The organism is Paucilactobacillus oligofermentans DSM 15707 = LMG 22743 (genome assembly GCF_001434315.1).
Classification (GTDB): Bacteria; Bacillota; Bacilli; order Lactobacillales; family Lactobacillaceae; genus Paucilactobacillus; species Paucilactobacillus oligofermentans.
Map to the genome: position 1 here is coordinate 57,672 of NZ_AZFE01000003.1, position 57,671 is coordinate 115,342.

64 protein-coding genes, 1 other RNA gene and 1 other annotated feature (2 of these 66 cut by a window edge) are annotated in these 57,671 nt (G+C 36.1%); of the genes, 55 read left to right on the forward strand and 10 right to left on the reverse strand.

Translation table 11 applies throughout. The features are described 5' to 3' along the window. The 6 genes from FC70_RS01100 to FC70_RS01125 all read left to right on the forward strand — a co-directional run. Positions 1-271: the 3' end of an acetyl-CoA carboxylase carboxyltransferase subunit beta gene (locus FC70_RS01100; protein ID WP_057889199.1), read on the forward strand. The gene continues 527 nt to the left of window position 1, outside the view; the window shows 271 of its 798 coding nt (coding positions 528-798); its start codon lies beyond the left edge, outside the window; the stop codon is at positions 269-271. Continuing rightward, a complete protein-coding gene (accA, locus tag FC70_RS01105) occupies positions 265-1,029 on the forward strand; it encodes a carboxyltransferase subunit alpha (RefSeq protein WP_057889200.1) in 765 nt (254 codons plus the stop codon). Before FC70_RS01100 ends, accA begins: the two co-directional genes overlap by 7 nt. Positions 1,030-1,121: 92 nt before the next feature. Beyond that, on the forward strand, positions 1,122-2,069 hold the full coding sequence (locus tag FC70_RS01110) for an AEC family transporter (protein WP_083478591.1): 948 nt from the start codon (positions 1,122-1,124) through the stop codon (positions 2,067-2,069). Positions 2,070-2,194: 125 nt separating this feature from the next. Further along, a complete protein-coding gene (locus FC70_RS01115; RefSeq protein WP_057889201.1) occupies positions 2,195-3,133 on the forward strand; it encodes a DMT family transporter in 939 nt (312 codons plus the stop codon). A 230-nt stretch (positions 3,134-3,363) separates the two neighbouring features. Next, complete coding sequence (locus tag FC70_RS01120) at positions 3,364-4,110, forward strand: C40 family peptidase (protein ID WP_057889202.1); 747 nt, start codon at positions 3,364-3,366, stop codon at positions 4,108-4,110. Positions 4,111-4,274: 164 nt separating this feature from the next. Next, the gene (locus tag FC70_RS01125) at positions 4,275-4,946 is read left to right on the forward strand and encodes a 2,3-bisphosphoglycerate-dependent phosphoglycerate mutase (protein WP_057889203.1); all 672 of its coding nucleotides are present in this window, start codon (positions 4,275-4,277) and stop codon (positions 4,944-4,946) included. Positions 4,947-5,005: 59 nt separating this feature from the next. Here FC70_RS01125 and FC70_RS01130 read toward each other — a convergent pair whose 3' ends face one another. Continuing rightward, complete coding sequence (locus FC70_RS01130; protein WP_057889204.1) at positions 5,006-6,337, reverse strand: C1 family peptidase; 1,332 nt, start codon at positions 6,335-6,337, stop codon at positions 5,006-5,008. Between the two features lie 65 nt (positions 6,338-6,402). Continuing rightward, positions 6,403-6,681, reverse strand: coding sequence for a GNAT family N-acetyltransferase (locus FC70_RS01135; RefSeq protein WP_057889205.1), 279 nt, complete (start codon positions 6,679-6,681; stop codon positions 6,403-6,405). Between the two features lie 138 nt (positions 6,682-6,819). On the opposite strand from FC70_RS01135, the gene FC70_RS01140 reads away from it, so the two are divergent. The 4 genes from FC70_RS01140 (at position 6,820) to gltX (ending at position 11,501) form a co-directional block, all read left to right on the forward strand. After that, the gene (locus FC70_RS01140) at positions 6,820-7,356 is read left to right on the forward strand and encodes a dCTP deaminase/dUTPase family protein (RefSeq protein ID WP_057889206.1); all 537 of its coding nucleotides are present in this window, start codon (positions 6,820-6,822) and stop codon (positions 7,354-7,356) included. A 25-nt stretch (positions 7,357-7,381) separates the two neighbouring features. Then, complete coding sequence (gene radA / locus FC70_RS01145; RefSeq protein WP_057889207.1) at positions 7,382-8,752, forward strand: DNA repair protein RadA; 1,371 nt, start codon at positions 7,382-7,384, stop codon at positions 8,750-8,752. Positions 8,753-8,775: 23 nt separating this feature from the next. Beyond that, a complete protein-coding gene (locus tag FC70_RS01150; protein WP_057889208.1) occupies positions 8,776-9,909 on the forward strand; it encodes a PIN/TRAM domain-containing protein in 1,134 nt (377 codons plus the stop codon). Positions 9,910-10,013: 104 nt separating this feature from the next. Next, positions 10,014-11,501: a glutamate--tRNA ligase gene (gene gltX, locus FC70_RS01155; RefSeq protein WP_057889209.1), complete on the forward strand. Its 1,488-nt coding sequence runs from the start codon at positions 10,014-10,016 to the stop codon at positions 11,499-11,501. A gap of 64 nt (positions 11,502-11,565) precedes the next feature. On the opposite strand, the gene FC70_RS01160 is transcribed toward gltX, so the two are convergent. Continuing rightward, entirely contained in the window at positions 11,566-12,114 is a 549-nt protein-coding gene (locus FC70_RS01160) for a M15 family metallopeptidase (protein WP_057889210.1), read from the reverse strand. A 324-nt stretch (positions 12,115-12,438) separates the two neighbouring features. Between FC70_RS01160 and cysS the strand changes: the two genes are divergently transcribed. From cysS to rplL, 11 genes are all read left to right on the forward strand, one after another. Further along, a complete protein-coding gene (gene cysS, locus FC70_RS01165) occupies positions 12,439-13,842 on the forward strand; it encodes a cysteine--tRNA ligase (RefSeq protein ID WP_057889211.1) in 1,404 nt (467 codons plus the stop codon). Position 13,843: 1 nt separating this feature from the next. Next, a complete protein-coding gene (locus FC70_RS01170; RefSeq protein WP_057889212.1) occupies positions 13,844-14,248 on the forward strand; it encodes a Mini-ribonuclease 3 in 405 nt (134 codons plus the stop codon). After that, positions 14,245-15,000 carry a 23S rRNA (guanosine(2251)-2'-O)-methyltransferase RlmB gene (gene rlmB, locus FC70_RS01175; protein ID WP_057889213.1) on the forward strand — a complete coding sequence of 252 codons (756 nt, stop codon included), beginning with the start codon at positions 14,245-14,247 and terminating at the stop codon, positions 14,998-15,000. Before FC70_RS01170 ends, rlmB begins: the two co-directional genes overlap by 4 nt. A 269-nt stretch (positions 15,001-15,269) precedes the next feature. After that, complete coding sequence (locus tag FC70_RS01180; protein WP_057889214.1) at positions 15,270-15,836, forward strand: RNA polymerase sigma factor; 567 nt, start codon at positions 15,270-15,272, stop codon at positions 15,834-15,836. Positions 15,837-15,911: 75 nt separating this feature from the next. Continuing rightward, on the forward strand, positions 15,912-16,061 hold the full coding sequence (gene rpmG, locus FC70_RS01185; RefSeq protein ID WP_057889215.1) for a 50S ribosomal protein L33: 150 nt from the start codon (positions 15,912-15,914) through the stop codon (positions 16,059-16,061). 17 nt (positions 16,062-16,078) lie between these two features. Continuing rightward, complete coding sequence (gene secE, locus FC70_RS01190; protein WP_057889216.1) at positions 16,079-16,258, forward strand: preprotein translocase subunit SecE; 180 nt, start codon at positions 16,079-16,081, stop codon at positions 16,256-16,258. Positions 16,259-16,371: 113 nt separating this feature from the next. Continuing rightward, positions 16,372-16,920: a transcription termination/antitermination protein NusG gene (nusG, locus tag FC70_RS01195; protein WP_057889217.1), complete on the forward strand. Its 549-nt coding sequence runs from the start codon at positions 16,372-16,374 to the stop codon at positions 16,918-16,920. Positions 16,921-17,056: 136 nt separating this feature from the next. Beyond that, positions 17,057-17,482, forward strand: coding sequence for a 50S ribosomal protein L11 (gene rplK, locus FC70_RS01200; RefSeq protein WP_057889218.1), 426 nt, complete (start codon positions 17,057-17,059; stop codon positions 17,480-17,482). 92 nt (positions 17,483-17,574) lie between these two features. After that, entirely contained in the window at positions 17,575-18,267 is a 693-nt protein-coding gene (gene rplA, locus FC70_RS01205; RefSeq protein ID WP_057889219.1) for a 50S ribosomal protein L1, read from the forward strand. Between the two features lie 37 nt (positions 18,268-18,304). Next, positions 18,305-18,420 (forward strand) — a sequence feature (ribosomal protein L10 leader region). 31 nt (positions 18,421-18,451) lie between these two features. Then, on the forward strand, positions 18,452-18,952 hold the full coding sequence (gene rplJ, locus FC70_RS01210) for a 50S ribosomal protein L10 (RefSeq protein ID WP_057889220.1): 501 nt from the start codon (positions 18,452-18,454) through the stop codon (positions 18,950-18,952). Between the two features lie 47 nt (positions 18,953-18,999). Further along, the gene (gene rplL / locus FC70_RS01215) at positions 19,000-19,368 is read left to right on the forward strand and encodes a 50S ribosomal protein L7/L12 (protein ID WP_057889221.1); all 369 of its coding nucleotides are present in this window, start codon (positions 19,000-19,002) and stop codon (positions 19,366-19,368) included. Between the two features lie 97 nt (positions 19,369-19,465). On the opposite strand, the gene FC70_RS01220 is transcribed toward rplL, so the two are convergent. From FC70_RS01220 to nrdH, 4 genes are all read right to left on the reverse strand, one after another. Continuing rightward, on the reverse strand, positions 19,466-20,677 hold the full coding sequence (locus FC70_RS01220) for an acyltransferase family protein (protein WP_057889222.1): 1,212 nt from the start codon (positions 20,675-20,677) through the stop codon (positions 19,466-19,468). Between the two features lie 309 nt (positions 20,678-20,986). After that, positions 20,987-21,979: a class 1b ribonucleoside-diphosphate reductase subunit beta gene (nrdF, locus tag FC70_RS01225; RefSeq protein ID WP_057889223.1), complete on the reverse strand. Its 993-nt coding sequence runs from the start codon at positions 21,977-21,979 to the stop codon at positions 20,987-20,989. Between the two features lie 17 nt (positions 21,980-21,996). Further along, complete coding sequence (gene nrdE / locus FC70_RS01230) at positions 21,997-24,162, reverse strand: class 1b ribonucleoside-diphosphate reductase subunit alpha (RefSeq protein WP_057889224.1); 2,166 nt, start codon at positions 24,160-24,162, stop codon at positions 21,997-21,999. 95 nt (positions 24,163-24,257) lie between these two features. Next, the gene (gene nrdH, locus FC70_RS01235; RefSeq protein ID WP_057889225.1) at positions 24,258-24,488 is read right to left on the reverse strand and encodes a glutaredoxin-like protein NrdH; all 231 of its coding nucleotides are present in this window, start codon (positions 24,486-24,488) and stop codon (positions 24,258-24,260) included. A 222-nt stretch (positions 24,489-24,710) separates the two neighbouring features. Between nrdH and FC70_RS01240 the strand changes: the two genes are divergently transcribed. The 17 genes from FC70_RS01240 to tsaD all read left to right on the forward strand — a co-directional run bounded on the left by FC70_RS01240 (position 24,711) and on the right by tsaD (position 36,685). After that, positions 24,711-25,319, forward strand: coding sequence for a class I SAM-dependent methyltransferase (locus tag FC70_RS01240; RefSeq protein WP_057889226.1), 609 nt, complete (start codon positions 24,711-24,713; stop codon positions 25,317-25,319). 5 nt (positions 25,320-25,324) lie between these two features. Further along, positions 25,325-25,819 carry a tRNA adenosine(34) deaminase TadA gene (tadA, locus tag FC70_RS01245; protein WP_057889227.1) on the forward strand — a complete coding sequence of 165 codons (495 nt, stop codon included), beginning with the start codon at positions 25,325-25,327 and terminating at the stop codon, positions 25,817-25,819. A gap of 36 nt (positions 25,820-25,855) precedes the next feature. Next, an RNA gene (gene ffs / locus FC70_RS09070) (signal recognition particle sRNA small type) lies at positions 25,856-25,952 on the forward strand. A gap of 140 nt (positions 25,953-26,092) precedes the next feature. Then, complete coding sequence (dnaX, locus tag FC70_RS01250; RefSeq protein WP_057889435.1) at positions 26,093-27,847, forward strand: DNA polymerase III subunit gamma/tau; 1,755 nt, start codon at positions 26,093-26,095, stop codon at positions 27,845-27,847. An 18-nt stretch (positions 27,848-27,865) separates the two neighbouring features. Then, positions 27,866-28,177: a YbaB/EbfC family nucleoid-associated protein gene (locus FC70_RS01255; protein WP_057889228.1), complete on the forward strand. Its 312-nt coding sequence runs from the start codon at positions 27,866-27,868 to the stop codon at positions 28,175-28,177. Between the two features lie 9 nt (positions 28,178-28,186). Beyond that, positions 28,187-28,786: a recombination mediator RecR gene (gene recR / locus FC70_RS01260; RefSeq protein WP_057889229.1), complete on the forward strand. Its 600-nt coding sequence runs from the start codon at positions 28,187-28,189 to the stop codon at positions 28,784-28,786. A gap of 15 nt (positions 28,787-28,801) precedes the next feature. Then, positions 28,802-29,020: a YaaL family protein gene (locus FC70_RS01265; RefSeq protein WP_420835976.1), complete on the forward strand. Its 219-nt coding sequence runs from the start codon at positions 28,802-28,804 to the stop codon at positions 29,018-29,020. A gap of 23 nt (positions 29,021-29,043) precedes the next feature. Continuing rightward, a complete protein-coding gene (tmk, locus tag FC70_RS01270) occupies positions 29,044-29,682 on the forward strand; it encodes a dTMP kinase (RefSeq protein WP_057889231.1) in 639 nt (212 codons plus the stop codon). Positions 29,683-29,720: 38 nt separating this feature from the next. Continuing rightward, complete coding sequence (locus FC70_RS01275) at positions 29,721-30,050, forward strand: cyclic-di-AMP receptor (protein ID WP_057889232.1); 330 nt, start codon at positions 29,721-29,723, stop codon at positions 30,048-30,050. A gap of 16 nt (positions 30,051-30,066) precedes the next feature. Continuing rightward, positions 30,067-31,080 carry a DNA polymerase III subunit delta' gene (holB, locus tag FC70_RS01280; RefSeq protein WP_057889233.1) on the forward strand — a complete coding sequence of 338 codons (1,014 nt, stop codon included), beginning with the start codon at positions 30,067-30,069 and terminating at the stop codon, positions 31,078-31,080. A gap of 15 nt (positions 31,081-31,095) precedes the next feature. After that, positions 31,096-31,434: a DNA replication initiation control protein YabA gene (locus FC70_RS01285; RefSeq protein WP_057889234.1), complete on the forward strand. Its 339-nt coding sequence runs from the start codon at positions 31,096-31,098 to the stop codon at positions 31,432-31,434. A gap of 140 nt (positions 31,435-31,574) precedes the next feature. Continuing rightward, the gene (gene rsmI / locus FC70_RS01290) at positions 31,575-32,438 is read left to right on the forward strand and encodes a 16S rRNA (cytidine(1402)-2'-O)-methyltransferase (protein WP_057889235.1); all 864 of its coding nucleotides are present in this window, start codon (positions 31,575-31,577) and stop codon (positions 32,436-32,438) included. 21 nt (positions 32,439-32,459) lie between these two features. Further along, the gene (locus tag FC70_RS01295) at positions 32,460-33,209 is read left to right on the forward strand and encodes an acyl-[acyl-carrier-protein] thioesterase (protein ID WP_057889236.1); all 750 of its coding nucleotides are present in this window, start codon (positions 32,460-32,462) and stop codon (positions 33,207-33,209) included. A gap of 54 nt (positions 33,210-33,263) precedes the next feature. Further along, entirely contained in the window at positions 33,264-34,256 is a 993-nt protein-coding gene (gene galE, locus FC70_RS01300) for a UDP-glucose 4-epimerase GalE (RefSeq protein WP_057889237.1), read from the forward strand. Positions 34,257-34,381: 125 nt separating this feature from the next. Next, on the forward strand, positions 34,382-35,107 hold the full coding sequence (gene tsaB / locus FC70_RS01305; protein ID WP_057889238.1) for a tRNA (adenosine(37)-N6)-threonylcarbamoyltransferase complex dimerization subunit type 1 TsaB: 726 nt from the start codon (positions 34,382-34,384) through the stop codon (positions 35,105-35,107). Further along, complete coding sequence (gene rimI, locus FC70_RS01310) at positions 35,091-35,669, forward strand: ribosomal protein S18-alanine N-acetyltransferase (protein WP_057889239.1); 579 nt, start codon at positions 35,091-35,093, stop codon at positions 35,667-35,669. The genes tsaB and rimI overlap by 17 nt, the downstream gene beginning before the upstream one ends. 2 nt (positions 35,670-35,671) lie before the next feature. Then, positions 35,672-36,685, forward strand: coding sequence for a tRNA (adenosine(37)-N6)-threonylcarbamoyltransferase complex transferase subunit TsaD (tsaD, locus tag FC70_RS01315; protein WP_057889240.1), 1,014 nt, complete (start codon positions 35,672-35,674; stop codon positions 36,683-36,685). Here tsaD and FC70_RS01320 read toward each other — a convergent pair. Next, positions 36,682-38,592, reverse strand: a complete 1,911-nt coding sequence (locus FC70_RS01320) for an ABC-F family ATP-binding cassette domain-containing protein (RefSeq protein ID WP_057889241.1) — start codon at positions 38,590-38,592, stop codon at positions 36,682-36,684. The two genes, tsaD and FC70_RS01320, sit on opposite strands and share 4 nt — an antisense overlap. 161 nt (positions 38,593-38,753) lie before the next feature. On the opposite strand from FC70_RS01320, the gene FC70_RS01325 reads away from it, so the two are divergent. The 5 genes from FC70_RS01325 to FC70_RS01345 all read left to right on the forward strand — a co-directional run bounded on the left by FC70_RS01325 (position 38,754) and on the right by FC70_RS01345 (position 44,721). Beyond that, complete coding sequence (locus FC70_RS01325; RefSeq protein ID WP_057889242.1) at positions 38,754-39,401, forward strand: redox-sensing transcriptional repressor Rex; 648 nt, start codon at positions 38,754-38,756, stop codon at positions 39,399-39,401. A 150-nt stretch (positions 39,402-39,551) separates the two neighbouring features. Next, complete coding sequence (gene groES / locus FC70_RS01330; protein WP_057889243.1) at positions 39,552-39,836, forward strand: co-chaperone GroES; 285 nt, start codon at positions 39,552-39,554, stop codon at positions 39,834-39,836. A 69-nt stretch (positions 39,837-39,905) separates the two neighbouring features. Then, positions 39,906-41,528 (forward strand): chaperonin GroEL, encoded by a 1,623-nt coding sequence (gene groL / locus FC70_RS01335; protein WP_057889244.1) that lies wholly within the window; start codon positions 39,906-39,908, stop codon positions 41,526-41,528. A 171-nt stretch (positions 41,529-41,699) separates the two neighbouring features. Beyond that, complete coding sequence (locus FC70_RS01340) at positions 41,700-43,538, forward strand: APC family permease (protein ID WP_057889245.1); 1,839 nt, start codon at positions 41,700-41,702, stop codon at positions 43,536-43,538. Between the two features lie 187 nt (positions 43,539-43,725). After that, on the forward strand, positions 43,726-44,721 hold the full coding sequence (locus FC70_RS01345) for a 3-hydroxyacyl-CoA dehydrogenase (protein WP_057889246.1): 996 nt from the start codon (positions 43,726-43,728) through the stop codon (positions 44,719-44,721). Positions 44,722-44,776: 55 nt separating this feature from the next. On the opposite strand, the gene FC70_RS01350 is transcribed toward FC70_RS01345, so the two are convergent. Then, positions 44,777-45,415: a YigZ family protein gene (locus FC70_RS01350; RefSeq protein ID WP_057889247.1), complete on the reverse strand. Its 639-nt coding sequence runs from the start codon at positions 45,413-45,415 to the stop codon at positions 44,777-44,779. Positions 45,416-45,478: 63 nt separating this feature from the next. On the opposite strand from FC70_RS01350, the gene FC70_RS01355 reads away from it, so the two are divergent. From FC70_RS01355 to trxB, 12 genes are all read left to right on the forward strand, one after another. Then, a complete protein-coding gene (locus FC70_RS01355) occupies positions 45,479-46,816 on the forward strand; it encodes an ATP-dependent helicase ComFA (RefSeq protein ID WP_057889248.1) in 1,338 nt (445 codons plus the stop codon). Positions 46,817-47,048: 232 nt separating this feature from the next. Continuing rightward, on the forward strand, positions 47,049-47,480 hold the full coding sequence (locus FC70_RS09305; RefSeq protein ID WP_162253432.1) for a ComF family protein: 432 nt from the start codon (positions 47,049-47,051) through the stop codon (positions 47,478-47,480). Positions 47,481-47,598: 118 nt separating this feature from the next. Beyond that, positions 47,599-48,147, forward strand: coding sequence for a ribosome hibernation-promoting factor, HPF/YfiA family (gene hpf / locus FC70_RS01365; protein WP_057889250.1), 549 nt, complete (start codon positions 47,599-47,601; stop codon positions 48,145-48,147). A 194-nt stretch (positions 48,148-48,341) separates the two neighbouring features. After that, positions 48,342-50,705 carry a preprotein translocase subunit SecA gene (gene secA / locus FC70_RS01370; RefSeq protein ID WP_057889251.1) on the forward strand — a complete coding sequence of 788 codons (2,364 nt, stop codon included), beginning with the start codon at positions 48,342-48,344 and terminating at the stop codon, positions 50,703-50,705. A gap of 62 nt (positions 50,706-50,767) precedes the next feature. Continuing rightward, a protein-coding gene (gene prfB, locus FC70_RS01375) for a peptide chain release factor 2 (RefSeq protein WP_095522730.1) occupies positions 50,768-51,884 on the forward strand; the annotation gives its coding sequence in 2 pieces (ribosomal slippage) (positions 50,768-50,839 and positions 50,841-51,884; 1,116 coding nt in all). 100 nt (positions 51,885-51,984) lie between these two features. Continuing rightward, positions 51,985-52,308: a PspC domain-containing protein gene (locus tag FC70_RS01380; RefSeq protein ID WP_057889252.1), complete on the forward strand. Its 324-nt coding sequence runs from the start codon at positions 51,985-51,987 to the stop codon at positions 52,306-52,308. A gap of 12 nt (positions 52,309-52,320) precedes the next feature. Then, positions 52,321-52,680: a phage holin family protein gene (locus FC70_RS01385; protein WP_057889253.1), complete on the forward strand. Its 360-nt coding sequence runs from the start codon at positions 52,321-52,323 to the stop codon at positions 52,678-52,680. 18 nt (positions 52,681-52,698) lie between these two features. Next, positions 52,699-53,625, forward strand: a complete 927-nt coding sequence (gene hprK, locus FC70_RS01390) for an HPr(Ser) kinase/phosphatase (RefSeq protein WP_057889254.1) — start codon at positions 52,699-52,701, stop codon at positions 53,623-53,625. A gap of 6 nt (positions 53,626-53,631) precedes the next feature. After that, complete coding sequence (gene lgt, locus FC70_RS01395) at positions 53,632-54,453, forward strand: prolipoprotein diacylglyceryl transferase (protein WP_057889255.1); 822 nt, start codon at positions 53,632-53,634, stop codon at positions 54,451-54,453. Positions 54,454-54,482: 29 nt separating this feature from the next. Beyond that, positions 54,483-55,499 (forward strand): NAD(P)H-dependent glycerol-3-phosphate dehydrogenase, encoded by a 1,017-nt coding sequence (locus tag FC70_RS01400; RefSeq protein ID WP_057889256.1) that lies wholly within the window; start codon positions 54,483-54,485, stop codon positions 55,497-55,499. Positions 55,500-55,549: 50 nt separating this feature from the next. After that, positions 55,550-56,449 (forward strand): UTP--glucose-1-phosphate uridylyltransferase GalU, encoded by a 900-nt coding sequence (gene galU, locus FC70_RS01405; protein ID WP_057889257.1) that lies wholly within the window; start codon positions 55,550-55,552, stop codon positions 56,447-56,449. Between the two features lie 125 nt (positions 56,450-56,574). Further along, positions 56,575-57,516, forward strand: a complete 942-nt coding sequence (gene trxB, locus FC70_RS01410) for a thioredoxin-disulfide reductase (RefSeq protein WP_057889258.1) — start codon at positions 56,575-56,577, stop codon at positions 57,514-57,516. Positions 57,517-57,556: 40 nt separating this feature from the next. On the opposite strand, the gene FC70_RS01415 is transcribed toward trxB, so the two are convergent. Beyond that, on the reverse strand, positions 57,557-57,671 hold the 3' end of the coding sequence (locus FC70_RS01415) for a TetR/AcrR family transcriptional regulator (RefSeq protein ID WP_057889259.1). 500 nt of this gene lie beyond the right edge of the window; only the last 115 of its 615 coding nucleotides appear in the window; its start codon lies beyond the right edge, outside the window; it ends in the stop codon at positions 57,557-57,559.

Genomic DNA, 57,671 nt, shown 5'->3' on the forward strand with positions numbered 1-57,671 from the left:
AATTAATGTGTTAACTGATCCAACGATGGGTGGCGTTTCAGCTAGTTTTGCGTTTGAAGGCGATTTTGTAATTGCTGAAAAATATACTCAGATTGGTTTTGCGGGTCGTCGAGTGATTGAAACTATATCCACGGAGAAGTTACCAATTGAATTTCAAGATGCTGATCATCTTAAGCAACATGGATTGCTAGACGATGTTATTGAACGTTCAGAAATGGCAGATTACATTGGTCGAATTTTGAAGCTACATCAAGAGGAATCATCATGCTAGAAAAACAACTACAACTTATTAGAAGCAATAATCGAATTGCTAGTACTGAAATTATTAGTCAAATTATAACTGACTTCACGGAAATTCATGGAGATCGTGTTCTAGGTGATGATCCGGCAATTACTACTGGAATTGGTTTTTTGTCTGATATCCCTGTAACCATATTGGCAGTTAATCGTGGAAAAACGATGATCGAACATCAACGCTTTAATGGCGGTCAAGTCCGGGTTAGTGGTTATCGAAAAGCTTTACGAGTAGTTGAAGCCGCTGAAAAATTTAACCGACCGGTAATTTCATTAATTGATATGCCTGGAGCAGATGCTAGTGTTGATTCTGAAAATCACGGGCAAAGTCAAGCAATTGCTGATTTAATTGATAAAATGGGGGCATTAACAGTTCCTAACTTAGCCCTATTTGTCGGCGAAGGTCACAGTGGCGGAGCGTTGGCACTGTCAAATGCTAATCGTATTTTGATGTTAGAAGCTGCATTGTTTTCAGTTGCTTCCCCAGAAGCGGTGGCAGCAATTATTACAACCAATGATGATGTGAGTGAGTATTTACCAATGACCTCAAGTCAGCTGGAAAAGATTGGAATTAATGATGAAACAATTTTAGAAAATGATCGATTAATTGTTAATATCAAACAAGCGTTACTAAAACATATTCAAGAGTTAAAACTGATCCCAAGAGATTCGTTACCAATGGATCGAAGTGATAAATTTAATCGAATATTAGCAACCTGGAATACAGGTGAATAGACATTGCAATTGAGCAGTGTTTTTTATTTTTCATAAATACCAGGTAATTCGTGTGCTATAATTTTTACATTATATAGTTTGGAGGCCTATTTGTGTCAGTCTTTTTTTCAAGTGTTTCGGGAGTTTTAATTATTCTAATTATGGTAGCAATTGGATACATATTGGCCGAAAAAAAGTGGTTTGATGAAAATTCAACTTTGCTGTTATCTAAACTAGTAACGCAAATTGCTTTGCCAGCATACATGGTTACGACGATTATGCGTGATTTTTCGGCGCACGAGTTAAAAACATTATTGCCAGACTTAAGATATCCAGTGATATCAATGCTGATTTTGTTTGCTTTATCATTTGCAGTTTCAAATGCGCTACGGATAAAAAAAGCCCATCGCGGTCTTTTTTCATCAATGTTTTTCAATTCAAATACCGTTTTTGTGGGGTTACCCATTAACTTAGCTTTATTTGGGGATAAATCATTGCCATATGTCCTAGTTTATTACATGGCAAATACCACGTTCTTTTGGACGCTAGGAGTATATTTAATCCAAAAAGATGGTATGGGAAAAGTTAAAATCAATGTTTGGTCAACAATAAAAAAAATATTTTCACCACCATTAATGGGATTTGTCGTCGGCGTTATTTTTGTGATGCTGAACGTTAAATTACCAGCCTTTATTATTAGTGATTTAGATTATATTGGTGGACTTACGATACCACTGTCGATGTTATTTATCGGAATTTCTGTTTCAAACGCTGGAATTTCTCGAATGCGACTTGATCGTGATTCATTAGGAATTATTTTAGGACGATTTATCTTTTCACCGATCTTAATGATGCTGTTAGTAATCCCAAGTCAGATGTCAGATTTAATGAAGCAAGTATTCATTTTACAATCCGCAATGCCTGTCATGACCAATGCACCAGTTGTTTCGAAGTTATATGATGCTGATGCAGATTACGCCGCAATAATGGTAACAGAGACGACGTTGTTAAGTATTATTGTGGTACCAATTTTGATGGTAATCATTAAAACAATGATTTAAAAGGAGTATGATAGGGTTATTGACCATATTTGGTTTAGATTGTATGACAAATATATATGGCTGATGCAGATGTTTAATCTGGTATCAGCCATTATTTTATTGCATAAGAGAATAGGGAGATTATTTTGAAGAAAACATGGTTATACATTGCATTTTCAACGGTCCTTTTTAGTTTGATGGAAATTACCCTTAAGTCATCTGGTGGAGCATTTAATCCGATTCAAATTAATTGGATTCGATTTACAATTGGTGGGATTGTCCTGTTACCATTTGCAATTCATTCATTGCGCATGAGCGATATGATGTTACATTGGTCTGATTTGAAATTATTTGCTCTAACTGGACTAATGTGTTTAGTAATCAGCATGACTTTATTTCAATTGGCCATTACATATGATAAGGCATCCACTGTAGCAGTAGTCTTTTGTTCTAATCCAGTGTTTGCGTTGATTTTTTCTAATTTGATTTTACATGAAAGGTTAGGTCGAGCTAATTTAATTTCGGTAGTTGTATCATTAATTGGATTATTAATTATTGTTAATCCAGCGCACTTAACAAATCCATTAGGTTTGACACTTTCAATTGCCTCAGCCTTGTCATTTGGATTGTATAGTATTATTTCGCGTTACGGATCAATTCGCCGCGGTTTTGATGGCATCACGATGACTTGTTTTACCTTTTTGGTTGGCTCCGTTGAATTGATGGCAATTATGGGATTCACTAAAATTCCGGTAATTGCTAGTACGATGAAGCAAGTTTCATGGTTAGAACAGTTTAGTGCGATTCCGTTTTTCAATAATGTTACGCCAGCGTATTTTTGGCTATTATTCTTCGTTGGGGTTGGAGTAACTGGCGGAGGATTTGCCTTTTATTTCATGGCCATGGAATTATCTGATGTTTCTACGGCATCGTTAGTATTCTTTATTAAACCTGCGCTGGCACCAATTTTTGCAGCACTATTATTGAGTGAGAGTATTTTACCAACCACAATTATTGGAATTTTAGTAATTATTGCGGGTTCATTAGTAGCCTTTTTAGGTAATAAGAAGCGGCAAAAAGTATAAAAACACATAAAGTTCAGAAAAAAGACATAAATTTTAGAAAAAATTAAAAAATACAAAACGTATAGCAACGGGGCTAAGGATAGTTTGTGCAATACTTCTGTAATATTTGTAAATAACTGTAACGCTATTGGCATTTTAACGAAATCTTAGCGTGTTAATATGTATCTCGTACAATAAATAAGACAAATAAAAAAGGCTATTCAAAGCCAAACAAACATACAGGAGATAATATGACTAAATCAGTAGCAACAAAAGCATTAATCAGTACTTTAAGCGCAGCAGGTTTGTTCGTTGCAGGAACACAAGTAGCAAACGCCGATACAATTAATATCGCAGCGGGCGATACAGTTTCAGCATACGCCGCTCAATACAACGTCTCAATCGATGACATCGTTAAAGCAAACAAGCTTGCTGATGCTAACTTGATTATTGCAGGTCATTCTATCGAAATCCCTGGTGCAACTAGCTCAGCTACTACTTCATCAGCTGTTGCCGATTCAACTGTTGCAGCTTCATCAGCCGTTGCTGATTCAACTGTAGCTTCTACAGATGCTACGTCAGCCGTTGCAGCATCAAGCACAACTGATACAACCACTACTGCAGCACCTGCAACCACTACTGCAGCACCTGCTTCAGCTGGATCATCATCAGCCGTTGCTACTGCATTATCAATGGTTGGAGTACCTTATGTATGGGGTGGAACTACACCTGCAGGATTTGATTGCTCAGGACTTGTTCAATATGCTTATGGTTTATCACAACGTACAACTACTGAACAAGCTACAATCGGTGCCCATCATTATGATGTAACTAATGCACCTGCTGGCGCACTTGTATTCTGGGGATCAGATTCAGCTCCATATCACGTAGGTATCTCACTTGGTAATGGTCAATATGTTGCTGCTCCAGAACCAGGACAATCAGTTAAGACTGGTAGTATGCAATACTACATGCCTTCATTCTACATCAACATGTAATTAAATTTTAAAGAGTCTTCGGACTCTTTTTATTTTGGAAATTAAAAGAACATCCTAATTTAAATTGGGATGTTCTTTTTTGGTTATACACAACCTAATCATGAGGTTGGTTAATTTTTACTTATTGCGAGTGTTATAATGAGTTGTTAAAGAGAGGTCAATCAATGGTTAAATTAGTTATTACACGACATGGTGAAAGTCAGGCAAACCGCGATAATGTGTATACCGGTTGGTCTGATGTTAAACTTACTCCAAAAGGGATTGAACAGGCTCACTTGGCAGCTGGGTTAATTAGAAATTTAGATATTCAATTTTCTGATATCCATACGTCGTTTTTGCAACGTGCAATTACGACGTCCAACTTAATTTGTGATGAAATTGGGCAATCGTATTTACCAATTCATAAAACGTGGCGCTTAAATGAGCGTCATTATGGTGCTTTACGAGGGATGAATAAGGACGATTCAAAGAAGCAATTTGGAGTTGAACAAATTGCCAAATGGCGTCGTGGGTATACCGCATTACCGCCGCAATTGACGATTCGAGATCACGAGCGACGATATGATGAACTAGGAGTTAAAATTCCGTTGTCAGAGAGCTTAGAAATGACACAGAAGCGATTATTGCCGTATTGGAATGATGTGATTGCAGGAAAACTATTAGATGGTAAAAATCAATTGATTGTCGCACATGGTAGTTCTCTCAGAGCGTTAATTAAATATTTAGATGACATTCCTGATGATGAAATAAATACGGTTGAAGTTCCAAATGGTCAACCAATTATGTATGAATTTGATGAGCAATTGAAGGCTATTTCTAAAATAATTTTAAAATAAAAATAGTGGGTTACTCCTAATTGGATGGAGTAACCCACTATTTTTTAAATACTATTTAATTATGCCAAGGCGCCCATTGGATCCCAAGGCTTAAGGGTTGTTGGAGCTTCAGTTTGTGCTTTTAATAAGTTTTCAGGTAAGAATTTTTTATTAACCACAATTTGGTAACAATATTCATCAAGCCAAGCATCAGTCATGACGAAATATCCTTTAGTACCAACTTTAGGTCCCCAAGAGTTTTCGACCTTCCATTTAGTTGGTTGGTCATTAACTAAATCGACACCCGTCAACACCATTGCGTGGGTCATCAGGCTTTCACCATAATCAAGCCGTTCTGCTTTGCTCATTGAAAAGTCGGTATCAAATAATTCGCTTTTACCGTAAACGTTTAAGTCCATAATTCCTTGTTGACGTTCTGAACTTTGACCAACATCACAGCCGAACCAGACGCTCTCGCCGGCTTTAAGTTGAGCAATGGCTAATTGTTTGAATTGTTCAATTTCAACATTTAGATGTTTAACTGCGCGACCACCAACGACATTACCTAGCATATCAACGGTATAGGTTTTGTTATATGGCTTATCATCAGTGGGTGAATTAATGATTGAGACATAATCATCTAAATTCCAACCAACATATTTTTCAAAGAAAGATTTAGGTGTTAAATCTTGGTCCAAATGATATTGCTTGTTGTCATCGCGATATTCAAAATCAAACTTAACCGGTGGTTCGCCGAATGTATAAGCCAACATACGATAATTGTCAGTCATCATTTGATTACGAGTATCGTCAATTTCTTTTTTGCTACTATTATTAGCTACTAGTTGACGAAGAGTAACAGCATCCTTACGAAGCTTTTTATTTAAAACGGTATTTATTTCATTTGATTTAGATGAACTATAAGTTTCTGGCATGGCAGATTGAGGAACAATCCCATATTTTTCAATTAAGGCACATAACATATCCCATTGGCCGCCATCTTGTTGAGGGGTTGCCATTAAGAATGCAACTTCGCGACTATCAGTTGCTTGGTCGGCCGTATTTAATACATTTTCATAGAAATAATTGGCTTTTTCAAATTTATCCCAGAAGAAAGTATAAGCTTGGGATAGTTCGAATTTTTTTAGACCTAATTTAGATGCCATATCGTGGCGCATGGTATTTAGAGCGGCAAACATCCAGCAACGACCAGATTGTTTTTGATTGGCAACGTCACCAGTATCTAAATCGATTGAAAAAATGGGGGCTGATTCGACAGCTGAATGCCAGTCATAACTGCTGGCAAGAATTCCGTTTTTAGTTACTGCACGTTCAAGAACTTTTGCTTGTGGTGTGTTAGCAAAATCTTGTTGATATTGAGCTAATTTTTCTTGATTAATTTCAAAACTCATTCAGGTCACACTCCTTTAATATTTATCCTTTATTGTAGCGCATGTTGTGGGAAACGGTCCATTTTTTACTCATTAATTAATAATTGCTGATATTCAGGATGCTTAGCAAATTCTAATTTTGCGAATGGATCCAACAGTTTAACGGTTAATTTTTGGTGAATTGCATGTTTAACAAATTCAGCAACTAGCAGTGAACCAAATCCTTGCTGCTCAAATGTAGGATTAATAAAGACGTGCTCTAATAACACGATGTCGTTGTTAATCGTTGGAAATAAAATTTCACCAATTAATTGGTGTGAATCATCATTTAAAGTGATTCGAGAAATGTTGTAGTTATACTGCATTTATTACACCAACTTTCTAAAGGTTAACTAAAATTTAAACGATAATCCCTATGATTGTCAATGCAACCTGATAAAGTAGTATCAATATATTTTTTCGTATCTTATAATTAAGAGTAAATAATAGATGAGGTGAAATTTATGTTACGCGGATTTCAAGTAGTTTCGTTCAAAGAAAGCCAAAAGATCAACTTACCGAAACGTCAAACTAAGCAAGCTGCCGGATATGATTTTGAAAGTGCAGAAGATTTTGTTGTGCCATCAATCTGGAAATTAAATTTTGTGAAAATAATCAAAGGAATCTTGAATAGTCTACAACTATCAAATCAAGATTATGAAGATGCTAATAGTGCTTTAAAACCGGTCTTAGTACCAACTGGTATTAAAGCATACATGCCAAAGAATGAATTCTTAATGTTAGTGAATCGTTCAAGTGGTCCATTAAAACGTCGTTTGATTTTACCTAATGGGGTCGGGGTTGTCGATGCTGATTACTATAATAATGAAGCGAATGAGGGGGAACTCTTTTTTCAATTAATTAATTATGGGGTTAAAGACGTGGTAATTAAAAAGGGAGAACGAATTGGCCAAGGTATTTTTATGCCATTTTTAACTGCCGACGATGAAGAACAACCACAGAGTGATCGCGTGGGTGGCTTTGGGTCTACCAAGAAATAAATTAAGTAAAACGGGAGGAGTTTTAATGGCAAAAGCGAAAACAGTATATGCCTGTTCTAATTGTGGATATAGTTCACCGAGATTTTTAGGCCGCTGTCCAAACTGTGGCGAATGGAATACATTAGTGGAAGAAAAAGTTCAACCAGAATCAGCGCAAAGTCGTTCACGGATTACAATTGAAGGTAATAAAACCAAACCAACCAAAATTAGTGAAATTCATGCGGAAAATACGCCGCGGGTCCAAACCAAAATGCCTGAATTAAACCGCGTTTTAGGTGGTGGGATTGTGCCCGGATCATTAATCTTAATTGGTGGGGATCCGGGGATTGGTAAATCAACCTTATTATTACAAGTATCAGGTCAACTAAATCAGACTGGCGGAACGGTGTTATACGTTTCTGGAGAAGAAAGTGCTACGCAAATTAAAATGCGGGCTGAACGTTTAGAAGTGACAGGTGATCAATTTTATATTTACCCTGAAACCGATATGCTTAGCATTCGATCAACAATTGAAACGATGAAACCAGACTATGTAATTATTGATTCTGTCCAGACGATGATGGAACCAGATGTGACCTCTGCAATCGGGAGCGTTGCCCAAATTCGTGAAGTGACAGCGGAATTAATGCAAATTGCTAAAAGTAATAATATTACGATTTTTATTGTTGGGCATGTAACTAAGGGTGGAGCAATTGCCGGGCCGAAGATTCTGGAACATATGGTAGATACGGTGCTCTATTTTGAAGGTGACTTACATCATGCCTACCGAATTTTACGTTCAGTTAAAAATCGATTCGGATCAACCAATGAATTAGGAATTTTTGAAATGAAAAATGGTGGCCTGTATGAGGTTGCTAATCCATCAGAAATATTTTTAGAAGAACGCCTAAAAGATGCTACTGGTTCAGCAATTGTAGTTTCAATGGAAGGAACTCGTCCAATGTTAGTGGAAATTCAAGCATTGGTGACACCAACAGCATTTGGTAACGCGCAGCGAACGGCTAGCGATTTGAATCGCAATCGAGTGTCATTATTAATGGCTGTTTTGGAAAAGCGAGCTAATCTAATGCTCCAAAATCAAGATGCCTATTTAAAAGCTGCTGGTGGGGTTAAATTAGATGAGCCGGCGATTGATTTAGCGATTTCAATGAGTATTGCTTCAAGTTATCGTGATAAAGGAACGCGTCCAACTGATGCGTTTATTGGCGAAGTTGGGTTGACTGGTGAAATTAGACGAGTTAATCGGATTGAAGAACGTGTAGCTGAAGCTCGCAAGCTTGGTTTTAAACGAATCTTTGTACCTAAAAATAATTTACAAGGATGGACACCGCCAAAGGGAATTCAAGTCATTGGTGTGTCAACACTTGTCGAATCACTTAAACTTGCGTTAGACTAATCAGATAGGAGGGAGGTGTAATTATGAGAAAACATATTATTAGATTATTATTTGTTATTGTCGGAGCTGCACTAGGTTTTTATTACTTACCATTATTTTGGCATGTGACAGGAATTACTTTACCCGGTATTGGGTTATTATTTAGTGATATCTTGATTGGTGCAATTATTTTCTGGTTGCTGTCATTGCCACTTGGGGGATACATTGAACGGTTAGTTAATCGGACAGAAACATATTTAACAAAGCAAAGTCCGATTTATTTATTGTTTGGAAGTTTTCTAACTATTATTGGGTTAGTGCTAGCAGTATTAGTTTCAACACCGCTATGGAATTCACATGTACCAGTGTTAAATAATGTGGTGCCGATTATTTTAATGGTAACGTTTGGTTATTTAGGATTTCGAATCGGAACTACCCGGTTGGATGATTGGCGAGCATTATTGCAAACGAAACGTTCAAAGGGAACGCCCGAAACGGATGCTGAATCTGGTAGCGTATTATCTAAACAAGATGCCAACTATCATCACTACAAAATTTTGGATACGAATATTTTAATTGATGGTCGAATTTATGACATTGTCAAAACTGGATTTATTGAAGGAACGTTGTTAGTGCCCAATTTTGTTTTATATGAATTACAATATATTGCTGATTCGAGTGACAGTATTAAGCGAGTTCGTGGTCGTCGTGGTTTAGATATTTTAAATAAACTACAAAGCGAAAAAATTGTCCCTATTGAAATGTATGAGGGTGATTTTGAAGACATTCCCGAAGTTGATAGTAAATTAATTCGATTAGCCAAAGAAGTCGATGGTGTAATTGTCACGAATGACTATAATTTGAATAAAGTAATTCAATTCCAAAATGTTCAGGTAATGAATATTAATGAATTAACTTCATCATTAAAGGCCCGAGTATTACCAGGTGAAACGTTGAATGTGATGGTAGTTAAAAAAGGAACTGAACGACAACAGGGTGTGGCTTATTTAGATGATGGAACGATGGTGGTTGTTGAAGATGGTCGCTACTATGTAAATGATCACATTGAAGTTGAAGTAACGAGTGCACTGCAAACTGATTCTGGTCGGATGATTTTTGCACGTCCGGTACATTCAACTAAAAACATTAATGATAAGCATACTGATACAAAAAAATAGCACTAGTTAATTGATTTTTTTCTTAAGACTTGTAAACTAGTAGATGGTTTGAAAAAAGTAGATAGTGAAATTCACTATTAAATACATGAAAGAGGCGTAAAATTTTGGCTAAAAGCAAAATCCGAGTACGATATGCACCAAGCCCAACAGGACATTTGCATATCGGTAATGCGCGTACAGCGTTGTTTAATTACTTGTATGCACGACACAATAAGGGAAAGTTCATCATTCGTATTGAAGATACTGATACTAAACGAAACATTGATGATGGTGAACGTAGCCAATTAGATAATCTTAAATGGCTAGGATTGGATTGGGATGAAGGTCCTGATATGGGTGGCGATTTTGGCCCTTATCGTCAATCTGAACGTAAAGATATCTATGTTGATTATATTAACCAGTTACTTGAAAAAGGATTGGCTTACAAATCATATCGTACAGAAGATGAATTAGAAGCTGATCGTGAAGCTCAAAAGGCCCGCAAAGAAATGCCACACTATGTGTATGAATATGCCGGGATGGATGAAGGTCAAATCGCACAAGCGCAAGCAGATGCTGAAGCTAAAGGACTTGAAGCGGTAGTTCGTTTCCGAGTACCTGAAGGGGCAACCTATGCTTGGGATGATTTGGTTAAGGGAAATGTTTCCTTTGAATCGAAAACTATTGGTGGCGATTTCGTTATTCAAAAACGTGATGGAATGCCAACTTATAACTTTGCGGTTGTAATTGATGATCATTTGATGGAAATTTCACACGTTTTCCGTGGGGATGATCATGTAGCTAATACACCTAAACAATTAATGATTTATGAAGCATTTGGTTGGGAAGCCCCTCAATTTGGTCATATGAGTTTAATTATTAATTCTGAGACTGGTAAGAAATTGAGTAAGCGTGATGAATCAGTACTTCAATTTATCGAACAATATCGTGAATTAGGCTATCTTCCAGAAGCAATGTTAAACTTTATCATCTTGCTTGGCTGGTCACCAGTTGGTGAAGATGAAATCTTTACTCGTCAAGAATTCATTAAAATGTATGATGAAAAACGTTTGAGTAAATCACCAGCTGCCTTTGATGGTAAAAAGCTTGAATGGGTTAATAATCAATACATGAAGAATGCTGATGAAGATGCTGTCTTTGATTTAGCATTACCACAATTAATTGAAGCTGGATTGCTTGAAAAACATGCTGATCCAATGACAATGGAATGGACTCGTAAATTGATTAGTTTATTCAAGCGTGAAATTAGCTACGCCGCTGAAATTATTCCGTTTGCTAAGCCTTTCTTCCATGGACCCGCTGAAATTAATGAAGAAGCTAAAGCTGAATTGGCTGAAGATGATGCTTTAACTGTTTTGAAAGAATTCCGTGCTCGAATTGCGGATGTTGATTATTTGAACACGGTTAAAGTACTAAAGACAATTAAGAGTATTCAAAAGGATACAAAGATTAAGGGACGTAAGTTATGGATGCCAATTCGAATTGCGATTACGCATGAGATGCATGGTCCAGAACTTCCAGAATCAATTGAACTAATTGGTTATGAACAATCAATTAAGAACCTTGATGAAATGATTAAAGAATTAAGTTAAAACTATTAAAAAATCCAAATCGTCTAATTGACGGTTTGGATTTTTTTAATTTTATTATGATAGGTTAGTTAAAATCATTAGGGTCAGCAGAGGCAGGTCCCATATTATCCATGTCACTATCGCGATAATCCCACCATTCATCGATATAACCGACGAATCCAGCTTCAAGCATTGCTTGATTTAAGATTTGGTAATTATGTTCTTGATAAGGTTTTCGTGAATAACTACGTTTGGCTTTAGGACCAAATTCATCAAATTCACTTTGCATGGGAAGATTAGTACCATCTGGTTCACAAAGGGTTACATCGAACGTTACGCCTTTTTGATGGCTTGAATTAGGATCTGGTGGTAAAACCCATTGTGGATCAGGATAAACTTCAAATAACTGTTTTTGTGCCGTTACGGGACGATAAGCATCCCAAATTTTTAATCGTAGATCAGCTTTTTTAACTATTGAACTTGCGACAGCTAACTTTTTAGCTGTTTGAGAACGAGCGATTGCATTTGTAAAATTATAAATAATTTGTCCGGTGAAATTATCGGTGGTTGCATACTTTAAATCGACGAAAATTTCTGGATCAAGACTTTGAACATTAATGAATTCTGGATTCATTATTATCATCCTTTCTTGAAAGGGCTTTCAATAAAAAAGAGTATAAAAAAAGATGGCGGGAGCCATCTTTTGAGGAGTATTACGAAAATCTTGGGGGATTTCGTAACTATTTTTCGGTTACTATTGGGAGGAGTAATTGAAAAATATAGGTTTGTAATCACAAAGAATCACTTCTTCATAACCACAAGATATATAATAACACGTATTTGTGAAAAATGTATGCTTTTTTTGAAAATAATTTAAATTATTTGGAAACCATGTTTTTGTATCTAATTATTAATGTGGTAAAATACTATTACTAACGATGTTTGAGGGGATAAATGGATGCTGAAAATTTATAATACTTTAAGTAGAAAAAAAGAAACTTTTATTCCAATAACTCCTGGAAAAGTAAAAATGTATGTTTGTGGACCAACTGTTTACAATTATATTCATATTGGCAATGCACGAAGCGCGATTGCGTTTGATACGATTCGCCGGTATTTTGAGTTCAGTGGCTACGAAGTTAACTATGTTTCTAATTTTACAGATGTTGATGACAAGATGATTAAGGCAGCCGATGAACAAGGGATTACAGTGGCACAACTCGCCGATAAGTTTATTGCTGCTTTTATGGAAGATACTAAATCAGTAAATATTGAGCCAGCAACAACGCATCCACGGGCAACCGAAAATATTCCTGAAATTATTGAATTTATTAAAGACTTAATTGATAAAGACTTTGCCTATGAAGCGGATGGGGATGTCTATTATCGAACTCGTAAGTTTGATAATTATGGTCAGTTATCCGATCAGTCAATTGATGATTTAGAAGTTGGTGCGAGTCAGCATGTGAATGCGCATGAATTTGACAAGAAGGAAGATCCAATTGATTTTGCTTTATGGAAAGCTGCGAAACCAGATGAAATTAATTGGGATTCACCTTGGGGCAAAGGACGTCCAGGCTGGCATATTGAATGTTCAGTCATGTCGACTAAATATCTGGGGGATACTTTTGATGTTCATGGTGGTGGTCAAGATTTAGAATTTCCACATCATGAAAATGAAATTGCTCAAACTGAAGCTAGAACGGGTAAAAAATTTGCTAATTACTGGATGCACAACGGCTTTGTAACCGTTGGCGACGAGAATGAAAAAATGAGTAAGTCACTCGGTAACTTTGTGACAGTTCATGATATTATCAAAAATATCGACCCACAAGTACTGCGTTTCTTTATGGCGACAACCCAATATCGTCATCCAATTCAATATAATTCACTTAATATTCAAGATGCTCAAAATAACTTAGCACATATTCAAACTGCATTTGAGAACTTAGATTATCGGTTAAAAGATGGTCTTGATGGTAATGATGAAGTTAAAAATGATATCAAAAACTTTATTGATCGTTATCAAGCCGCGATGGATGATGATTTTAATGTTCAAAATGGAATAGCAGTTGTGTATGAATTAGTTAAATATAGTAATGTATATTCTGAACGCAAAGTAGTAAAAAAAGCATCGATTGAATTACTACAAACAACAATTCAAAGATTAGTTGCAGTATTTGGAATTAAACTTAGTATTGAAGCGTTAGATGATGACGAAATTATGAAGCTAATTGCACAACGTGATCAAGCGCGTGTTGATAAAGATTTCGCTTTAAGTGATAAAATTCGGGATGCTTTAAAAGCAGATGGCATTATTATTGAAGATACACCAAATGGAACCCGTTATAGGAAGGAATAACATGGCAAAAGTAGATTATCAACAAATAAATGGGATTGCGTTAGCCTATTTGGGTGATGCGGCATATGAAGTATATGTTCGAGAACATTTATTAAGCAAAGGTTATACTAAACCAACTAAGTTACATCATACAGCCACACATTTTGTGTCGGCCAAAGCACAAGCGGCTTTAATTGATTTGATGAAGCACGATGAATTATTGAGTAAAGAAGAATGGGATTTCTTTAAGCGCGGACGAAATGCGAATAGTCATACGCATGCCAAACATACGGATGTGTTAACTTATCGAATCTCAACTGGATTTGAAGCATTAATGGGCTTTTTAAAATTAAGTGAAAATAATGCTCGTTTAGATGAAATTGCAAATTGGTGTATTGAACAAGTTGAAGCAGGGAGAACAGAATGAGTGAAGAACAAAAAGAATCAACTGATTTTATCATTGGCCGTCATGCCGTTACCGAGGCTTTAAAGACAGATCAATCAATTAACAAGTTATTCTTACAGGATGCGTTAAAATCAGATGGAATTAAGGATATTGTAAAGTTAGCACGAGATCGTGGAATTGTAATTTCAAATGTGCCAAAGACGAAATTAGATTTATTAACAGATCGTCAAAAGCATCAAGGAGTTGTATTAGCAATTTCTGCGTATCAATATGCGGAGATTGATGATTTATTTGCAAAGGCGGAAGCGGCAAATGAAAATCCCTTCTTTTTAATTCTTGATGAAATTGAAGATCCACATAATTTGGGATCAATCATGCGAACGGCTGATGCAGCAGGTGTTCACGGAATTATTATTCCAAAACGCCGGGCAGTTGGATTAACTTCAGTTGTTGCTAAAACTTCAACAGGAGCAATCGAACATGTGCCAGTTGTACAAGTTACAAATCTAGTACAAACCGTTAAAGAATTACAAAAACGTGGTGTTTGGGTCTTTGGAACTGATATGAACGGGACTGATTATCGTCGCTGGGATGCCAAAGGATCAAGTGCGTTGATCATTGGTAATGAAGGTAAAGGAATTTCTCAACTATTGAAAAAATCAGTTGATGAAATGTTAACTATTCCGATGGTTGGACATGTACAATCGTTAAATGCGAGTGTAGCTGCCAGTCTGTTAATTTATCAAGGATTTAACTCACGACACTCATTGTAAGAATCAAACAGGAAGGCTAATCGATAAGATTGGTCTTTTTATTTAATTTAAGAGATAAATTACTAGCAAAAAATTATTTGATTATAATGAGCAAATGATGGCTTTTGCTCATTGAATTTTTTTAATGCTCATCTAATATTCATAATTGGGTGTATAAATCGTTTAAAATGTATGTTAAACGTACGTTCGCTTGAGAACCGACTTTGTTTCTGTATATTTAGAAAATGAAAGGTATACTCGAAATAAATTTTGATACCTCAGGAGGAAACATGTACGAAGTAACTGCAAAACAGTTGATATCTGATACGGAATTAATCAGGCGGGCTAACGCAGGAGATTCAATCAGTTTTACAGCTTTATTTAAACGGTACTTACCGCTGGTTCGTAAGTTACAACGACAATATTATTTTAAGCAATTAGATCGAGATGACTGGGAACAAGAAGCTCAAATTGTTTGTTGGAAGATTATCAAAAAATTTGATGAAAATAATGGAGCTACTTTTGGCAGTTTTTTTAAAATTAGTTTGCGTAACCGAGCATTTGATATTCTGAGACGAGAAAAGAAAATTGAAAGTGTGAATCAATACTTTAATCAAGACGATGAAGCAGATAATGTGGTGGACTATTCACGTTCGCGACCAGATGATTGTGCCATTTGCCGAACTGAAGTGGATGAGTTTTTAACTTATTGTTCCTTGTTTGAACTTTCAGTCTTTGATTTAATTACTAAAGGTCATACTAAAACAGAAATGAGACGAATCTTAAATTGTGATGAACGAAGTATTGATGGTGCTTTAAATCGATGCCGTAAGAAATTGAAATTAGTTTTAAAGTAAAGCCAAGATTGTAGTGCTAGTTTGACAGTCACCGGTAATGCATGATAATATAACATGGATTGTGGGGTGGCTTTTATGGCCCATACTAAAGTAGCTTTAGCGTGTTCAGTTTGTGGTTCGCGCAATTATATAATTACAGCTAATCTTAATCGTCAAGAGCGATTAGAAGTTAAAAAGTTTTGTAAGTTTTGTGGAAAACACACGTTACATCGTGAAACAAAGTAGTGGGAGGAAAGTTAAACATGCATTTATTTAGATTTTTTAAAAATGTTGGTAAAGAAATGAAATTAGTAGTTTGGCCAACGGTTAAAGAAAATCGTCGCGATACAATCGTCGTCGTTTCTTTATCACTATTTTTCGTATTGTTCTTTGCGCTATTTGATTGGTTAATCGAATCTGGTTTACTCATTTTTGCTAAATAGTGTAGTCAAATGAACTTTCTTTTGATATACTTTGTTTGTTGAGGACTTCGTTTAGTGCGAAGTTTTTTTATTTTGTTTATAATTCCGACGTTAAAAAATAGGAGATATTTATTGTGGCTGAATCAATAGAAAAACAATGGTACGTATTGCATACTTATTCTGGATATGAAAATCGAGTTAAGAGTAATCTTGAATCTCGTGCTCAATCAATGGGAATGGAAGAATTCATTTATCGAATTGTTGTTCCAGAACAAGAAGTACGTGAAATTAAAGATGGTAAAGCTAAAGAATCTATCCAAAAGACTTTCCCAGGTTATGTATTAGTTGAAATGGTAATGACTGATCAAGCTTGGTATATCGTTCGTAATACTCCAGGTGTTACCGGATTCGTCGGTTCTCATGGTGGTGGATCAAAACCTACGCCATTGTTACCAGACGAAGTTGATTTAGTACTTCATCGTCTTGGCATGAGTGCTCGTCATCAAGACTTAGATGTTGAAGTTGGCGAAACGATAAAAATCGTTGAAGGTGCTTTTGCAGACTTAACTGGTAAGATTACTGAAATTGATTCAGAAAAGATGAAATTAAAAGTTAACATCGAAATGTTTGGTCGCGAAACTGCAACCGAATTAGATTTCGATCAAGTTGATAAATTACTTTAAAATTTAGTTTAGCATTGGTCATTGAACCAGTGCTTTTTTTATGGTAAACTTTAAAGGTATGTTTTTGACATACTTAGTGGGAGGGGCAAATCTAATGTCCCATCATTACCACAATGACCTAAGGAGGTTATGTCTCATGGCAAAAAAAGTAGCTAATGTTGTTAAGTTACAAATTCCAGCCGGTAAGGCAACTCCAGCGCCACCAGTTGGACCAGCGCTTGGACAAGCAGGAATTAATATTATGGGTTTCACAAAGGAATTTAATGCACGTACTGCTGATCAAGCAGGACTATTAATTCCCGTAGTGATTAGTGTATACGAAGATCGTTCATTCGACTTCATCACTAAGACACCACCCGCTTCAGTTTTATTGAAGAAAGCCGTAGGTGTTGAACACGGTTCCGGTGAACCAAACACTAAAAAAGTAGCCAAGGTTACCAAGGCTCAAGTGCAACAAATTGCCGAAACTAAAATGCAAGATCTAAACGCTTCTGATGTTGAATCAGCAATGCGCATGATCGAAGGTACTGCACGCAGTATGGGCTTTGAAGTCGAAGGTTAATATAACCGTGACAGTCGGGTACTTCATAAAAATGAATGTACCAAGTGGGAGGGAACTCCGTTTGACCACATTTTGCAAGGAGGAAAACACAAATGGCTCAAAATAGAGGTAAAAAGTACCAAGATGCCGTCAAGAAAGTAGATGCTGAAAAAGTATATACTGCTGACGAAGCTATCAACTTGGTTAAAGAAATTGATTTCGCAAAATTTGATGCAACTGTTGAAGTTGCTTTCAATTTAAATGTTGATACAAAACAAGCAGACCAACAATTAAGAGGTGCAGTCGTACTTCCTAACGGAACTGGTAAAGACCAAACCGTTGTTGTATTTGCTAAGGGTGACAAAGCTAAAGAAGCCGAAGCTGCTGGTGCCGACGTTGTCGGTGAAGATGATCTAGTTGCTCGTATTTCTGATGGTTGGCTTGATTTTGATGTTGCAATTGCAACACCAGACATGATGGCTCAAGTTGGTCGTTTAGGTCGTGCTTTAGGACCTAAGGGATTGATGCCTAACCCTAAAACTGGAACTGTTACTATGGACGTAACTAAGGCTGTTACTGAATCAAAAGCCGGTAAGGTAACTTATCGTACTGATCGTGATGGTAATGTTCATGTTCCAACTGGTAAAGTTTCATTTGATGCAGCTAAGTTGGCTGAAAATCTTAAGACTATCTCAGATGTAGTTATTAAGTCTCGCCCAGCTTCAGTTCGTGGAACATACATCAAGCATGTTTCACTTGCATCTACATTTGGCCCAAGTATTAATATTGATGTAGCATCACTTTAATCCTTGACTTTTCTCGTCAGATTGGTATACTATCTTAGTTCAATTAAATAATTCACCTAAGACTCAGGCGGCGCAAGCCATAATTATCACCTGCCGAGGAAGCTAAATTTCTTCTCTATGTCTAGGTGGACATAGGGATTTTTTATTAAATCCTACATCATTTTAAATTTTGGAGGTGAAAAATATGAGTGAACAATTAATCGCAAAGAAAGCAGAAACAGTATCAGCAGTTGCTGATCGTTTCAAGGCTGCAGAATCTGCTATCGTTGTTAGCTTACGTGGTTTGACTGTTGAACAAGACACCCGTCTACGTAAGGAACTTCGTGAAGCTGGCGTTTCATTATCAGTAATTAAAAATACTGTTTTGACTCGTGCTGCTGAACAAGCAGGATATGGCGACTTGAACGATGTTTTTGCAGGACCTAGTGCCGTTGCATTTTCTAATGATGATGCAATCGCACCAGCTAAGCTTTTGAAGAAGTTCTCAGATGAATTTGAGGCACTTGAAATCAAAGGTGGTATTCTCGAAAAGAGTGTTGCTGATCTTGAAAAGATCAATTTATTTGCTACATTACCAAGTCGAGAAGAATTACTTGCTACATTGGCATCAATGCTACAAGCACCTGTTCGCAACGTGGCTTATGCGCTTAACGCCGTTATTGAAAAGGGCGAAGACGCTGCATAATCTTAGTAATAAACAAAAAACACACACAATATTTGGAGGACAATATAATGGCTTTTGATAAAGACACAATCATTGCTTCATTAAAAGAAGCATCAATCTCAGACCTTAGCGACTTAGTTAAGGCAATCGAAGAAGAATTTGACGTTTCAGCTGCTGCACCAGTTGCAGTTGCTGGCGCTGCTGGTGGCGAAGCTGCTGCAGCTAAAGATTCATATACTGTAGAACTTACTGAATCTGGCGACCAAAAGGTTAAAGCTATTAAGGCAGTTCGTGAAATCACTGGACTTGGCCTTAAAGATGCTAAGGGTCTTGTTGATGCTGTACCTTCAGTTATCAAAGAAGACGTTAAAGAAGACGAAGCTAACGACATCAAGGCTAAACTTGAAGAAGTCGGTGGAGTTGTTACTCTTAAGTAATAATTTTTCTAAAAACAGCTCATCAATAGATGTGCTGTTTTTATTTACAGTAAAATAATTTTAAATTAAAATGGATGCCTATTGGCATCCATTTTTGTTAATGTTCAATATTTGAATCAGTTACCGTCGTGTGACGAAAATTTGCAAACCATATTTTTATATCTTTAAAGTGAACTTGTGGCCGACCAATCATAAAGCCAAGTGGTGAAACTTTGTAAAAGAACCAGGCAATCATAAATGAAACCATAATTACAGATAACCAACCAACTGGCAAGAGAATTAGTAGCATCCAGTCAGATAAGTTTGCTAATTTAAGCAACCACTCTAATAATAATAATCCAACGATTTGATCAAGATAAATACCGAAACTGATTTTAGCGCCGGTGCTAATTAGGTGTTCAAGAATCTGAGGCATTCCACGTTCACGCCACGCAGCGTATTGTTTGCCAATCCAAAATACTAGTGGGATTGCTACGGTATCAAAAACCATCATATATGGTTGATTAGCTGAATGGGCATGGTCACTAGAGAGGCCAAGGATATTTTGATTGAGAATTCGATAATAAGCAATCGTACCAAGTGATAAGATAATAAAAATTATTGTAATCGTACGAATATGATCATGAATGAAAGTGTTGATTGCTTCGTAATGTTGACTAGTATATGCACCAAAAATAAAGAAAAATTGATACGCAATAACGTTAATACTATAAGCATGGAACCAGTAAGGCCAGCTAGATGTATCAACGTACCAAAGCTTATATTTAATCAAGGTAGTTAACGCTAATTGGAAAACGAAGCTAATTACTAAAATTCGATTATGAGCATTGGGCCAACGGTGAAAAAGCCAAACGATTATTGGAAAAACAAGGTACAATTGCAATGTTACTAGTAGATAATACATGTAGTAAAGATCGCCTTGTAGGAGATGTTCCACATATTTGGCCAGCAAATTATTGGATACACTCGACATACCAACAAGCATTGGTAAGGTAAAAATAATAAAAGTCCAGATAAAATAAGTCCAGATACTACCGTTGAAACGCTTTTTTAAGAATCCTAACCAGTTATGGTTATCATAATAGTGCATTGTAAGGACTAAACCGCTCATAAACATAAAGCCCATACGACTGAAATGTACCATCATACGGACACTGATAAGACCGTAATAAGCTGAGCTATCAGAATTCATGGCGTCAGTAAAAACGTTGACGGTATGATTAAGAAGGACCCCAGAAATGAAAAGGATACGCATAAAATCAATTTCATATAGATAGCGTTGTTTCTTTTGGGTTGGGTTATGGTGCAAGGTAGATACCTCAATTTCCTAAATTATGATGAATGTTATTCATGATAGTTTAAAGTTGTGGTCGTTTTTGGTAGAAAAAAGTAGCTTAAAAGCTAACATTTTATGAAGATGTTGTGAATTTAACGTATTAGTCAATAATTAGCGTATTTTTAGCGGATATGAGTTTGTATGCTGACGATAACTATTTATATTTGAATAGATAATTACGCGTCTTAGAACGAAGTGATGTAATCCTAATGGATGCTGAATAAATTATGGTATAGAAAAAGCAATTTTGACAAAAATGTCAAAATTGCTTTTTTATGGTGCTTATTTTTCATTAGGATCAGTAATAAAATAATCATTTGTTTCCATGGCTTCAACTTCACCAAGGCGGTAACCATTACCAACTTGAGAAAAGAAATCATGATTGGCGGTTGATGTTGAAATACCATTCATAACGATTGGATTAACATCTTTAGCAGTATCTGGGAAGAGTGGGTCCTGGCCTAAATTCATCAAAGCTTTATTAGCATTGTAACGAATGAAGGTTAATACTTCTTCAGTCCAGCCAACCTTATCATAAAGAATTGAAGTATAGCGTTCTTCATTATCGTAAAGTTCATATAAGAAGTTATACATCCAGTCTTTCATGTCTTGTTGAGCATTATCAGTTAATTCTTTCATACCAAGTTGAAACTTGTAACCAATATAAGTTCCATGAACTGATTCATCGCGGAGAATTAATTTGATAATTTCAGCGACGTTATTTAATTTATTATGGCCAAGGTAATACAGTGGTGTAAAGAAACCAGAATAAAAGAGGAAGGTTTCTAAGAAGACGTTAGCTACTTTCTTCTTCAATGGATCAACGGCAGGATCCATATACATATTAGCAATCCGAATTGCTTTGTTTTGCAAGAATTCTTCAGTATCAGTCCAATCAAAAATCTCACTAATTTGATCAGGGGTGTTTAAAGTTGAAAAAATGGTTGAATAACTTTTTGCATGAACCGATTCCATAAATTGAATATTATTTAAGACGGCAGTTTCGTGTTGAGTGCGGACAGTTTGACGTAATGATGCCATTCCTTGCTCGGATTGAACCGTATCAAGTAATGTTAAACCACCAAATACGTGACCAACTAACCATTGATGATCTTCATCAAGTGTTCGCCAGTCATCCATATCATTTGAAACTGGAATTCTGGTATCTAGCCAAAATTGTTCAGTTAGTTTTTCCCAAGTTGCTTTATCAATGGCATCATTGACTTGATCCCAATTAACGGCTTTAAATTGTTTAATTTGTTTGAAATCAGACATTAATAATACTCCTTAAATTAGATTACACAGCTTTCACATTGGTTAGCACCAACTTCTTCTTCGCCATCAGTAAAGGTCCGAATGTAATAAATTGACTTGATGCCCTTATGGAAGGCATAGTGACGAAGAATGTTTAGGTCACGAGTTGTCATTTTATTGGTCCGACCATCTTTCCATTCGTAAGTACCGGCAGGAATCGTTGAACGCATGAAGAGCGTTAAGCTTAATGATTGATCAACATGTTCTTGTGCAGCGGCATAAACATTAATAATTTTACGCATATCCATATCGTACGCTGATTTATAGTATGGCATAGTTTCATTTGAAAGGTAAGGAGCTGGATAATAAATTTTTCCAATTTTCTTTTCTTGGCGTTCTTCAACCTTGTTAATGATGGGATGAAGACTAGCAGTTGTATCGTTAATATATGAAATTGAACCATTTGGGGCAACGGCTAAACGATTTTGGTTATAAAGACCATCTTTTTTGATGTTATCGCGTAAAGTGGTCCAATCAGCTGTAGTTGGAATTTTAATATTGGCGAATAATTCTTTTACACGAGCTAGCTTAGGGCTGAAGTTCGTATTAAGGTATTTATCGAAATATGAACCATTGGCATAGTCGCTATTTTCAAAGTTATCAAAAGTTGCTTGCTTTTCACGAGCAATTTCGTTAGAAGCAACTAAAGTCCAATAGTTAAGTAACATAAAGTAAACGCTAGTAAATTCAACTGATTCAGGTGATCCATATTCAAGTTGGTTTTTAGCTAAGAAGCTGTGAAGCCCCATGGCACCAAGCCCAATTGAATGAGCTAAGTCATTACCGTGTTGAACAGTTGGGACGGATTCGATATTTGAACTATCAGTAACAAAAGTAAGTGCACGAGTCATTGCGTTAATAGATTTACCAAAATTAGGTGAGGCCATTAAGTTAACAATGTTAGTTGAACCAAGGTTACAACTTACATCAGTTCCCATGGTTTCATATTCTTGTTTATCATTAACGGTACCAGGAGTTTGAACTTGCATGATTTCTGAGCAAAGATTACTCATGATAATCTTACCTTGAATTGGGTTAGCGCGGTTCGCAGTATCAACGTTGACTACGTATGGATAACCAGATTCTTGTTGAAGTTTGCTGATTTCATCTTCGAGTTCACGAGCTAATACTTTTGTTTTCTTGATGTTATCGTTAGCGACCATATGGTCATATTCAGCTGTAATATCAACATATGAGAATGGCTTACCGTATTCACGTTCGACATCATAAGGACTGAATAGATACATAGCATCATTATTTTGAGTTAACTCATAAAACTTATCGGGAATCGTTACACCAAGTGATAAAGTCTTCAAACGAATTTTTTCATCAGCATTTTCTTTTTTAGCTGATAAAAATTGAACGATGTCAGGATGGAAAACGGATAGATAAACCACACCTGCACCTTGTCGTTGTCCTAATTGATTTGAATAAGAGAAACTATCCTCTAATAATTTCATAACGGGAACAACGCCACTAGCGGCACCTTCAATATGCTTAATTGGATCACCTGCACCACGAAGGTTACTGAGGTTAATTCCGACACCACCACCAATACGTGACAATTGAAGTGCTGAATTAATTGTTCGACCAATGGTATTCATATCATCGGTAGTTGAAATAAGGAAACATGAAACTAATTCACCACGGCGTTTACGACCAGCATTTAAAAATGATGGAGTAGCTGGTTGATAGCGTTGATGTACCATTTCATCAGCTAATGACATTGCTAAGTCTTCATTACCATTAGCAAAGTAAAGAGCGTTCATAGCAACCCGATCAATGTAGTTTTCTAAGTAATAATCATTATCATCGGTTTTTAAAGCGTACTGAGCGTAAAACTTATAAGCAGCCATAAAAGATTTAAAATGAAAATTTTCGCTTTTTAAATAAGCGTAAAGCTTTTCGATAAATGAAAAATCATATTGATTAAAAAATTCCGGTTCAATATAGTCATTATCTAATAGGTAATCAAACCGATCACGTAAGTCGGTGAACTTTTTAGTATTTGGTGTGACGTTTTGTTCAAGGAAAGCATCAAGGGCTTCCTTATCTTTATTTAGCGGAATTTGGTTGTTGACGGGGATGTTAATCTCATTATTTAAATCGAAATAGGTAACATCGTTAAGTTCTTTTAATGACATGTGTTCGCTCTCTTTCTTCATTTAAACTAAAAAATAAACAAAAGAAGACGGATCTTCAATAAGACCCGTCTTCATGCATTCAAATAACTGTCAGTCTAGATTGCTAATTGGCTTAACACATCTGGACGAAAACCGGTGAATGAATCGCCGTTGCCTAATTTAATTACTGGTGTTGCTTGGAATCCTTCAGCTTTTAGACTATCAATAAATTCTGGTTGTTCGTCAATGTTGTGTTCAATAAACTCCACATTGTGTTCTGCAAGGAAACGCTTTGTCATCTTGCATTGCATACAATTGTTTTTTGAAAATAATGTTACTTTACCCATATTCTTCACCCTCATAACTGCTTTTTACTAACTTATTTATGTTTATTAGTATACCGCGTGTAGTGGAAAATGCAACATAAAAACACCACATATTGTGACATTTGAAAATAAAACACACCACATATTGTGGTGTGTTAACATTTTGTAAGTAGCAATTAAATTGTATTTTTTTTTTGGTTAATACGATATGATAGAAACATACTTATATTTGGAGACGAGAAAATGAATAATCACTATTATACACAAAATCCGGATGTAATTCATCAAAAAAAATCATGGGATTTTGAATTACGAGGTCATAATTTTAAGTTTGTAACTGATAACGGGGTTTTCTCTAAGCAATCAGTTGATTATGGTAGTCGCGTATTAATTGAAAACTTTGAAACAAATGATTTACCCGCGGGCAATATTTTAGATTTAGGTTGTGGATATGGGCCAATTGGATTGTCATTGGCATATGCTTATTCAGATCGAACTGTTGACATGGTTGACGTTAATGAGTTGGCGCTGGAGCTAGCTCGTGAGAACGCTAATAATAACCAAATTAAAAACGTTACTATTAATAGTTCAAATGCATATGAAAATATAACTGATAAGTACGCCTCAATCGTTTCTAACCCACCAGTTCGAGCTGGAAAGAATGTTGTTGATAACTTTATTACCGAAGCTAATGATCACCTACTGGTAGATGGAACGTTATGGATTGTCTTACAAAAAAAGCAAGGAGCACCGTCTGCTAAAAAGTTAATGACGGAAACGTTTGGGCATTGTGAAGTTATAAAACGTGATAAAGGATACTATATTTTGAAGAGTGTAAAAGTAGGAGATTAATTTCGATGACGGTTGAACAAAATCATTTTTATATGTCTGAAGCAATCAAAGAGGCCAAACAGGCATTAGTTGTTAATGAAGTACCGATTGGGGCAATCGTCGTTTGTAATGGTCGAATTATTGGCCGTGGTCATAATATGCGCGAACGATTTCAAAATGTAACATTTCATGCTGAAATGTTGGCAATTGAAGAAGCGTGTGACAACTTGCATAGTTGGCGACTGGAAGATTGCGAATTATATGTGACTTTGGAACCATGTATGATGTGTAGTGGTGCAATTGTTAATTCAAGAATAAAAACGGTCTATTATGGGGCGCAGGATCAAAAAGCTGGGACGGTTGAAAGTCTATATCATCTATTAAATGATTCACGGTTAAATCATCAAGTTGAGGTTGTTTCTGGGGTGATGGAAGCCGAATGTGGTCAGATGTTGAAAGCTTTTTTTAAGGCCATTCGCCAGCGGAAAAAAGAAGCTAAACGATTAAGGTTAAGTGACTAGCATTTTTTTGCTAGATATAGTATGATTATTATTGCCGAAAGGCCTTAGGGCGAGGGCGCTCTTACGAACCGTGTCAGGTCCGGAAGGAAGCAGCACTAAGTTTGCAGTACCTTGTGCCTTAAGTTTTTAAGTAAATTAGCAGATTGGCGTGATATTTCACGGCCAATCTTTTTTTATACAAATAAATGGATGATTCTATATTTTCATCGTACAGACGAGTTAAAAATGAAGTATAATTATTTACATAGATTTACTGAGAAAGGAAAAAAGCTGATGAGTTATCAAGCATTGTATCGAGTTTGGCGGCCACAACGATTTGATGAAATTGTGGGTCAACAAATTATTACCACAACTTTAAAAAATGCGTTAATTTCTAATCAAACTAGTCATGCGTACTTATTTACCGGACCTCGTGGGACCGGGAAGACGTCAGCCGCTAAAATTTTTGCTAAGGCAATTAATTGCCAATTCTTAAAAGATGGCGAACCATGTAATGAATGTGAAACTTGTAAAGAGATAACAAGTGGTCAGTTAAATGATGTAATTGAAATTGATGCTGCTTCAAATAATGGTGTAGAAGAAATCCGTGATATTCGGGATAAAGCTAAATACGCACCCACAATTGCAGAATATAAAGTTTATATTATTGATGAAGTTCATATGTTATCAACCGGGGCATTTAATGCACTATTAAAAACTTTAGAAGAGCCACCAGCAAATGTGGTATTTATTTTAGCAACAACTGAACCGCATAAAATACCGTTGACGATTATTTCAAGAACACAACGATTTGATTTTAGACGAATTTCTGCGGAACAAAGTTTTGAACGAATGAAATACATTTTAGATCAAAAAAATGTGACTTATGATGAACAAGCCTTATGGATTATCGCACGAGCAGCCGAAGGTGGGATGCGTGATGCATTAAGTATTCTTGATCAAGTAATTTCATTTAGTAATAATAAGGTTGAAGTTGAAAATGCACTCTTGGTAACGGGAAGTGTTACAAAAGGATTATTACATCAATATGTTGAACAAATAACTGATCATGATGGGGCTAAGGCGCTTGAAACAATGCAAAATATTATGAATGAAGGTAAGGATGGTCAACGATTTATCGAAGACTTAATTTCATTTATTCGTGATTTGCTGTTGTATCAAAAAGCACCCTCAATGGTTAATGTTGAAAGTACCGGTTTGTCAGCAGATGAGTTGAAACAATTAGGTGATAAAGTCACCGCAGATATTTGGTATGAAGCAATTGATACTTTAAATGAAATTCAGCAAGAAATGCGATTTACTACGCATCCAGACGTTTATCTAGAAGTCCTAACGATAAAATTGGCGCAATTAAGTGGTCAATCAAATCAACCTAAAGCGGTGGTTGAAAATGATTCACGAGTTGATCAATTACAGCAACAAATGGCTAAAATGCAAGCTGAAATTAAGAAACTTGCCAATGGCGCAGGTACTGCCATTCCACCACAAACCGTAGTTAAAAAGCCACGTGTAAGTGTTAGCAAAAATGCCCCTAAGGTAAATTTGGCGAAGGTTTATCCAATATTAGAAATTGCCACTAAGGAAGACTTAGTTAATCTGAGAGATCTTTGGGGTGATATGCTGGATATGTTAACAGTGCCACAACGGTCAATGTTACATGTATCAAATCCCGTCGCTGCAAGTGCAAGCGGAGTAATTGTTTCGTTTGATTATAGTTTGCTCTATCAAGAAGCAGCTGATGATGCTGAATTGCTTCAAAAAATGCATGATAATTTAGAAAAACTTAGTGGCAATGACCGAGATATTATCTTTGTTTCGAAAGAACAATGGCCAAGCATTCGTCAAGGATATATCGATCAGTTAGCTGGTAAGAAGCAGTCTGGTGAGGTTGTTGATGAAGAGCCTAGTGACGGTGATACACCTGAAACTGGTGAAAATAGTACAAGTAATTCAACAAAAGATGATAAGATAGTTAGTGAAGCACAAGAATTATTCGGCAATGAGATTGTTGAAATAAAAAATGATTAATTAAAGGTGGAATTTACGATGATGAACGGAATGGGAAACATGCAACAAATGATGAAACAAGCACAAAAAATGCAAAAACAAATGGGTGAAGAACAAGAACAATTAAATGCCCAAGAATTTATTGGTAACGCTCCAGATGATATGGTCACAGCTACATTTACTGGTGATAAAAAATTAAAAGATATTTCAATTAATCCAGAAGCTGTTGATGCAGATGATGTTGAGATGTTAGAAGATTTAGTAGTTGCAGCCGTAAATAACGGGATTGCTAAAATTGATGATGCTACTCAAAAGACAATGGGTAAGTACACCAAAGGCTTAGGTATGTAGGAGACTGCTATGCAATATCCAGAACCAATTGCACAATTAATTGAAAGTTACATGAAATTACCGGGGATCGGTAATAAGACAGCAACCCGGTTAGCTTTTTATACAATCACAATGCAAGATGATGATGTAACTAATTTTGCCAAATCCTTGTTAGCAGCTAAACGTGATTTACATTTTTGCAGCATTTGTGGAAATTTAACTGAAGATGATCCCTGCCCAATTTGCCAAGATAAGTCACGTGATCAAGCCACTATTTTAGTTGTTGAAGAACCAAAAGATATTATTTCAATGGAAAAAATGAAGGAATATCATGGACTTTACCATGTGCTGAATGGGGTCTTATCACCGATTGAAGGAACTGGACCAGAAGATATTAATATTTCTTCATTATTGGTTAGACTGCAAAAAGATGAGACAGTTAAGGAAGTAATCGTGGCTACCAATGCCTCTTCTGAAGGTGAAGCAACCGCAATGTACTTATCACGCTTAATTAAACCAGCGGGGATTAAAGTTACTCGTTTGGCTCATGGATTATCAGTCGGGGCAGATATTGATTATGCTGATGAAATGACGTTGTTTAAGGCTGTTGAAGGTCGGACTGAATTATAGAAAAGCAGGTTAATGATGTTTAATCGAATTAATAAGCATATTAAGAATGAATATGATAACCAGCTTTTGGAATTAGTTTATAGTGCTAAAGCAAGTTGGGACCATGCTCAAGAAACTGAACAAGCAGTTTATGAAAGTAATGTAACTAATGAATTAGAGATGCAAACGCAATTACAAAAGCAAAAATATATGTATTTATTTCGTGAGGCTCGTCGGCGCGAGGTACATGGTTAATAACTAAAACGGGGGATAATGTATTGAACGGAAAATTTATTTCTTTTGAAGGACCAGATGGAGCTGGAAAAACAAGTGTTTTACAAGCCATTGGTCAAGAATTATCTGTAAAATATGGCGATGATTTAGTATTAACTCGTGAGCCAGGTGGCAATAAAATTTCAGAATCAATTCGAAATATTATTTTAGATTCAGCTAACACAGAAATGGATGCTCGAACTGAGGCCTTATTGTATGCGGCGGCTCGTCGGCAACATTTGAAAGAAACGGTAATTCCAGCTTTAGAGTCTGGGAAAATAGTGATTTCAGATCGATATGTTGATAGCTCAATTGCATATCAAGGTGCAGGCAGAAGTATTGGTGAAGATGAAGTTTGGCAAATGAACCAATTTGCAATTGATGGTTTGGAACCAGATTTGACCGTGTATTTAGATATTGAATCTGAAGAAGGTTTACGACGGATTAAAACTTATCGAACGGATGAGATTAATCGACTCGATGTTGAGGACCTAGAGTTTCATCAACGAGTGAGAAGCTCATATCTCAAGTTAGCAAAAGAAAATTCAGATCGTATCAAATTAGTAGATGCTAGTCAGCCACTTGAAAAAGTTTTAATAGCTGTAAAAGCTACAATGTTGCAAAAATATCCTAACCTGTTTTAATAGTAATTAACAATACTAATCAAGGGAGTGTGACAATTATGAAAATGATTATAGCAATTGTGCAAGATAAAGATAGTAATGTTTTAAGTAATGAATTTATTGAAGCAGATATTCGAGCAACAAAACTATCATCGACTGGGGGATTCTTACGCTCTGGAAATACAACCTTTTTAATTGGTATTGAAGATGAACGGATTGAAGAAGTTATGAAGTTAATTGAAAAAACTTCACATACACGAGGACAATTTATGACACCACAAGTTAACATGGATGTTTCCATGGACGCTTCAGCTGCATATCCAGTAGAAGTTCAAGTTGGTGGCGCTACCGTATTTGTCTTACCAATTGAACAATTCCATCAATTTTAGAGAGTAGTTTTATAATATGAGTGAAGTAAGTACGATTTTTAATCAACTGGAGCAAGAGCAACCACATATTATTTCAAGATTTAAGCATATTATTAAAAATGATGAATTAGCGCATGCGTATTTATTCGCTGGACCATCAGGGTCAGGTAAATATCAACTAGCTGAATGGCTTGCAATGCGTTTATTTTGTTTACATGTTGAAAATAATCAACCAGATGAGACTTGCGAGGAGTGTCAACGGATTTTATCTGGGAATCATCCAGATATTGTGGAAATTGAGCCTGATGGACGACAAATCAAAGTTGATCAAGTTCGTTATTTAAAATCTGAGTTTTCTAAAAGTGCGGTTGAGGGTTCAACCAAAATATTTATGATTAAGCAAGCTGACAAGATGACGGTTAATGCGGCTAATAGTTTGTTGAAATTTTTAGAGGAACCAGATGGTGACTTCTTTGCATTTTTAATGACAGAGAATAAAAGCGCAATTTTACCAACGATTCAGTCTCGCAGCCAAAGTGTTGAGTTTTTGCCAATTAGTAAAGCTAGATTGGTTGAGTTTTTAATTAACGAAGGAATTTCTAAAAGCCAAGCTGAATTTGCGACTGGGTTAACCAATTCAGTTGATCAAATTAAGCAATGGTTAGAAGATGATTGGTTAGATCAAGCACAAGCGGCGGTAATTAATTGGTATCAAGCAATAGGAAATCATGATTTACAAAGCTTTATTACTGTACAACGTGAGATTGTCCCCTTGGCGAAGGAACGTTACCTGCAGCAAACAATATTGGACATGATAATGTTGATTTGGCGTGATACAATTATTAAAGCTAATCAGCATGATGCTGCTGAAATTAGTTATCAGTCAGCAAATGAATTAATTCAAGCAACAGTTGATAAAACAGCCAGTCGAAAGATAACGCAGGTTGCGCAGTTAACGCTGGAATTACGACGAAAATTAGATCAGAATATTAGTTTTCAAAATGTATTAGAACAACTAACAATTAAAATATTAGACATACTACGTGGGTAACACGGAGGAATAAAAATGGCTGAAAGAATTGATAAACGTGAAGTGTATGATCGCTTTGCTAATGTAACAAAACAAACTCAGGAATTACTTGATAGTATGGAGCAATTGAAGCTTGATATGACCGAAATTCTAGAGGAAAATGCAGAATTATCTGTTGAAAATGAGCATTTACATACGGTTATTAAAGAATTCAAGGGCGAAAATAACGAAGATGATAGCTTATCAATGCCACGACAAAACTTGCAAAAAATTTATGAGCAAGGTTTTCATGTTTGTAATGAATATTATGGAAAACGACTTGATTATAATGAATCTTGTACCTTTTGTTTAGATGTTATTTTTGGCAGACAATAACTAGAGTACTGAACAACATCGGGTTGTTTGAGAGTGCTGAAATATTATGATAGTTTTAAATTTAAGCTCTGCATGTCTAATTAAGGGATGTAGGGCTATTATTGTTTATGTAATTAGTTAACTGGTAAAGGAGAAATATTGTGCAACGTCAACATAGTTTTGATCAAACTGAATTAGGAACCCTTTATTTGGTACCAACACCAATTGGAAATTTACAAGATATGACTTTTCGAGCGGTTGATACACTTAAAAAAGTTGATTTGATTGCCGCTGAAGATACACGTAATACGCAAAAGTTATTGAATCATTTTGAAGTTGAAACTAAACAAATTAGTTTTCATGAACATAATACGGCGCAACGAATTCCACAATTAGTAGAAAAATTATTAAATGGAGACTCAATTGCACAAGTTAGTGATGCTGGAATGCCATCAATTTCTGATCCAGGAAAAGAATTAGTGGCAGCGTGTATTGAACATGATATTCCTGTTGTGCCACTACCAGGAGCTAATGCGGGGCTAACAGCACTAATTGCATCAGGATTAGAGCCGCAGCCGTTTTATTTTTATGGCTTTTTAGGTCGTAAGCCAAGTTTTCAAAAACAAGAACTAACTGCGCTAGCTAACCATCAAGAAACGTTAATTTTTTATGAATCACCACATCGAATTGCTAAGACCTTAGTAAATATGATTGAAATATTTGGGCCACAACGTGAGGCAGTTTTAGCACGTGAATTAACTAAGAAGCATGAAGAATTTTTACGAGGGACCTTAGTAGAATTACAAGAATGGGCAACCGTTGATAATGTTCGTGGTGAATTTGTGATGATGGTAGCAGGGAATGATGTTGAAGAAGTTGATGAATCATTAGTAGATTTATCGCCAATTGAAGAAGTTGTTCATTTGATTGAAGCAGGTGAGTCGACAAATAATGCAATTAAGCGAGTTGCTAAAAGAAGACAAATTAATCGACAAGATTTATATAAAGAATTTCATGAAATATAATTTAAAGTGGTGGTGATAAGTTTGGAACAAAATGAATATAGTATGAAGCATACGGTGACATATTATGAATGTGATCCACAAGGAAATGTAACGGTGGGGATGCTGATTAATTTAGCTATTCTAGTTTCAGAAAAGCAATCAGATGCAGTTGGCTTAGGACCAGATATTGTGGGCCAATTTGGCGGTGGTTGGGTTATTACTAACTATAATATTGAGATTACCAAGCTTCCAAAAGTTGGCGAAACAGTTGTATTAAGTACGCGAGCAACTTCTTATAATCGTTACTTTGCTTTTCGCGAATTTTGGATTCGAGATCAAGCAGGTAATGAATACGCACATATTGCAAGTATTTTTGTTTATATGGATTTAACGACGCGAAAAATGGTGCAAATTCCTAACGAGATTTTACAACCATTTCATTCAGAGGAAGTTAAACGAATTCCGAGAGTTGGAAAATTAGAAGCAATTACTTCGGAAGAATTACTTCTGCGGCAAGATTATCATGTAAGATATTTTGATATTGATGCTAATCAACATGTAAACAACGCTCATTACTTTGACTGGATGTTAGATGTATTGGGTGAAGATTTTATGAAAACCCATCGATTGAAAAAAATGTTGATTAAATATGAGTTGGAAGTTAGATATGGCAAGGATTTAGTGACAAGTGAGGTTGCGATTGATGATGCGACGTTAATGACAAAGCATCGAATTGGAACACAAGGCAATTTAAATGCGGAAGCAAATTGTTGGTGGGAAAAACTCGCGTAAGCGCATTCTTGTGGTAAACTAAAGTGAATAATATTTCTCAGGAGGTTTGATTGCATGTCAATTTTAGTTGCTGGTGGTGCAGGATACATTGGGTCACATATGGTGGCCAGATTAATCGAACAGGGTAAAAGTGTTGTGGTCGTTGATAATCTATCAACTGGTCATAAGAAAGCAATCAATGCGAAAGCTAAGTTTTATCAAGGTGATGTACGAGATCATGATTTTTTGAATCATGTCTTTGATACAGAATCGATTGATGCAGTTGTTCATTTTGCTGCATTCTCAGTAGTTCCAGAATCCATGAAAAAGCCACTTAAATATTTTGATAATAATACTGGTGGGATGATTACTTTATTGGAAACAATGAATGATCATGATGTTAAGAAGATCGTCTTTTCATCAACAGCGGCAACGTATGGTGTTCCTGATTCAGTACCAATAAAGGAAACAGATACGCAAAAGCCAATTAACCCATATGGTGAAAGTAAATTAATGATGGAGACAATGATGCATTGGGCTGATGTTGCTTATGGTATCAAGTTTGTACCATTACGTTATTTTAATGTTGCTGGTGCAGCTGAAGATGGTAGTATTGGTGAAGATCATGGTCCAGAAAGTCATTTAGTTCCAATTATTTTGCAAGTCGCTCAAGGTAAACGTGATGAGCTCAAAATTTTTGGTAATGATTATGACACTCCAGATGGCACCAACGTGCGCGATTACGTTCACGTAACCGATTTAGCCGATGCACACATTTTATCTTTGAAGTATTTGGATGAAGGTCATGATAGTCGAGCCTTTAATTTAGGTTCTTCAACTGGATTTTCAAATCGTCAAATGGTTGAAGCTGCTCGCGATGTTACGGGTAAACCAATCCCAACGGTTGATGCACCACGTCGAGGTGGCGATCCTGATACATTAGTAGCTGAAAGTAAGGATGCACGAGAAATTTTAGGTTGGAAACCACGTTTTGATGATGTTCATGAAATTATCAAAACGGCTTGGAAATGGCACGAGACACATCCTAATGGATATGAAGATAGATAATTAACCTTGAGTAAAGTTTACAGACCAAACGTCTGCTAACTTTACTCTTTTTTGATAGAAAGACACTATGGCAACATAATATGATTGTGGTAAGATAGTTGATGTTTACTTGAAAGGACTTACTAATGAAGATTTTGTCTATAGATACATCTAACGCACCGTTAGCTATTGCCTTAGTTGAGGATGATCAGTTAGTTGCTGAAACAACTTTAAATGTAACTAAAAACCATAGTGTGTTTTTAATGCCAGTGATTGAACAATTAATGAAAATGGCTAGCTGGACACCAGCAGAATTAAATCGAATTGTTGTTGCCAAAGGACCAGGTTCATATACTGGCGTTCGAATTGCGGTAACAACCGCAAAGACTCTGGCCAGTACGTTAAAAATTGAGCTAGTAGGGGTTTCGAGCTTGGCAGTGATGGCTAAAGACCCAGCAGAATTAACTAATTTACCAGTGATTGCAATTTTTAATGCTAGAAGAAATACAGTTTTTACTGGTGGCTATCAAATGGAACAAGGAAAATTAGTTAGTTTTATTGAAGATGCTCACATGGAATTAAGTGAATTAATTGAAAAAATCAATGAAAAGCAACAACCAGTGTTAATAGTTGGGGATATTTTACCCGAATTTAAAAACCAGTTTGAAACTAACAGTAAATTTATTACATTAGGTAATGAACAATCATCATTTCCATCTGCTTTTCAGTTAGGTTTGATGGGTGCAAAAATTAATCCAGTCTCAGATATTGATAGTTTTGTACCTGATTATTTAAGAATAACGGAAGCTGAAATGAATTGGCAAAAATCTCATCCAGGAGAGTTAAAAAAATCTTATGTTCGCGAAGTTTAAAAAATGGGTTAATCTTAATCGTCAAAAGCAACGACGAGAAGAGATTGCGCAAACAATTGAATTAAAAAACGCAATTATTAATATTAGTGATTGCGATTATTTTGTTGCGCGCGCACAAGTAACTGATGTTCCAGAAATAATCGAAGTTGAAAGAAAAATTTATGGTAATACGCCATGGAATGAAGCCGCGTTTTTACAAGAAATTCGTCGCCGTCGTGATCGCTTGTATTTAGTCGTTCGAAAGAATGATAAATTATTGGGATTCGCAGGTTGCTCATTTAATCGACAAACCAATGAAGCGCACTTAACGAATATTGCGATAAGCCCCGAATATCAAGGCAAAGGGGTTGGTGGATATTTAATTCATAAATTAATCCGTAAAGCTGCCCTGATCAATATGAAAAAAATGACCTTAGAAGTTCGTAGTAGTAATTGTGAAGCACAACGGTTATATCGACGGATTGGATTTATTGTGGTGGGTAAAAAAGTTGGCTATTATTTTGGCGATCATGAGGATGCTTTGGATATGGAACTTGATTTAGAATATTTGAAAGGAAATTAACTATGGAAAATCGTAAATTGATACTTTCTTTTGAAACTAGTTGTGATGAAACAAGTATTGCAGTGATTGAAAATGGTGATACGATTTTATCGAATATTGTAGCTACTCAAATTGATAGTCACCAGCGATTTGGTGGAGTGGTCCCAGAAGTCGCTAGTCGACATCATATTGAACAAATTACGCATTGCCTCAATGAAGCGCTAGAAACTGCTAAAGTAGATTACAATGATTTATCAGCAGTTGCCGTAACGTATGGACCCGGACTTGTAGGATCTTTATTAATCGGGGTAACCGCTGCTAAAGCAGTCGCGTTTGCTCATGATTTACCATTAGTTCCTATTAATCACATGGCCGGTCATATTTATGCAGCTCGATTTGTAGATCAATTTAAGTATCCTCAAATGGCGTTGTTGGTATCTGGTGGACATACAGAAATTGTTTACATTGAGTCGGAATATGATTTTAAGGTACTGGGTGAAACACGAGATGATGCCGCCGGTGAGGCCTATGATAAAATTGGCCGCGTGCTAGGAGTTAATTATCCTGCCGGTAAGACCATTGATGAATGGGCACATGAAGGACACGATACATTTAATTTTCCACGGGCTATGGAAAAAGATGACAATTATGATTTTAGTTTTAGTGGACTTAAAAGTTCATTCATTAATACTGTTCATAATGCAGAGCAACGTGAAGAAAAGTTAGATACCAAGGATCTGGCCGCAAGTTTTCAACAAAGTGTGATTGACGTTTTAGCTAGTAAAACTGAACGAGCATTGGCTGATTATCCAGTTAAACAATTAGTTTTGGCCGGTGGAGTTGCAGCTAATCAAGGGTTACGTGATCGAATTGAAAAAGATTTGAATCAGAAATTTTCCAATGTTCAATTACTGATGGCACCACTTAAACTGTGTGGCGATAATGCGGCGATGATTGGGGCCGCTGGTCAAGTAGCTTTCGACCACAAAAAAAGAACCGACATGAGTTTAAATGCGGTTCCCGGATTATCGTTTTAAGTAAATTGTTCTAATTCTTCTGCGGCTTCGGTCCAGTTGATTTCAGCAATATCAAGTTTATCAGTAAGTTCATTGAGTTCTAACTGCAAATCGCCTAATTTTGTACCATCTGAAGCATTATCTGGATCAGCCATTTGTAATTCAATGGCTGATTTTTTTGTCTCTAAGTCGTTCATTTCATTTTCTAACTGCTCGACTTGGCGTTCCAGCTTCCGGCGTTCCCGCTGTTGTTCTTTACTCTGCTGATAGTTAGTAGAACTAACTTTGGCGTCTGAAGTTGAAACTTGTTCAGTAACTACATTTTTTTCTAATTCTGCCAAATAATCATCATAATCACCTTCGAAAACTTGTGAATCGTCAGGACTGACTGATAAAATTTGTGTGGCAACTTGGTTAATGAAATATCGATCGTGAGAAATAAATAACACGGTACCATCAAATTCGTTGATGGCGTGTTCCAGAACTTCGCGACTATCAATATCTAAATGGTTAGTTGGTTCATCTAACACTAAAAAGTTAGAATGCTCAAAAGATAGTTTAGTTAGTTGAAGACGGGCTTTTTCGCCACCACTTAACGAACTAACGGTTTTGAAAACATCATCGCCAATAAATAGAAAACTGCCAAGAAGGGTTCGAATTTCACGTTCATCAACGGTTGGATAATCATCCCAAATTTCTTGGAGCACCGTTTTATTTGGATGCAAAACTTGCTGTTCTTGATCGTAATAACCGATTTTAACATTAGCACCTAGTTTGATATCACCATCGATTTTAGGAATCATCGAAAGAATAGTGCGAATCATCGTAGATTTACCAATTCCATTGGGTCCAATGACACCTAGTCGATTCGGTTTTCGAAGTTCAAAGTCAATTGGTCCAGCAATTTTTTTACTATCATAACCAATTTTTAAATTAGTAGTTTGAAGAACGATATTACCACTAGGAGAATCTTGTTTAAAAGTAAAGTGGATGGATTCGTCATCGGTGGTTGGTCGATCCATAACTTCCATTTTATCTAATTGTTTACGGCGAGCTTGGGCTCGTTTAGTTGTTGATGCCCGCACAATATTTCGATTTACGAAATCTTCCAGTTTATTGATCTCAGCCTGTTGATGCTCATAATGCTTCATTTCAATTTTTAAATCGTCAGCCTTTAAATCCATGAATTTTGAGTAATTACCAGTGTAATGTTTTAAAGTTCCTTGGCTCATATCATAAACTTCGTTAACAACACGATCTAAGAAATACCGGTCATGTGACACGATTAAGAGTGAGCCACTATAACTTTTTAAGAAGTCCTCAAGCCAGCCTAAAATAGTCATATCAAGATGGTTAGTTGGTTCATCAAGAATTAATAAATTGGGCTTTTGTAGTAGTAGTTTTGCAAGGGCTAGTTTAGTCTTTTGACCACCAGAAAGACTGCTAACAGGAGTGTGATAGTCATTTGAAAAACCAAATCCATTTAATACCCCACGCATTTGACTTTCAAATTCAAAGCCACCATTGGTAGCAAAATTAGATTGCATGAGATCATATGAATGAAGGACATTGGCATATTCTGTGGTTGCGGTATCTAAGGTTGCCATTTTTGCTTCTAAAGCATGAATTTTTCGTTCTTGTTCATGAAGATCGGTATAAACAGTATCAAGCTCATCCCAGATGGTTAAACTACTATCCAATCCTTGATCTTGAGCTAGATAACCAATCGTAGTATCCTTTTTGGTGCTAATTTCACCATCATCTGGTTGGGTGATTTGGGCTAACATTTTTAATAATGTAGTTTTGCCGGCACCGTTTCGACCAACTAAAGCCATGCGTGAACGGTCCTGAATTTGTAAGTTAATATTTTTGAAAAGATATTCGCTGCCAAATCTACGGGCAACATTTTGTGTTTGTAAAATAATCATTGATTTACCTCGAAATAGAATACTAAAATTGTAGCATATTAAAGGGGCGAACCGTATTAAAACAAACAAATGATAGCGTTTTATTTGAAAGAAGTTTCACAATGTGACTACATATGCTACAATTGACGGTGAAGTAAATTTCACAAGCAGGAGGAAAAATGATGAAGAGTAAAAAAATTCCTCGCGCCACAGCCAAACGGTTACCAATTTATTATCGCTATTTAAATATTTTATTAGATGCTAATAAACATCGGGTTTCATCTACAGAATTATCACAAGCAGTTCAAGTTGATTCTGCAACGATTAGGCGAGATTTTTCTTATTTCGGTGAATTGGGGAAACGTGGATACGGGTATGACGTTGAGGATTTATTGAATTTCTTTAAAGAAATTTTGAATCAAGACAAACTTACAAACGCTGCATTAATTGGGGTTGGTAATTTAGGCCATGCGCTACTAAACTTTAACTTCCATAAGAATAGTAACGTAAGAATTAGTGCTGCTTTTGATGTTAACGATACAATCGTTAATACCGTTCAGAGTGGTGTGCCAATCTATTCTGTTAATGATTTAGATCAACAGTTGCGTGATCAACAAATTGACGTGGTTATCTTATCAGTGCCATCAGAAAGTGCACAGACGGTTACTGATCAAATCGTAAAAGTTGGGGTTCGTGGGATTTTGAATTTCACACCGCTAAGATTAGCAGTGCCAAAAGATGTTCGTGTGCAAAATGTTGATTTAACTAATGAATTACAAACATTAATTTATTTTATTGATCATTATAATGCTAATGATGAAGAAGCTTAATGAATAATAAGTCAGTCCTAGAAATAGGATTGACTTTTTTTGTAAATGTGGTTAATTCTTGCATTTTACTCTGAGAATGTTATAGTAGATTTTGTGATTAGCACTCGGAACTTTCGAGTGCTAAAAAAATAAATTGTTGGAGGTATAGACGTGTTAAAACCATTAGGAGATCGCGTTGTTTTACAAGCTGAACAAGAAGAAGAAAAAACCATTGGTGGAATTGTCTTAGCATCTAATGCTCAAGAAAAACCAACTGTTGGTAAGGTAATTGCTATTGGAGCAGGCCGAGTTCTTGAAAACGGTGAGAAAGTTGCTCCTTCAGTAAAAGAAAATGATCGAGTATTATTTGACAAGTACGCCGGTAACGAAGTTGAGTACGAAGGTCAAAAATATTTGGTTGTACATGAAAAGGATATCGTCGCAGTTATTGAATAAATAGACTGTAAGATGATTAATAAAGATTAAATAAATTGTAATTAAAATTTTTTATGAGGTGAAATTATCATGGCAAAGGAAATTCAATTTTCTGAAGATGCACGTGCAAAAATGCTTAAAGGTGTCGACAAATTAGCCGATACAGTTAAAACTACAATTGGTCCTAAGGGACGTAACGTTGTTTTGGAACAAACTTACGGTTCACCAACAATTACAAATGATGGTGTAACAATTGCTAAGGCAATCGATTTAGAAGACCATTTTGAAAATATGGGTGCTAAATTAGTTGCTGAAGTTGCTTCAAAAACTAACGATATCGCTGGTGATGGTACAACTACAGCTACTGTTTTAACACAAGCAATTGTTAATGAAGGTATGAAAAACGTCACTGCTGGTGCAAACCCAGTTGGAATTCGTCGCGGTATTGAATTAGCAACGAAGACTGCTGTTGAAGCACTTCATTCAATGTCACATGATGTTAAGACTAAGGATGATATTGCACAAATCGCTTCAATCTCAGCTGCTAATACAGAAGTTGGTCGATTGATTGCTGATGCAATGGATAAAGTTGGTAACGACGGTGTCATCACGATTGAAGAATCACGTGGTGTTGATACTACATTGGATGTTGTGGAAGGAATGCAATTTGATCGTGGTTACATGTCACAATACATGGTAACTGATAACGATAAAATGGAAGCAGACTTAGACAACCCATACATTTTGATTACTGATAAGAAGATTGGTAATATCCAAGATATCTTACCTATTTTACAAGGTGTTGTTGAACAAAGTCGTTCACTTTTGATTATCGCTGATGATATTACTGGTGAAGCTTTGCCAACCCTTGTTTTAAACAAGATGCGTGGAACTTTCAATGTAGTTGCTGTCAAGGCTCCTGGCTTTGGTGATCGTCGTAAGGCTCAACTAGAAGATATCGCTGTTTTAACGGGCGGAACTGTAATTACTGAAGATCTTGGCTTGAACTTGAAAGATACAACGCTTGAACAATTAGGCCAAGCTAATAAGGTAACAGTTACAAAAGAAAATACAACGGTTGTTGAAGGTGCTGGCGCTAAAGCACAAATTCAAGAACGTGTTGATTTGATTAAGGGACAAATTGCTGAAACTACTTCACAATTTGATCGTGAAAAATTACAAGAACGTCTTGCTAAATTAGCTGGTGGAGTTGCAGTAATTAAAGTTGGTGCTGCTACTGAAACTGAACTAAAAGAAAAGAAATATCGTATTGAAGATGCACTTAATGCTACTCGTGCTGCCGTTGAAGAAGGATTTGTTGCCGGTGGTGGAACTGCATTAGTTGATGCCATTGAAGCCGTATCTGCCCTTGAAGCTGAAGGTGATGCTGCAACTGGTATTAAGATTGTTAAACGTGCACTTGAAGAACCAGTTCGCCAAATTGCTGAAAATGCCGGATTAGAAGGTTCAGTTATTGTTGAACGTTTGAAGGGTGAAAAGACTGGTGTTGGTTATAATGCTGATGCTGATAAGTTCGAAGATATGGTTGCTGCCGGAATTGTTGATCCAACGAAGGTAACTCGTTCAGCACTTCAAAATGCTGCTTCTGTATCTGCATTGTTATTAACAACTGAAGCAGTTGTTGCTGACAAGCCAGAAGATAATCCTGCTCCTGCAGCTCCAGCTGCTCCAGGAATGGGCGGAATGATGTAATTTAGTTTAATAAATAGGTTTAAAAACCGAGAAATGCTTTTATAGCATTTCTCGGTTTTTTGCATTTTTTAGGGTATACTGAGATTTAATAACGAAATGTACTAGTAGTTAAATTTTTAAAGTAGTACAATAGCGATTGTTCGATTTTTATAATTCAAGGAGATATTTAATATGTGGAGTTATTTAAAACGTGTGCTAATTGGTAAACCGTTGAAAACACTTGATGAAGGTGGGATGCATCTTAGCAAGTTTAAGGCGTTAGCTTTACTTTCGTCTGATGCTCTTTCTTCAGTAGCGTACGGTCCAGAACAGATTACAACTGTCTTGGTCGCTTTATCAGCAGTTGCACTCTGGTATTCAATTCCAATAGCCGTCGTTGTTTTGATTCTATTGTTGGCGATAACATTATCGTATCGTCAAATTATCCATGCATATCCAGGTGGTGGTGGGGCCTATATGGTAGCCAGCGCTAACTGGGGTCGCGATGGTGGATTAGTAGCTGGAGGATCATTATTAGTTGATTATATGTTAACTGTTGCGGTATCGACTACCTCTGGAACAGAAGCCATTACGTCTGCTATTCCAGCGCTTTATCCTTATTCGGTGCCAATTGCCATTGTAATTGTCTTTTTGATTATGGCGATGAATTTACGTGGGATGAGTGAAAGTGCCAATATTTTAACTGTGCCAGTCTATTTCTTCGTCGTCGTCTTATTCGTTACGATTGGTTGGGGACTGTTTAATATTGTTACTGGTAATATTGAATTTCAAGCACCAGCTGCTATTGGTAAAGCAGTACCCGGTGTATCAATCTTCTTACTAATTCGTGCCTTTTCTGCTGGTTCATCTTCATTAACTGGGGTCGAAGCCATTAGTAATGCCGTACCAAACTTTAACGCACCACGTTCAAAAAATGCGGCTGCTACGTTGTCAATTATGAGTTTAATTCTTGCCTGTTTCTTTGCAGGAGTTATCTTCTTAAGTTACTACTTAGGAGTTATGCCTAATGGACATGCGACTGTATTATCACAAATTGGTGCAGCTGTTTATGGCGGACATGGGGTTGGTTATTACTTACTTCAAGTTTCTACGGCATTAATCTTAGCAGTGGCCGCAAATACAGGATTTTCAGCCTTTCCAATTTTGGCTTATAATCTAGCTAAAGATAAATTTATGCCACATGCATTTATGGATCGTGGTGATCGTTTAGGATATTCTAACGGAATTATTGCCTTAGCCGTTGGAGCTGTTGTTTTAATTTTAATTTTCCATGGTAAGACTACAGCCTTGATTCCATTATATGCAGTTGGGGTATTCGTCCCATTTACATTATCACAGTCGGGGATGATTATTCATTGGTTCCGAACTCGTGAAGGTTGGTGGCTCGGTAAATCAGTAATTAATCTAATTGGAGCTTTAATTTCGTTATTCCTTGTTGTTGCATTGTTTTGGCAACATTTCGAAAAAGTATGGCCATATCTAATTATCATGGCATTGCTATTGTTATTGTTCCATAAGATCCATGAACATTATCGAAAAGTAGCTGAACAATTGCGGGTTGCTGCTAAATCAACCGTTCAAATTAAAGATTTCGATGGGGCAACAGTGATTGTGTTAGTTAGCAATGTAACCAAAGTAACAGCCGGAGCAATTAATTATGCTCGTTCAATTGGTGATTATGTGATTGCAATGCATATCTCATTTGATGAAAATCCGGGTAAAGAACATAAAACGGCTAATGAATTTAAAGCTGAATTCCCGGATGTTCGTTTCGTTGATATTCATTCATCATATCGCTCAATTGCAGCACCTACCTTACGCTTTGTTGATGTAATTGCTAAACGAGCTGCCGCAAGAAATTATTCGACAACTGTATTAGTACCACAATTTGTACCGCGACATCCATGGCAAATGGCGTTGCATAATCAAACTAGTTTACGGTTACGTGGAATTTTAAATTCTCGTGAAAACGTTATTGTCTCAACTTATAATTATCATTTAAAAGAGTAATTGAATTTCACAAACTAATTGATCAGCAAAACTATGGTTTAATACCGTAGCTTTGCTGTTTTTTTGGTTTAAATTTATTATGAGCTGATTAATTGTGAATTAAATAAATCAGCGTTATACTTCCTTTGGTAAAAAGAAAACGCTTTCATCTGCTGTTTACTTTCATTCAATTATAGGAGGATTTATCATGAACATTAAACATGTAACCGTTGCGGGTAGTGGTGTACTTGGTAGTCAAATTGCATTTCAAACTGCTTTTAAAGGATTTGAGGTTACAATCTATGATATTAATGACGAGGTTTTGGAAACAGCCAAAACCCGTGTTGGTGGGTTAGCACAGTTATATCAAGAAGAAATTGCAAAACAACAAGGTTCTTTTAAAGAAGCTTTATCAAACATGGAGTACAATCGTAACCTTTTACCTAATGTTAAGGATGATATTTTTACTCAAATTCATTCTGCAGGCGAAGGTGCTCTGCAGGCTGTAGGTCGTATTAGTTATTCTTCAGATTTAGCAGTAGCAACTAAAAATGCTGATTTGGTTATCGAAGCGATTCCGGAAGTCATCACGATTAAAGAAAGTTTCTACAAAAACTTGGGAAAAGTTGCTCCAGAGCACACTATTTTTGCAACTAATTCTTCAACGTTGTTACCAAGTGCTTTTGCGGCTGCAACTGGCCGTCCTAGTCAGTTTTTAGCCCTTCACTTTGCAAATAATATTTGGAAAAATAATACAGCAGAAATTATGGCGCAAAGCCAAACTGACCCTAAAATCTTTGAAGAAGTTGTTGATTTTGCTAAAGCTATTGGCATGATTGCAATTGAATTAAAGAAAGAACAAGCGGGTTATATTTTAAATTCACTACTAGTACCATTCTTAACTGCTGGTCAGATGCTGGAACTTGATGGTATTTCTGATCCACAAACAATTGATAAAACATGGATGCTAGCTACTAAAGCACCAATGGGACCATTTGCAATCTTGGATATTGTTGGAATTAAAACAGTTTACAATATCGTTCTCAACTACGCTAAAACAACGGGAGAAGATAAATATCAGAAATTAGCTGATTTAATGATGAACGATTATATAAATAAAGGAAAACTTGGGGTTGCAACAGGCGAAGGATTCTATACTTACCCTAATCCAGCTTATGAAGCCGCCGATTTCTTAGAGGGCTAATTTAATAAGATATATTAAATAAATAAAACTTACGGTAAATTTAGCCGTAAGTTTTTTATTTTGAATATGGAATTTCATTGTATTGTAAACTACCAATCGAAATAGTGAGCGAATCGTTAAATTGATTCGTTAGTTGGTCAATCGCTAATTCAAGAAAGTTGACATCAACAGGGACCGTTACGGTTACATCAGTAACAAAAACTTCGTTTGTAATTACTAAATTATTTTGGCTTAAATAATACTTTAGCTTTTCGTGATTAGAATAATTAACCTGAATGATTAGTTGCTGCTGTGTAATTCGCTGAGCCAGTCCGACTTCATTGATAGCGAGTGATGTGGTGCCGCCATATGCACGAATTAAGCCACCAGCACCTAATTTAATGCCGCCAAAATAACGCGTTACAACAGCAATAACATCATGAAGCTGTTCTTTTTCAAGGGTATTAAGAATGGGTAATCCAGCGGTACCACTTGGCTCACCATTATCGCTTTCACGTTTGATTTCAGAATGTTCACCAATCGTATAGGCATAGCAGTGGTGATTGGCTTTTGAATATTTATTTTGAATACTTTGAATGAATTCTTTGGCTTCATTTTCGGAATGAACTTTAGCAATTGAACAAATGAAGCGTGATTTTTTAATTTCTTGTTCAAAAGTATGATGATTAGCGACGGTTAAGTATAAATCAGACATGAGAAGACCTTTCAAAAAGTATTTTGGTAGTTAATTACGTATGTATTGTTTAGAGGTGTAATTATGGATCGTAAACTATTGTTTGGTCGAAGGGTTATTGATGGAGTTTCAGCAGTTAATTCATATCCAAACGATATAGTGGCGTCATCATCAATCGTGATAACGGGTAAATATATCCGTTGTGGCCGGTGCAATTATGTAATTGATACTAAAAAGACTAGTTTGCCAAATGATAATTATTATTGTCCAGCGTGTATTATGCTTGGACGAAATTCAACACTAACTCAATTTTATCATTTACCAGAAGTAAATCAGTTTAAACATCAAGATAATCCGCTCACTTGGCAGGGAAAATTATCAGTCCTGCAAGAAAAATGTTCAGAAGAAATTACGAACTGTTTAGCAACCCATCAAAAGCATTTATTATGGGCAGTAACCGGGGCTGGAAAAACGGAAATGTTGTTTAATGCAATTAATGAGGCACTTAAACGAAATGAACGAATTGCGATTGCTTCACCGCGAGTTGATGTGTGTATTGAATTATTCCCAAGGCTGCAAGCCGCATTTGCTGATATAGACATGTGCTTATTACATGGTCGACAAAGTGAGCCATATCGATATACGCAGCTAACAATTTGTACAACTCATCAACTACTTAAATTTTACCACGCTTTTGACAACTTAATTGTCGATGAGGTCGATTCATTTCCGTATGCGGATAATCAGCAGCTTTATTTTGCGACTGAAAATGCGGTTAAGGTTGGTGGAGGAATATTATATTTAACCGCAACGCCAGGGAAAAAACTGTTAGCTCGTGCAAAATGTGGAAAGCTCGGGATTAGTTATTTACCGTTACGTTATCACGGGTATTTATTACCAGAAATAACCGTTAAGTTAGCCCCTAAAATGCAGGGTAATCTTAAAAATAAAAAATTGCCGGTGTCATTAGCTCGATCCATTAAACAAAGATATGTTAAGGGTCAACGATTTTTATTATTTGTTCCTAGAATAGCTGATTTATCAATTATCAAAGTTGCCATTGAAAAGGAAATTCCTGGAATTAATTGTGTGACGGTTCATGCGGCAGATGCTGATCGGCTAGAAAAAGTAAAAGCAATGAGAGAAGAGAAAATTTCATTCCTAGTAACAACATCTATCTTGGAACGAGGCGTAACTTTTCCTGGAATTGATGTTTTGGTACTGGGAGCTGATGATTCTGTTTTTTCAGCGTCTGCATTAGTCCAAATTGCCGGGAGAGTTGGGAGGTCTTCGGATCGACCAACTGGAGATGTGCTTTTTTGGATTAGCGAGTATGCTCAAAATGTTAGATCAGCCATTCATCAAATTAAATTTGTTAACCGAAAAGGAAGAGTGATACAACGTGAATTGTATGATATGTAGTCAACAGATTAGGCAATTATTTAGTTTGAAACAAATTTTAGCGTGTGAAGTCATGCCACCATTGATTATTTGTTATGAATGTCGTGAATCCTTTGATAAAATTAATGGTCAAGTTTGCTCTGGCTGTGGGCGGATATTTAATAAACTTAGTCTATGTGATGACTGTATACGATGGCAAAATAAATTTGGCTATATATTACACAATCAGGCGTTGTTTGAATATGATTCAACAATGAAGGAATTTATGAAGCAATATAAGTTTAATGGTGACTATCAATTACGTTCTGTTTTTAAAACAGAAATGAAACTAGCAATTAAGATGATTAACTTTGACTTAGTTGTGCCAATTCCAATAACCCCTTCAACTGGTAATCAGCGTGGCTTTAATCAAGTTGAAGGGATAATTGAGGATTGTGAATATACACAGTTATTAAGAACGATTGAAACCGATAAAACAGAACCGCAATCACATAAAACACGGCAGGAACGATTAGAATTGCAGCAACCATTCGAATTACTTGATGCAATGAAAGAAACAGTATTTGAAAAAACGGTTTTATTAGTTGATGACGTTTATACAACTGGAACAACTTTGTATCATGCGGCTAATTTATTAAAAACATGTGGAACGAAAAAAATCAGTAGTTTAACCTTAGCAAGATAAATTTAAGAAATCGCTACCATATTAATTGCAACGCGGTGCGAACTACATTACAATTAGTCTAAGGATATCAGAAGAGTGGTCCTTCTGATGCCAGATGTAGTCGAAGGGAGAGATTTCTATGCTTAAATTCAATATTCGTGGTGAAAACATCGAGGTAACAGATTCAATTCGTGAGTACGTAACGAAAAAAATTAGTAAATTAGAAAAGTATTTTGGGGAAAACACTGATGCAACTGCAAATGTAAACCTTAAAGTATATTCCAATCGTGAAGAAAAGGTCGAAGTAACGATCCTTCTTCCTTACCTAACATTGAGAGCTGAAGAAACATCTCAAGATTTATATGGTAGTGTTGATCTGGTTACTGATAAGCTAGAGCGACAAATTCGTAAGTACAAAACGAAAGTTAATCGTAAATCTCGTGAAAAAGGATTCAAGAATCTTGATTTTACGGCAGGAGAAGTTTCAGAAGAGCCAGTTGAAGAATTGGCAGTTGTTCGAACAAAACAATTTTCTTTGAAACCAATGGATAACGAAGAAGCAATTTTACAAATGGATATGCTGGGACATGACTTCTTTATCTTTGAAGACTCTGAAACCAATGGTGTTAGTATCGTTTACAAACGTAACGATGGACGTTATGGTTTAATTGAAACCGATGCCGACTAAAATAAAAATAATTAATAAGCGCATTTGGATTAATTCCAAATGCGCTTTTCTATTGTAAATAACATGGTTGTATAGTTCGGTTTTAATTATACTTAAAAAATGGTATGATTAAGATTGATATTTTACTAATTACAATGCGTGAGGAGTATTTACACAAACGTACTGGAAATGATGATTGAGAAGGGATTTTTTTCATGGCAAACATTCTTAAAAAATGGGTCGAAAGCGATCGACGTGAGCTACGTCGAATTAGCGATTTGGCTGATAAAGTTGAATCATATTATGATGAATATACAAAGTTAACAGATGATGAATTAAAAGCAAAAACAGATGAATTCAGACAACGATACCAAGATGGTGAAACATTAGATGATTTGTTACCTGAAGGTTTTGCGGTTGCTCGTGAAGGAGCTAAACGTGTTCTGGGGATGACACCTTTCCACGTCCAAATTATGGGTGGAATTGTACTTCATGAAGGTAACATTTCTGAAATGAAAACTGGTGAAGGTAAGACACTTACAGCAACAATGCCAGTTTATTTGAATGCAATCAGTGGTGATGGTGTTCACGTAGTTACAGTTAACGAATACTTGTCAGAACGTGATGCAACTGAAATGGGTGAATTATATAATTGGCTCGGATGTTCAGTTGGTATCAATGGGGCCGAGAAGTCACCAGATGAAAAACGGGAAGCGTATGCTGCTGATATCACTTATTCAACGAATGCAGAAATTGGATTCGATTATTTGCGTGATAATATGGCTGTTTACCAGGCTGACCAAGTACAACGTAAAATGAATTATGCGTTAATTGATGAAGTTGATTCAATTCTGATTGATGAAGCTAGAACACCATTAATTATTTCAGGACCAAGTACTGGAACGTCACAACTGTATGATACAGCTGATCGTTTTGCTAAAACTTTAAAAGAAGATGATGATCTTAAGGTGGATTTAGAATCAAAAACCGTGTCATTAACTAATGAAGGTATTGAAAAAGCAGAAAAATACTTTAAGTTAAATAACTTATATGACGCCGAAAATACAGCGCTAACGCATCACGTTGACCAAGCCTTACGGGCTAACTTTATTATGTTTAATAATAAAGACTACGTGGTTTCTGATGGTGAAGTATTAATTGTTGATTCATTTACCGGTCGGACAATGCCAGGTCGTCGTTTTAGTGATGGATTACATCAAGCCTTGGAATCAAAAGAACATGTTGAAATTCAAGATGATAGTAAGACAATGGCTAACATTACGTATCAAAACTTGTTCCGAATTTATAAAAAATTATCTGGAATGACTGGGACAGCTAAGACAGAACAAGAAGAATTCCGTGAAACATATAATATGGAGACGATTACGATTCCTACCAATCGTCCAATTGATCGTGATGATCAACCAGATTTGCTTTACCCAACTTTGAAAAGTAAGTTTGATGCTGTAGCTGCCAGAATTAAAGAATTACATGAAAAAGGGCAACCAATCTTAGTTGGAACGGTCGCCGTTGAAACTTCGGAATATCTTTCCAATTTATTGGATCAAGATCATATTCCACACGTTGTTTTAAACGCAAAGAATCATGCTCGAGAAGCCGATATCGTTAAAAATGCGGGTCAAAAGGGTGCAGTCACCATTGCTACTAATATGGCTGGACGTGGAACTGATATTAAGCTTGGACCAGGAGTTGTTGAAGCGGGTGGTTTAGCTGTGATTGGGACTGAACGTCATGAGTCACGACGGATTGATAACCAGTTGCGGGGACGTGCTGGTCGTCAAGGTGATCCTGGCTTTTCACAATTTTATTTATCACTAGAAGATGATTTGATGCTACGCTTTGGTGGCGATCGAATTAAAGCCTTCCTTGATCGGATGAATGTTGATGATGAAGACGCTGTGATTAAGAGCCGTTTACTTTCACGTCAAGTAGAATCAGCACAAAAACGGGTTGAAGGTAATAACTTTGATTCACGTAAAAACGTTCTACAATACGATGACGTTTTACGTTCACAACGTGAAATTATTTATGAACAACGTCAACAAGTCATTGTTGAGGAAGAATCACTTGAAAATATTATGAAGCCAATCTTTAAACGCTCAATTGAACGTGCGGTTGATTCGTTTACAGTTGGGAATGAACCTGACTGGAAACTTGATGAAATTGTTAATTTTGCTACAACTACATTAGTTCACCCAGATAAAATTACCGAAAATGATTTAAAAGGACTTTCAAGTGATGAAATTAAGACTAAACTTAATGATCTTGCTAAAGAAGTTTACAATGAAAAAGTTAATCAGTTGAATAATAAGGCGCAAGTCTTAGAATTTTCAAAAGTAGTATTATTACGAGTAATTGACTCACATTGGACTGATCATATTGATACAATGGATCAATTCCGTCAATCAGTTGGGCTCCGTGGTTACGGACAACTAAACCCATTGGTTGAATATCAAACAGCAGGTTACACCTTGTTCCAAGAAATGATTGCAGATATTGAGTATGAAACGACTCGCTTATTTATGAAATCAGAAATTAGACAAAATGTTACACGCTAAGAATAAAAAGAAAGCTCCTAAGATTATTCTGGGTGCTTTCTTTTTTATCTTCGGAGGATGAAATGGAATTAAGTGAAACTAAGAAAATGATAGAAGAGATGCAACAAGAAGTTGTAAACTTCGGGAGGTCTCTTTGACCTAGATTTATTGAACGAACGAATTGCTGAAAATGAAGCAAAAATGGCTGAACCAGATTTTTGGACAGATGGAGCTAATGCGCAACTACTAATTGATGAAAACAATGAACATAAAGCGAAACGTGATAATTTTGTGCAATTACGTGATGGGATCGAAAACTTAGAAGTTACACAAAGCTTATTACAAGATGAAACTGATGCCGAAATGCAAGCTGAGTTTGAAGTTGATTTAACTAAAACCAAGCAATTACTAGAAAAATACCGATTAGAACAATTATTAGATGAACCGTATGATGCTAGTAATGCAATTTTGGAAATTCATCCGGGTGCTGGGGGAACAGAATCCCAAGACTGGGGTGAAATGCTAATGCGTATGTATACTCGCTGGGCTAGTGCTCATAATTTTCAGGTTGAAATTGCTAATTATGAAGCCGGCGATGAAGCTGGAGTAAAGAGTGTTACATTGCTTGTTACGGGGCATAATGCGTTTGGCTATCTACGTTCTGAACGTGGCGTTCATCGACTAGTGCGGATTTCTCCATTTGATTCAGCTGGACGCAGACACACCTCATTTGCATCGATTGATGTTATGCCAGAACTAGATGGTACCGTTGATGTTGAAATTAATAGTGATGACCTACGGGTTGATGTGTTCCGTTCAAGCGGCGCTGGTGGTCAGCATATTAATAAGACATCATCTGCGGTACGATTAACTCATTTACCAACTGGAATTGTGGTGTCTTCACAAGCACAACGATCACAATTACAAAATAGAGAAACTGCGATGAATATGCTGAAGTCAAAATTATATCAAGTAGAAGTTGAGAAAAAAGAACAAGAACGAGCCAAAATTCAAGGTGAACAACTTGAAATTGGCTGGGGATCACAGATTAGATCATATGTTTTTCATCCATATACGATGGTAAAAGATCATCGAACTAATTATGAATCGCATGATGGTAACGCAGTGATGGATGGTGATTTAGATCCGTTTATTGATGCTTACTTGCAATGGAAATTAAGTCAAAAAAATCCAGATTAAAATGTCGATAAAGTTTTACTAATGAATGGTGCTTTTAGTTGCCATTAATAATTTAAACCAGTAAAATTAAGCTATTAATACTTGAAGGTGGGGGTAATCAATGAGATCAAAAGAAAAGCACCGTTTGACGAAATCATATACAAATCGAGTTTTATCGGGTTCAATTGGTGGATTAAGTGAATTTTTTGGAATTAAAGCAAACTATTTACGAGTTGCGTTTGTGATTTTAACAGCATTAACGCATTTTATACCAGGGGTTTTAATTTATATTTTATTAATGGTGATTATCCCTGCAGACCCTAATAAGCCGGACCTAAGTTCATTATTTAGTAATTTTGGGTTCAACAATGGGGATAAAACAACGACTAATGAAAAAGCTGAACGAAAAGTAATTCATGATGTTGATGAACGTGATGAAAAATAAGAGGTTAACTATATGGGATTTTTAATGAGGATTGTAATTAACACAATTTTATTTGTGGCGATTGCAGGATTATTTGCTCAAAGTGGTAGCTTCTATGTAGCAAGTGTTGGGACGGCATTTATTGCGAGTTTTGTTTTGGCAATTTTAAATGCATTTGTAAAACCAATTTTATTTGTATTATCGCTACCAATTACTATTTTTACATTAGGATTGTTTAGCGTAATTTTAAATGCAATTATGTTGGAACTAACATCAGTTTTAGTTGGCAGTGATAGTTTTTATTTTTCATCATTTGGAATTACAATCATAATCGCGATAATTATCTCAATCTGTAATACAATTATTTCAGGACATTTCGGACGTCACGATTAGATTAAGGAGGAGTATTCAATGGTAACTGTTTCAGACTTAGTAAAAAAGACTAGATTAAAAGTTTTACAAGGTGAAAAATATTTGGATCGCCCGGTCACAACTAGTGATATCTCACGACCAGGACTTGAGTTAACGGGATATTTTAAGTATTATCCAGCTATGCGAATTCAATTATTGGGAATTACAGAAACTTCTTTTGCCAAAAATATGACTCATGACGAATTATTAATGGTTATGCGAAAAATGTGTGCACCTGAAACACCAACTTTTGTCGTTTCAACTGATCTGGAGGTTCCTAAAGAACTAAAACAGGCGGCTGAAGAAAACAAAATTCCTATTTTGGGAACTAGTTTAACTTCATCACGAGTGTTGAGTAATATGACTTACTATCTTAGTGGTAAGTTAGCAGAACGTCAGTCAGTGCATGGGGTACTTGTTGATATCAACGGTATCGGTGTGATGATTACTGGTGATTCTGGTGTTGGTAAAAGTGAAACTGCGTTGGAATTAGTTCGTCGTGGACATCATTTAGTTGCTGATGACCGTGTTGAAGTTTATGCCCAAGATGAACAGACACTTGTTGGCTCAGCTCCAGCTATTTTAAGTCATTTGATGGAAATTCGTGGAATTGGAATTATTGATGTTATGAATCTTTATGGTGCTGGTGCAGTAATGCAAGAAGACGACGTTGATTTGATTGTTAACCTAGAAACGTGGGCACCAGATGTTCAATTTGATCGCTTAGGTGATAAGGGTGATAGTCAAAAGATTTTAGATGTTATCGTACCTAAAGTTTCAATTCCAGTTAAAACGGGTCGTAATTTAGCAATTATTATTGAATCTGCAGCGATGAATTTCCGCGCACAATCAATGGGTTACGATGCTACTGAAGTCTTTGATGCTAATTTAAACAAGTTAATTAAAGAAAACTCAACGAAGGACTAAAAATTAATGTCAGTACTTGCAATTAATCCGATTTTTTTTAATTTAGGTCCAATCCAAATTCATTGGTATGGAGTGATTATCGCATCAGCAGTTTTGATTGCGTTAACCTTATCAGTCCGTGAAGGTTCACGAGTTGGTTTAGAAGCAGATAATTTTTATGATTATATTTTATGGGCGTTACCGATAGCAATAATTTTTGCGCGCGCTTATTATGTGATTTTTGAATGGGGATATTATTCACAGCATGTAGGTGAAATTATTGCTGTCTGGGACGGTGGAATTGCTATTTATGGTTCTTTAATCGGAGCCACACTAGTAATGTATGTATATTGTCGTTCAAAATTCATTTCAATGTGGACGATGCTGGATGTTGTTTCACCAACCGTAATTCTTGCACAAGGAATCGGCAGGTGGGGTAATTTCATGAACCAAGAGGCATTTGGAAATATTACAAGTAAGGTATTTTTAGAATCACTACATCTACCGACCTTCATTATTAATCAAATGTATATTAATGGTTATTATCGGGTACCGACTTTCTTATATGAATCGGTGTGGGATGTACTTGGATTTGTTATCTTATTCAGTTTGAGACACCGAGTTCATTTATTTAAACAGGGTGAAATTTTTCTTAGTTATTTAATTTGGTATTCGATTGGTCGCTTTTTCGTTGAAGGAATGAGAACTGATAGTTTGATGATTGGTGATACTCTTCGAGTGTCACAATTACTATCAGTAATTTTATTTGTTGGTGCAATTATTACAATTATTATTCGTCGAAAAAATTCAAATAATAATTGGTATTTAACTGATAAAAAAGCAGTATAAGGAATGTGGTTTGAAAGGAGTTCCAACTGATGACAGAAAAGATTGCAGTATTAGGTGCTGGATCATGGGGCAGTGTATTAGCAAATTTATTATCAGAAAATGGCCATGATGTTTATTTATGGTCACATAATCCAGAGCAGGTTAACATTTTAAATGACCAACATGAAAATCCAAAATACATGAAAGATTTTAAATATTCAACGACGTTAACAGCGACGGGAGATATGGAAGATGCAATTAAAGGGGCAAGTGTTGTCTTAATTGCAATTCCAACTGGTGGAATTCGTGAAGTGTCCAATAAAGTTGGAACTATTTTAGCTAAATTAAATCAAACTTCATTGGTTTTACATGCGACGAAAGGGCTTGAACAAGTAACCTATAAGCGACCATCTGAAATCTTAGCTGAAGAAATTCCAGCAGCTAATCGTCGTGGAATTGTTGCAATCACTGGCCCTAGCCACGCAGAAGACGTTGCTCGTAAGGATTTAACCGCAATTACAGCGGCTTCAGCCGATGAATCACATGCGAAAGAAGTTCAAGTTTTATTTAATAATGATTATTTCCGGATCTATTCTAATGATGATATCGTTGGTGCCGAATTTGGATCAGCTTTAAAGAATATCATTGCGATTGGATCAGGTATTTTATCAGGAATGGGTTATCGTGATAATGCCAAAGCAGCATTAATTACTCGTGGCTTAAATGAAATTAAACGTTTAGGCGTAGCTTATGGTGCTAATCCATTTACTTTCTCTGGTTTGTCTGGTGTGGGTGATTTAATCGTAACTGCCACGAGCGTTAATTCACGAAATTGGCGTGCTGGTAATCAGTTAGGTCAAGGAAAATCATTAGATGATGTGATTGAGGACATGGGCATGGTAATTGAAGGTGTTTATACTACTAAAGCCGCTTATGAAATGAGTCAAGAACGGCATGTTGAAATGCCAATTATTGAGTCAATATATAAGGTGTTGTATGAAAATGCCGATGTTAAAGTTATAATTAATGGATTGATGCAACGACATATCCGTTCAGAACGTGACTAGATATGATATAATTACTCCATTATTAAAAGTCTGAAAGGAATATTTAACTAATGAAAAAAGTAAGAAAAGCAATTATCCCTGCTGCTGGCTTAGGGACTCGATTTTTACCAGCTACAAAGGCACTTGCTAAAGAAATGTTACCAATTGTTGATAAGCCAACAATTCAATTTATCGTCGAAGAAGCTCGTAAATCTGGAATTGAAGATATCGTAGTTGTTGATGGTAAGAGCAAACGTTCAATTGAAGATCATTTTGATTCTAACCCAGAACTTGAAAATAACTTGATTGAAAAAAATAAAAAAGAAATGTTAAAGATGGTTCAAGAAACCACTGACATTAACTTATATTTCATTCGTCAATCACATCCACGTGGACTTGGGGATGCAGTGCTAACTGCTAAAGCCTTTATTGGCGACGAACCCTTTGTTGTAATGTTGGGTGATGATTTAATGGAAGATAAGGTTCCGTTGACGCGTCAATTAATGGATTCATATAAGGAAACTGGGGCTTCAACATTAGCTGTTATGAAGGTTCCTCATGAAGAAACTGAAAAATATGGTGTGATTAACCCAATTGAACAGGTTAAACCTGGCTTGTATAATGTTTCTAACTTTGTTGAAAAGCCAAATCCTGATGAAGCACCTAGCGATTTAGCAATTATTGGTCGTTACTTGTTAACACCAGAAATATTTGATGTTCTTGAAAGAACTCCGCTTGGTAAGGGTGGCGAACTTCAATTGACTGATGCGATTGATGAATTAAACAAAACACAACGTGTCTTTGCTCATGAATTCAAGGGACAACGTTATGATGTTGGTAATAAGTTTGGTTGGATTGAAACTAATATTGAATATGGTTTGAAGCATCCACAAGTTAAGGATGAACTTCGATCATATATTAAAAACTTAGGTGCTAAGTTAATTGCCGAAGACGAAAAAGCTAGTAAATAATTCACTTAATTAAGTAAAAGATGGACAGCTGTTCATCTTTTTTTGTCGAGTTGAAGTAGTCGACAAATTAGTTAATTCAGTGTATTGTGAGATAATTATATGAATTAATTTTAGGAGGAGAGAACATGGCAAAAAATTATGATGTGATCGTTATTGGAGCAGGTCCTGGTGGTATGACTGCTGCACTATATGCTTCACGTGCCAATCTATCCGTATTAATGCTTGATCGCGGGATTTATGGTGGTCAAATGAACAATACAGCAGAAGTTGAAAACTATCCTGGATTTAAGTCAATTCTTGGCCCAGATTTATCCAAAGAAATGTATGAAAGCTCAACCCAGTTTGGGGCTGAATATGCCTATGGTACAGTGGATCATATTGTAGATCATGGCTCGTTTAAAACAGTGACTACGGATATGGAAGAATATGAAACGAAAGCAATTATTATTGCTACCGGTTCACAATATCGTAAATTGGGTGCTCCAGGAGAGTCTGAATTATCAGGCCGAGGAGTTTCTTATTGTGCGGTTTGTGATGGTGCATTCTTTAAAAATAAGCATGTCGTTGTTATTGGTGGTGGTGATTCAGCGATTGAAGAAGGAATTTATCTTACTCAATTAGCTGACAAAGTTACCGTTGTCCATCGCCGTGATAAATTACGTGCACAGCAAGTTATTCAAACGCGTGCATTTGCTAATGACAAAATGGAATTTATTTGGAATAGCGAAGTCACCGAAATTAAGGCTGCTGATCAAAAAGTTGGTGGTGTGCATATTAAAAATAACCAAACGGGTGAAGAATCTGATATTGATGCTAGTGGTGTCTTCATTTATGTTGGTGTTTTACCAATGACTGATTCATTTCAAGATTTAGGTATTTTGGATGAACAAGGTTGGGTTGTAACTAACGATCAAATGGAAACCAATGTACCTGGAATCTTTGCAATTGGTGATGTTCGTGATAAGAAGTTGCGCCAAATCACTACTGCTGTCGGTGATGGTGGAATTGCCGGACAAGGTGTCTTTAATTATCTGGAAGAATTAAAAGATGATAAAGCAACTGTTTAAACTGAATAAGTAAACAAAAAATAATCGACGATTTCGTCGATTATTTTTTTTCGGGCTGTTTGATAAATCCATATAAAATGATATTAAGCACTTCTTGTTCAAGATTGGAATGAGGACGTTGATGATTGGGACCAAATAAATTACGATTTTTTGGT

Coding starts and splice junctions, on each gene's coding strand:
- FC70_RS01340 (WP_057889245.1), top strand. CDS start 41,700: ATGTGGAGTTATTTAAAACGTGTGCTAATTGGTAAACCGTTGAAAACA.
- dnaX (WP_057889435.1), top strand. CDS start 26,093: ATGAGTTATCAAGCATTGTATCGAGTTTGGCGGCCACAACGATTTGAT.
- FC70_RS01385 (WP_057889253.1), top strand. CDS start 52,321: ATGGGATTTTTAATGAGGATTGTAATTAACACAATTTTATTTGTGGCG.
- FC70_RS01135 (WP_057889205.1), bottom strand. CDS start 6,681: ATGCAGTATAACTACAACATTTCTCGAATCACTTTAAATGATGATTCA.
- nrdE (WP_057889224.1), bottom strand. CDS start 24,162: ATGTCATTAAAAGAACTTAACGATGTTACCTATTTCGATTTAAATAAT.
- FC70_RS01355 (WP_057889248.1), top strand. CDS start 45,479: ATGGATCGTAAACTATTGTTTGGTCGAAGGGTTATTGATGGAGTTTCA.
- FC70_RS01350 (WP_057889247.1), bottom strand. CDS start 45,415: ATGTCTGATTTATACTTAACCGTCGCTAATCATCATACTTTTGAACAA.
- nrdF (WP_057889223.1), bottom strand. CDS start 21,979: ATGTCTGATTTCAAACAAATTAAACAATTTAAAGCCGTTAATTGGGAT.
- FC70_RS01130 (WP_057889204.1), bottom strand. CDS start 6,337: ATGAGTTTTGAAATTAATCAAGAAAAATTAGCTCAATATCAACAAGAT.
- hpf (WP_057889250.1), top strand. CDS start 47,599: ATGCTTAAATTCAATATTCGTGGTGAAAACATCGAGGTAACAGATTCA.
- FC70_RS01400 (WP_057889256.1), top strand. CDS start 54,483: ATGACAGAAAAGATTGCAGTATTAGGTGCTGGATCATGGGGCAGTGTA.
- FC70_RS01140 (WP_057889206.1), top strand. CDS start 6,820: ATGTTACGCGGATTTCAAGTAGTTTCGTTCAAAGAAAGCCAAAAGATC.
- FC70_RS01160 (WP_057889210.1), bottom strand. CDS start 12,114: ATGAATCCAGAATTCATTAATGTTCAAAGTCTTGATCCAGAAATTTTC.
- recR (WP_057889229.1), top strand. CDS start 28,187: ATGCAATATCCAGAACCAATTGCACAATTAATTGAAAGTTACATGAAA.
- FC70_RS01180 (WP_057889214.1), top strand. CDS start 15,270: ATGTACGAAGTAACTGCAAAACAGTTGATATCTGATACGGAATTAATC.
- tsaB (WP_057889238.1), top strand. CDS start 34,382: ATGAAGATTTTGTCTATAGATACATCTAACGCACCGTTAGCTATTGCC.
- FC70_RS01380 (WP_057889252.1), top strand. CDS start 51,985: ATGAGATCAAAAGAAAAGCACCGTTTGACGAAATCATATACAAATCGA.
- rplL (WP_057889221.1), top strand. CDS start 19,000: ATGGCTTTTGATAAAGACACAATCATTGCTTCATTAAAAGAAGCATCA.
- tsaD (WP_057889240.1), top strand. CDS start 35,672: ATGGAAAATCGTAAATTGATACTTTCTTTTGAAACTAGTTGTGATGAA.
- rplJ (WP_057889220.1), top strand. CDS start 18,452: ATGAGTGAACAATTAATCGCAAAGAAAGCAGAAACAGTATCAGCAGTT.
- FC70_RS01345 (WP_057889246.1), top strand. CDS start 43,726: ATGAACATTAAACATGTAACCGTTGCGGGTAGTGGTGTACTTGGTAGT.
- FC70_RS01170 (WP_057889212.1), top strand. CDS start 13,844: ATGGCAAAAGTAGATTATCAACAAATAAATGGGATTGCGTTAGCCTAT.
- FC70_RS01275 (WP_057889232.1), top strand. CDS start 29,721: ATGAAAATGATTATAGCAATTGTGCAAGATAAAGATAGTAATGTTTTA.
- FC70_RS09305 (WP_162253432.1), top strand. CDS start 47,049: ATGAAGGAATTTATGAAGCAATATAAGTTTAATGGTGACTATCAATTA.
- secE (WP_057889216.1), top strand. CDS start 16,079: ATGCATTTATTTAGATTTTTTAAAAATGTTGGTAAAGAAATGAAATTA.
- tadA (WP_057889227.1), top strand. CDS start 25,325: ATGACGGTTGAACAAAATCATTTTTATATGTCTGAAGCAATCAAAGAG.
- FC70_RS01265 (WP_420835976.1), top strand. CDS start 28,802: ATGTTTAATCGAATTAATAAGCATATTAAGAATGAATATGATAACCAG.
- rplK (WP_057889218.1), top strand. CDS start 17,057: ATGGCAAAAAAAGTAGCTAATGTTGTTAAGTTACAAATTCCAGCCGGT.
- rpmG (WP_057889215.1), top strand. CDS start 15,912: ATGGCCCATACTAAAGTAGCTTTAGCGTGTTCAGTTTGTGGTTCGCGC.
- groL (WP_057889244.1), top strand. CDS start 39,906: ATGGCAAAGGAAATTCAATTTTCTGAAGATGCACGTGCAAAAATGCTT.
- FC70_RS01255 (WP_057889228.1), top strand. CDS start 27,866: ATGATGAACGGAATGGGAAACATGCAACAAATGATGAAACAAGCACAA.
- galU (WP_057889257.1), top strand. CDS start 55,550: ATGAAAAAAGTAAGAAAAGCAATTATCCCTGCTGCTGGCTTAGGGACT.
- FC70_RS01240 (WP_057889226.1), top strand. CDS start 24,711: ATGAATAATCACTATTATACACAAAATCCGGATGTAATTCATCAAAAA.
- nrdH (WP_057889225.1), bottom strand. CDS start 24,488: ATGGGTAAAGTAACATTATTTTCAAAAAACAATTGTATGCAATGCAAG.
- rimI (WP_057889239.1), top strand. CDS start 35,091: ATGTTCGCGAAGTTTAAAAAATGGGTTAATCTTAATCGTCAAAAGCAA.
- hprK (WP_057889254.1), top strand. CDS start 52,699: ATGGTAACTGTTTCAGACTTAGTAAAAAAGACTAGATTAAAAGTTTTA.
- accA (WP_057889200.1), top strand. CDS start 265: ATGCTAGAAAAACAACTACAACTTATTAGAAGCAATAATCGAATTGCT.
- FC70_RS01125 (WP_057889203.1), top strand. CDS start 4,275: ATGGTTAAATTAGTTATTACACGACATGGTGAAAGTCAGGCAAACCGC.
- rplA (WP_057889219.1), top strand. CDS start 17,575: ATGGCTCAAAATAGAGGTAAAAAGTACCAAGATGCCGTCAAGAAAGTA.
- FC70_RS01120 (WP_057889202.1), top strand. CDS start 3,364: ATGACTAAATCAGTAGCAACAAAAGCATTAATCAGTACTTTAAGCGCA.
- FC70_RS01320 (WP_057889241.1), bottom strand. CDS start 38,592: ATGATTATTTTACAAACACAAAATGTTGCCCGTAGATTTGGCAGCGAA.
- secA (WP_057889251.1), top strand. CDS start 48,342: ATGGCAAACATTCTTAAAAAATGGGTCGAAAGCGATCGACGTGAGCTA.
- rlmB (WP_057889213.1), top strand. CDS start 14,245: ATGAGTGAAGAACAAAAAGAATCAACTGATTTTATCATTGGCCGTCAT.
- trxB (WP_057889258.1), top strand. CDS start 56,575: ATGGCAAAAAATTATGATGTGATCGTTATTGGAGCAGGTCCTGGTGGT.
- cysS (WP_057889211.1), top strand. CDS start 12,439: ATGCTGAAAATTTATAATACTTTAAGTAGAAAAAAAGAAACTTTTATT.
- FC70_RS01325 (WP_057889242.1), top strand. CDS start 38,754: ATGAAGAGTAAAAAAATTCCTCGCGCCACAGCCAAACGGTTACCAATT.
- holB (WP_057889233.1), top strand. CDS start 30,067: ATGAGTGAAGTAAGTACGATTTTTAATCAACTGGAGCAAGAGCAACCA.
- radA (WP_057889207.1), top strand. CDS start 7,382: ATGGCAAAAGCGAAAACAGTATATGCCTGTTCTAATTGTGGATATAGT.
- galE (WP_057889237.1), top strand. CDS start 33,264: ATGTCAATTTTAGTTGCTGGTGGTGCAGGATACATTGGGTCACATATG.
- lgt (WP_057889255.1), top strand. CDS start 53,632: ATGTCAGTACTTGCAATTAATCCGATTTTTTTTAATTTAGGTCCAATC.
- FC70_RS01285 (WP_057889234.1), top strand. CDS start 31,096: ATGGCTGAAAGAATTGATAAACGTGAAGTGTATGATCGCTTTGCTAAT.
- FC70_RS01150 (WP_057889208.1), top strand. CDS start 8,776: ATGAGAAAACATATTATTAGATTATTATTTGTTATTGTCGGAGCTGCA.